We start from the raw sequence: 57,671 nt of genomic DNA, 5'->3' as shown, positions 1-57,671 counted from the left end.
TTGCATCAAATGACTCTCACTATGTAGACCAGGCAGATGCCAATGCACACGACATCCTCCTCTGTATCAACACTGGCGAAAAGAAAGCTACGCCTACCATGAAGGAGTTTTCTGATGACGACGTGGCAGTGAAAAACAGACGCTTCGCATTCTACAACGACCAGTTCTATTTCAAAACGACGGAAGAAATGTCGGCATTGTTCCATGACTTACCACAAGCCATCGACAATACCAACGAAATCGTTGATAAGGTACAGTTACTGGACCTGAAACGCGATATCCTGCTGCCTAACTTCCCGATTCCTAAAGAATTCTTTACGCAGGACCAATACCTGCGCCACCTCACCTACGAAGGCGCCCGCTCCCGTTATAGCGAAATGACCGCAGAAATTGAAGAACGTATCAATTTCGAATTACAGGTTATCGAAAACATGGGATTTGCCGGTTACTTCCTTATCGTGGCCGACTTCATCAAAGCAGGCCGCGACCTCGGTGTATTCATCGGCCCTGGCCGTGGATCTGCCGCCGGTTCGGCAGTAGCCTACTGCGTAGGTATCACCAATATCGACCCAATTAAATATAACCTCCTGTTTGAGCGCTTCCTGAATCCGGAACGTAAGAGCATGCCCGATATTGATACGGACTTCGATGATGAAGGCCGCCAGAAAGTTATTGACTACGTTGTACAGAAATATGGCCGTAACCAGGTAGCACAAATCATTACCTATGGTACCATGGCCGCCAAAATGAGTATCAAAGACGTTGCCCGTGTAATGGACCTCCCACTGCCCGATTCCAACGCCCTCGCCAAACTGGTACCTGAAAAACCAGGTATTCAGCTGGATCGTATCTTCAACGCACCACTGGATGGTGATAAAAGCCTTGCTGAAAAAGAAGGCCTCGCCGGGGAAGACATCGAAAATATTAAGAAATTACGTGAACTGATCAAAGGAGAAGACCTCCAAGGAGAAGTACTCCGCGAAGCCTGCGTACTGGAAGGTTCTGTACGTAACACCGGTATACATGCCGCTGGTATCATCATCGCGCCACAGGACCTCTATGATCTGATCCCCGTGTCTACCGCAAAAGACTCTGATCTCCTCGTCACCCAGTTTGAAGGTAGTATCATCGAATCTGCCGGCGTTATCAAAATGGACTTCCTGGGGTTGAAAACCCTTACCATTATCAAAGGCGCACTGGAACTGATTCGTCAGAACCATGGAGTAGAAATCGATATCGATTATATCCCACTGGATGATGCCAAAACATACGAACTATACCAGAAAGGTGAAACCAACGCAACATTCCAGTTCGAGTCTGCCGGTATGCAAAAGTACCTGCGCGAGCTCAAACCAGACCGTTTCGATGATCTAATCGCCATGAACGCCTTGTATCGTCCAGGCCCACTCGAGTATATCCCTTCCTTTATCCGTCGTAAACATGGGCTGGAACCTACCACCTACGACCTTGCGGAAATGGAGGAATACCTGAACGATACCTACGGTATTACCGTATACCAAGAGCAGGTAATGCTCCTGAGCCAGAAGCTGGCAGGCTTCTCCAAAGGAGATGCCGACGTACTCCGTAAGGCCATGGGTAAAAAACAAAAGGCCGTACTGGATAAAATGAAATCACAGTTTATGGATGGTTGCGCCAAGAATGGCCACGACCTGAAGATCTGTGATAAAGTGTGGACTGACTGGGAGGCATTTGCATCCTATGCGTTCAACAAATCCCACGCTACCTGTTATGCTTTCGTAGCCTATCAGACAGCCTACCTCAAAGCCCACTACCCTGCTGAATATATGGCCGCCGTACTGAACTGCGCCAGCAATATTGAGAAAATCACCTTCTTCATGGAAGAGTGTAAACGTATGGGCATCGACGTATTACCGCCAGATGTAAACGAATCCTTCAAAGGCTTCGCAGTAAACAAACAAGGCCAGGTACGTTTCGGTCTCGGAGGCCTCAAAGGCGTAGGTGAAGCAGCCGTAGAAAACCTCCTGGAAGAAAGGAAAAAAGAAGGCCATTTCTCTACCATCTTCGATTTCATTAAACGTGTCAACCAACGTGCAGTAAACAAGAAATCTCTCGAGGCCCTCGCCATGTCAGGTGCCTTCGATTGCTTCCCGGAACTGCATCGTGCACAATATTTCAATAAACCGGAAAATGATCCGTTGACAGGTTTAGACCGCATCGTAAAATTCGGCCAACAAGTAAGCGCCGGCTCCTCCAATATGGGCAGCCTCTTTGGCGCAGATGAAATGCCTGCCATCGAACCACCTAAAATCCCTGCCTGCGACCAATGGCCGCTCATTATGAAACTCAATAATGAGCGCGAAGTTACTGGTATCTATATCTCCGGGCACCCACTGGACGACTACCGATTCGAAATGAAGTACTACCAGATGAATACCGTTCAGGATCTCGTAGAATACCAATCAGAAATCAGTACCCCTGGTTCTACCGGCGGACGCGCCAGGGAAAAGAACTTCCGACTGCCAGTATTCGTTACCAGCGCTCAGGAACGTATCTCCCGCAACAACCGTCAGTTTGGGGTAATGGCTATCGAAGATTATACCGGTAAATTCGAATTCGCATTGTGGAGTGAAGACTTTATCCGTTTTGCTCCATACCTGAAACCTGGTCTCTGCCTGTTTCTTAACGGTGGCTTCAAATCCAAACGTTTTAATGATAATGAATACGAATTCAAAGTAAATAGCATACAGCTCTTGCAGGAAGTAAAGAAAACTCATACCAAACAAGTGTTTCTTATGACCACGCCAAAGCAGCTGTCACGAAATACAGTCGATTTCCTCGTGGATAACGTAAACAGGTATCCTGGCAGCAGCACCATGCACGTGCATCTTACAGATATGGACGATCAGCTGCAGGCAAAACTCCATACCTTCAACAAGAATATTGAAATGAATGATGAGCTGGCCCAATACCTCGCAAAACAGCCAGACATCGACGTTTTCATTGAAGTAAAACAATAACGCATGTATACATATACGGCGTGCATCAGTTACTAACGTACAGGATTATACGTAAATAACCGTTGCACGCCGTTTTCTTTATCCCACTATCATGGCCAATTTCAGGGATCATGATAAAATCTACACTCCTCTTCTTCCCACGTTACCCCTTTCCCATCAATCATCTACATATTCATCTACTCAATTGATTGCTATTATTACCATAATTTCAAATTATGATAAACAATCATTTAAGATGAAAAAGATCCCTACTCTGTTTGAAAGAACATTTGAAAAAGGCCGTGTGACTGGTATTACCAACCAGGTTGCAGCTGGCTGTGAATGGGTGCTGGCCGGAGAAGGCATAGCTACAAAAAAATGGGACGGCACCTGCGTGCTGGTAGAAAAAGGTATCATTTACAAACGTTATGATGCCAAACATGGTAAAACACCTCCTACAGGTTTTGTGCCTGCACAACCCGATGCAGACCCAGTTACAGGCCATTGGCCTGGATGGATGCCGCTCTCCGTTTCTCCTGATAAATGGATAGAAGAAGCCACCCATACTTATAGCGCCAGTCAAACGCTCAGCGACGGCACCTATGAAGCCACAGGGCCTAAAATAAATGGCAACCGCGATCAACTGGCAGCACATGCATTGAAAAAACATGGCGCTGATGTATTTGATGAATTAAGTAATACTTCACTGAACTATGAGGATATCTATGCATTCCTGGTAGCCAACAACATTGAAGGCATCGTATTTCACCATCCGGATAGCCGCATGAGTAAGATTAAACGCAGTGATTTCGGGCTCGACTGGAAGTAAATAGTCAACCGGCAGGTGATAGGGACGTTCTGTCATAGTTTTCCTGCCGGATTGACCCATTTTGTCAATGCTTATTTTTCTGAAAAACAACCATTTACCCCCATATTCATATAAAAAATATATACCAGCTAAGGCCATTCGCTTCATAAATACCTGTAATATTGGTATAGAAAATTACCGGAAACAAAGCATTTACACCATTCAGCACTTTTCGAGAGCTAACATTGTGATTTATACATGTAATTTATCCTACATTTGCACCCGCAAAAGCTTATTGCAGCATAGAGATAATCAATAAGTATTATGTCAAAAATGCAGTAATTTGCACTCGGATCGGGATTTGCAGGTAACTACAAGTCTTGATGAAAAAAAAGAAAATCGAAACAATCATTATTATAATTAATTAAAATAATAGTTATGGCTTTAGAATTCACTGATGCAAACTTCCAGAAAGATGTACTGGACTCTGATAAACTTACTGTAGTTGACTTCTGGGCAGAATGGTGTGGTCCTTGCCGTGCAATCAGCCCTATCATCGAAGAACTGTCTAAAGATTACGATGGTCAAGTAAACATCGGTAAAGTAAACGTGGACCATAATCCACAGGTTTCTATCGACTACGGTATCACCAGCATCCCTGCTATCCTGTTCATCAAAAATGGTCAGGTTGTTGACAAACAAGTAGGTGCTGTTCCAAAATCAATACTGGAGAAAAAAATCCAGGCAAACCTCTAATCAGCAGATAACTGAAAAGAAATATTCAAAAAGAAACGCAGCAGGCTTCACGCCGCTGCGTTTTTTTATTGTCTATACATTCCGATAACCATAGAACGGTGTTATAAACCAATAATCGTCCTTCATCACCATAACACGAAATCTAATTCTAGTACAGAACAAAACTTAGGACATTGCTGTTAGCCCACATATCCTTCAGATGAAAAGAAACGCAAATCAATAAAAATCCTATAATCACTAATTTTAATCAGTTCCATATGGCTTTAGAATTTAATGATAATAGCTTCCAGTTCGAAGTGCTGAACGCTGAGAAACTTTCTGTAGTCGACTTCTGGGCAGAATGGTGTGGGCCTTGCCGTACAATTAGCCCAATCATCGAAGAACTGGCTAAAGATTACGAAGGCCAAGTAAACATCGGTAAAGTAAATGTGGATCATAATCCACAACTATCTATCAATTATAATATCACCAACATTCCTGTTATCCTCTTCTTCAAAGATGGACAAGTTGTAGACAAACAAGTAGGCGCTGTTCCAAAAGAAATACTGAACAAAAAAATCCAGGCAAACCTCTAATCATAGCCCCCAAACATTATATGCCCCGCCATATCAAGGAAAATGTAATTCCTGTAAACAACAATCCATATTTTTTTGCCATTAGGTCGCTTAGACTACAAACAATCATATAAGACAATCAAAACTATTCTTTCACCAATTAATTTAAATCAGCTGCAAATGGTTGTAGAAGTTTCGCAATCAAACTGGGATGAAGAACTCGAGAACATTGACACTCCCTTTCTTATTAGTTTCTGGGCAGGATGGTGTGGCCCTTGTCAGGCACTAAATCCAGTCATAGAAGACCTCTCGGAAATTTTCGCGCATAAGATAAAGGTCTGCAGATTAAATGCAGACCACGATCCTGCGCTATGTGACGCATTCGGTGTCAAAAAAATTCCCGCCCTCCTGTTCGTCGTAGATAAAAAAATTGTAGCCCAATATGAAGGGTTTGTTTCCAAAGAAGAACTGGAAGACGAAATCAGGCAATATGTCTGATCAGTAGATAACTGGAAAGAAATATTTAATAAAAAACGCAGCAGCCTTAATGCCACTGCGTTTTTTATTTGCTTCCATCTCACAAGTCCTTACACCACAGAAAATTATATTCATCGATAAAGCTGTTCTTTCTGTCGATGCAATCCACTCCCTATTAAACTTCCTGCAATTTTTAATGCCTAAATAATACCGGATCCCGGAAAATTTGAACCTTCATCGTATCTTACACATTATAGTTGTTAAATATTCAAAAATTCAGCCTTGCGCAAAATTTTACTAATACTCCTATCCTTCACCATCACCCACCAATTATACGCCCAGCGTAAGTGTGGTACCAACGACGCCCTCCAGCAGATGGTGCAGGAACACCCTTATCTGGCTAACGTCCTGCAGCAAGCCAATACCCGCCTCCTAAAAGGCCAGGAATTGCAGCAAATGAAAGTCAGAACAGAGGCCACTACTCAAAATGTGACCATTCCGGTAGTAGTGCATATCGTGACAGACAATCCCGCTTCCATTACTGATGCGCAGGTACAATCGCAGATAGATGTACTCAACCGCGATTATACCGCTGCTAACCCTGATGTAAGCCAGGTGCCTTCTGTTTGGCAATCTATCATTGGTAACACTCAAATCAATTTCTGTCTTGCACAACGCAACCCAGACGGGGAGCCTACCAACGGTATCGTCAGAGTGACTACAACAGCAGGAAAAAGCTTCACTATCTACAACGGTACCCCTGATGTAAAATATAACAGCTCCGGCGGTTCCGACGCCTGGGACCCTTCCAAATACCTGAATATCTGGGTGACTAATCTCTCTGGCAGCTACCTCGGCGTAGCCGCGCCTCCGGGCATGGGTTATCCCCGGGAGCAGGAAGGTGTAGTAATCCTTTATACTGCCTTTGGAACCACCGGAAATGTCAGGGCACCCTATAACCTCGGCCGCACCGCCACCCACGAAATAGGGCATTATTTCGGCCTGAAACACATCTGGGGAGATGATAATGGCGACTGCTCCATCGATGATGGTATCGCAGATACGCCACTGCAAGGCAACTACAGCTTCGGGTGCTTTACCTTTCCTAAAACAGACCTCTGTAGTCCTACCTTTCCAGGTATTATGTTCATGAACTATATGGACTACTCCGATGATGCTTGTATGCATCTCTTTACCGCCGGTCAGGTACTACGTATGCGTTATGTGCTGGAAAATATTGTAGCCACCCTTATGACGTCTGATGGGTGCACACCACCAATTGTTTATGCAAATGACGCTTATATTAAATCCCTCAACAACCCTGTGGGTAAGCTTTGCAGCAATAATATAACACCAACGGTTATCCTACGCAACAAAGGCTCACAACCACTTACTTCTGCCAATATTTTCTACCAGGTAACTGGTGGCAGCCTGATACTATACAAATGGACCGGAAACCTCGCTAGTTTCTCAGAAACTACTCTGACGCTGCCTTCCAGCCAGGTGCCGATAGGTATTTATAACATCAAAGCCTATACGCAGCTCCCTAACGGCCAGCCAGATGGAAATGTAAGCAACGATACCGCCTTTAATAAATTCAATTACGATGCAGAAGTACAGCTGCCTATGACCGAAGGTTTCGAAAATGACAGCTTCCCTCCTCCGGGATGGGCTATACGTAATACTGATAAAAGCTTTACCTGGGAAAGAGCCCGCGACGTAGGACATAACAGTAACGCCTCTGCGTTAATGCGCAACCTGGGATATAATGTCAATGGCCAGACAGACGATCTGGTTTCGCCTGTGCTGGACCCTATGGGACACGACTCCGTATTCCTGTTCTTTGACGTGGCCGCAGCAGTGTATACCAATCCTGCTAGCAGCGGAAATGTATGGGATACGCTGCAAGTGCTTACCAGCACGGATTGTATGGAAAATACGCAACTGCTGTATTCCAAGTGGGGGCCTAATCTCATTACCCACCCCACCGCTATTCAAACAGAGTATGTACCAACCAACACAGAATGGCGACGCGATTCTGTGGATTTAACGGCCGCAGTGCATAAAGGAAAGTTTCAGGTAATCTTCAGAAATATCTCAAATTCAGAGAATAATATTTATATCGATAATATAAATATTGTGACCAAAGATGTGAATGAAGATTTAAAGAAATACGGGATTTTAGTTAACCCGAACCCATCGAACGGCATCGTTTGGGTAACCTTTTACCAGGTACCGGAAGACCTGCTCCAGGTTTCCATCTACAACGCATTAGGGCAGTTTATTACGAGTCAGCCTAAGGCAAGTATCAATGCGGCCAATCGCCTGACCTTTAATTTGGTAAATGAGCCAAATGGTGTTTATTTTGTGAAATTAATTTACAGGAACAGGGCCAACACCATTAAATTAATGAAAGTAAGATGACGATGAGACAAGATTATCCTGCTGTAGCAGCATTGCTGCAGCATCCCGCACTGGATCCGTCGCTAAAGACAATCGGCGAGAAAGTATTAAGACAGGAAAGGCTCACACCGGAAGACGGTATGACCTTATTCGAGAAAGGTGATCTCGGGTTTGTAGGCGCATTAGCCAATACTGTCCGAGAGCGAATGCATGGTGATAAAACCTACTTCAACCGCAATTTCCATATTGAACCTACTAACGTCTGTGTATTTACCTGCCATTTCTGCTCCTATTCACGTCTTTACAAAAACCGTGAAGATGGCTGGGAACTGAGCATTGACCAGATGCTGGACATCGTAAAAGGTTATGATAACCAACCTGTAACCGAAGTACACATAGTAGGTGGCGTACATCCTAAAATGCAACTGGATTTCTTTGTGGAACTGATCCAAAAAATCAGGGCACATCGTCCGGACCTGCACATCAAAGGCTTTACCGCTGTGGAACTTGATTATATGTTCCGCAAAGCAAAAGTTACTGTTGAAGAAGGTATGCGCATCCTCAACGAGGCTGGTTTACAATCCATGCCTGGTGGTGGCGCTGAAATCTTCCATCCGGATGTTCGTGCCAAAATCTGTCATGATAAAGTAGACGCTGATGGATGGCTTGCCATTCACCGCGCCGCACATAACCAAGGTATGCATACCAATGCAACCATGTTGTATGGTCATGTTGAATCCTACGAGCATCGCGTCGATCATATGGAGCGCCTGCGTCAGTTACAGGACGAAACCAATGGTTTCAATACCTTCATTCCACTGAAATTCCGCAATAAAGGCAATGACATGTCTGATATTCCAGAAACCTCTGTAGTAGAAGATTTACGCCTGTATGCAATCGCACGTCTGTATATGGATAACTTCCCTCACCTGAAAGCCTACTGGCCAATGTTGGGAAGAAATACAGCACAACTTACCCTTTCCTTTGGTGTAAATGACTTGGATGGTACCATCGATGATACCACCAAAATTTACTCTATGGCTGGTGCTGAAGAACAAAATCCTTCTATGAACACGGCACAACTGGCCATGCTGATCAAACAGGCAGGTAGAAGACCCGTGGAAAGAGATACTGTTTACAACGAAATCAAAGACTATACTGACGTAGTTTTCTCTGACGAGGAACTACTCACGAAATAATGTCCTGATATGCAACTACACCTAAAACTCCTGTTGCTTGCCGGTATGTATACCGCAGGCTGTAATTCATCACCAAGTCAGCAACAAGCTGCTGATACTACCAATGCCCCGGTATCGGTAGAAACGGTGGAAACCAGCAATGGCAGTACCTTTAAAAAGCAAGGCACATTAGCATTTGTGAGTAAATCAGGAGCGGATACGCTGCGTAAAATAGATATTCAGCTTGCACAAACAGACCAGCAAAGAGAAGATGGCCTGATGTACAGAAGGTCCATGACAGACGAGCAAGGTATGTTGTTTATCTTCCCGGATCTGGAAGAAAGATCTTTCTGGATGAAAAATACCTACATCTCCCTTGATATCATTTATATAGATGATAAAATGGAGATTGTATCTGTTCAGAAATATGCAACACCATTATCCGAACAAAGCCTCCCCTCTTTCAAAAAAGCACAATATGTGCTGGAAGTAAACGGTGGCTTCGTAGATAAATATCATATCGCCTACGGTGATAAGATTGCGTATATAAAAGATTAATTTTTTGCTTTAGTTTCCGCACCTACGGCGCGAAAACTAAAGCAAAAAAACGCTGACCTTCCGGTCAGCGTTTTTTTTGTCCAACAATCAACGGTGATACATCACTAAATCTGACGCACACGCATAAAAAAACTCCGCTGGACAGCGGAGTTTTCTTTGCTCTTTTGATACATATTTGACTGCTAACACTATAGCTATTATTAGTTATGCGCGATATGCTCAGGATACAATGGCGCACCTGTTTTGCTCAGGCGAGGGCCATAGATCTCAGCATATGAACGTATATCCGTTCTGGTTACACGACGGAACATTGCTTCTGGCATTACCTTTTCAGCAGTGGTAAAGCCACAAGCACCCATCAGTTCTGCCAGCGCATAAATAGTATTTCTGTGGAAGTTGGCAACACGTTCGCGTTTATCCGCAACGTTTACACCACGGTACAAGGTAGGATCCTGTGTGGCCACACCTACCGGACAGCTACCGCTATCGCATTGCAATGCCTGAATACATCCCAGCGCCAGCATCATACCACGTGCACTGTAGGCAGCATCCGCACCCAAGGCCAGCACTTTCATAATATCGAAACCAGTGATGATTTTACCACTCGCCAGGATACGGATATGCTTCTTCAGGTTGTAATGTTTCAGCATATTTACTACCATCGCCAGCGCATCATATAATGGCATACCGATAGAGTCGGTGAATTCCAGCGGAGCAGCACCGGTACCACCTTCTGCACCGTCTACGGTGATGAAGTCAGGATAGATACCTGTATTGATCATGGCAGCACAGATACGCTCGAATTCATCTGCACGGCCCACACACAGTTTGAAACCTACTGGCTTACCGCCAGAGAGGGTTCTCAGTTGTTTCAGGAATGCCAGCATTTCATACTCATTACTAAAGGCAGTATGTGCAGCAGGAGACAACACGCTCACGCCAGGTTTTACCTTACGGATAGCGGCAATCTCAGGTGTATTTTTAGCTGCAGGGAGTACACCACCTTTACCAGGTTTAGCACCCTGACTGAGCTTTAATTCAATCATTTTAACAGCTGGAGCCGCCGCGGAAGACGCAAATTCAGCAGCAGAAAAATTCCCCTGCTCATCGCGGCAACCGAAATAACCGGTACCAATCTGCCAGATCAATGCACCACCATTTTCCAGGTGATAAGGGCTGATACCACCTTCGCCGGTATTGTGCGCAAACTCGCCGAGTTGTGCACCACCATTGAGAGACAAGATCGCTGTTTTACTCAATGCACCATAAGACATAGCGCTGATGTTGAGCAAACTTGCATTATATGGTTGTGAACACTGCTCGTTTCCGATGTTTACGCGCAGTGCGTCTGTTTTTACTTTAACAGGGAAAGCGGTGTGAGAAGCCCACTCATAGCCAGGTTCGTACATGTCAGCCAAAGCGCCAAAAGCAACTGTTTGTTTCACATCTTTTGCGCGTTGGTATACTACAGAACGTTGACGGCGGCTGAAAGGACGTCCGTCAGTATCTGATTCAAAGAAATACTGACGCATTTCCGGACGGATATTTTCCAACAGGTAACGCAGCCTTCCTAATGCCGGATAGTTACGTAACAATGCATGCTTACTCTGGAAACGATCATACAACGTCAGAACCGATAATCCTACTGCAACCGGTAATAATACCCATCCCGTTATGTAGCCTCTGTAAATCCCTACCGCTACACTAATATCTAAAATGAGGCATAAAGCATAAACCGCCCATCGTGCTATCCGATGATTCATAAAATTGATTTTATAAAAAAATTGTTTTGGTATTGCTCCTGGATTGCTATCCTAAATTTTTAGGTAGTGATCCTTCCCGAACAACTTGTCGCTTTCATCTTGTTGTCCGGGTTTAAATGTTGAAGTCTTTGGGGCAGGATAAAAATGGCAACATAACTCCGCCTGTACTGATCGTTGTGTTCGTACATAGGTCTTTCAGCGGCAATATGTTTGTAACCTTCATCATATAATGATGCAAAGATAGGGGATATTTACGTCACAGAAATCGCCTGTATCTATGATTTCAATACATTAAATATTGTGGCTTTTTCTTTTGTATTTATTCAACACTGCTCGCACAGCATTGAATAAATACGAGAGATTGATGGGTTTATTTTTTGCAGTAGTACTACTAAAAAGCATTACTGCCCAAGTTCGGCAGCTGTAAACGGCTTTTGTCTGCCGTTATTCTTTTCTTTCACTTTTATGACATCATTAACATTTACCTTATCTGCATTATTTTTCCAGGCACTTCTTATATAAGATACTATCTGTGCAATATCTTCATTACTATATTCTCCTGTACCTCCTATTCCTGGCATATCTCCACTGATTTCCGGTGCCTGGTATATTTTATTCTGCACTTTTACCGGACCTGTAAGTCCATATAATACGATGCTGATCAATGATTCTTTATTACCATTTACCCAGTTGCTTTCGTTCAGTGGTGGTGCCATAGAGGCAATACCATTGCCTTTTTTGCCATGGCAGGTCTGGCAAAGGGTCGTAAATATTTCATGTCCTTTAGGATAGGTCAGTTCCAGTGCTTCCATTTTTTTAGCTACTGCTGCGCTCTGCATATCTTCTAAAGTTGCTTTCAGACCTTTATACAATGCGGATGAAGTATCTGCTTTGGCTGCGTCCAGTGATTTCAGCAAAGCCCCTTCCCTATTGAAAGCATTGTTGACAATTGCCGCCGCGATATAACGGTCATGGTCATACGTTTTTATCAAAAAACTTTCCATAGCAGTGGATGCAGTCTTATTATATCTGCCCACGGCGGGCAGCAACCAGGCTGCATATGGCGCCGTAGCTGGCTGGTGTAGTAAACTATCTGTGAGTGCGATGGATCGTGCTATATTATTAGCGGTAATCACTGAAGGCAAGGCCGCTATTGCCTGCAATTGCAATGCATGGCTGCCATTCGTCAGTATATAAGTGATATCATCCAGCTTTAATTGATGGAGGCCTTCCAGCGTCCAGAGCGCGTGGCGCTGTCCAATAGCATGGGTACTATCCTTCAGCAGCTGTTGCAACAAAGGTACTGCCTCCTGCAGGTTCCTGTCTACAAGCTGCTGCTGCGCCAGGTCTCTGACTACGCCATTATCTGCCAGCAGCGAGGCTACGAGCTTTTCGGCAGATAGGTCCTGTGATCGCTGTTGCGGATTTATTCCTTTAGGCACTATACGATAAATACGTCCACAATTGAGTGGGAGCGTGAGTTTGCGGCTGGCTATCTGTTGTTTGAGATATCCGGTGAGATAAGATTTATGTTGGATAATCCCCCTGTACATATCTATTACATACATGGCGCCATCCGTACCGGTATAGAGATTTACGGGGCGAAAGCGTTCATCTGTACTGGCGAGGAACTCACTGTTATGAGAGGCTTGTTCTCCTTTTACAACCAGGCCGCTGTCTACGATAATATCTCTCTTGATCAGGTTGGCCGCAGGTTCGGCAACGAAGGCATTGCCGTTGTATTTAGGAGGCAAGGTGTTGGCCCTGTAGATCAGCGGCCCGCATGCGGCGGTAAATTCCACCAATCGTCCACTATCATTCAGTACACCTTTCACATATCCTCTGTTGACGCCTCTGTTGGGGCGGATAGGATATACCCGGTTATCGGCCACAATCTTTTCATCAAAGCCTGCAGCATTGTGCTGGTGCGGGTTATTACCGCCAAGGCCTGGTGAGAAGTAGTCGCCCAGGAGGTTCTGGGAGTTATTATTATAAAAGAGTCTTCCTTCATCATCCTGAGAAATTCCCCATTGGCCGCGGAAGTGGGTCATTTCCTTTACCCATTTACCATTGATCCTGCGATAGCGCCGGTCTGACTTAGCACTGTATATCCAGTTATCCAAGGCTCTGTAGAGGCCATTGGGCTGATGTTCCACATTACCGCCGGCAGCATACTGATCATCTACCAGCGTGCGTTTGCCGGGCCTATCGTTATGTATTTCATAATACCAGAGCATGGGCGGCGTCGCTACAAGGATGCCACTGTCTACCAGACAGATAGCCCGTGGCAATACTAATGAATCCAGGAATACCATACGTTCATCGGCAACGCCGTCGCCATTTTTATCGGTGAGTATCACGATTTTACCATCAGGCTTATCTTCTCCAGTACCAACAGTATCGGGCATATAACCAATCATCTCTGCTACCCATATCCGGCCTTTGATGTCGAAGGTCATGGCTACAGGCGCCACCACCATGGGCTCGGCGGCTACGAGTTGTACTTCCAGGCCTTCTTTCACCTGCATCTGTTTGATGGCGGCCCTGGCATCCACCACGGGGGCTTCAGTGGTATCTTCCCTACTGGTAACGGAACTGGAGTGATTTTGGTGACAGCTGGCAGTGGCTATCAATAACGTGGAAATAATCAGATAATACTTGCGACTCATCTTGAAATCTTTGCAAGTGTTAAAAATACAGTTTTCTACAAATTGGTTTACTTTTAATTGATTAGCGGAATAATTTAGCATATTTCGGGAAACATCTGTTGCTGTGCGTGGTTTGTAGGATAAAAAATACTTATCTTCGTCGCTTCATTGCATACATTTTACGATTTATTTGCATTTATGGAACGCTTTCAGGGAGTGATAGGCATAGTACTTATTTTGGGTATTGCCTTCTTATTTTCAAACAACAGGAGTAAGATCAATTACAGGTTAGTTTTTAGTGGTATTGGATTGCAGATTCTTATTGGTATTCTCGTGTTCAAAGTTCCACCCGTTACCTTTTTCTTTCAGAAAGTTGGCGCTGCCATGGGCAAATTGGAACAATTTGCACGTAAGGGTGCAGCCTTCGTTTATGGAGGTATCGGTGTATCTCAACCTCCTACCGGCTCACTGGCCGATTATGCGCAGGGAGGGTTTGTCTTCGCTTTCAACGTAACCGCCACTATCATTCTGGTATGTGTGTTGGTAGCAGTTTTATATCACTTTGGCATTATGCAGCGTATCGTTGCGGTAATTGCCCGTGCTATGAACTATATCATGCGTGTGAGCGGCGCCGAAGCGCTGAGTAATGTGGCTAGTGCCTTCGTAGGCCAGGTAGAAGCACAGGTAATGATCCGTCCTTACCTTTCATCCATGACCAAAAGTGAGTTACTGGCTTCCATGAGTGGTTCCCTGGCATGTATTGCTGGCGGTATCCTGGTAGTATACGTAAACATGGGCTTACAGGCCGGCATGGACATCGCTCCTTTCCTCATCACCGCCAGTCTGATGGCTGCTCCTGGAGCACTGGTGATCGCTAAGATCGTATATCCTGAAACGGAAGAAAGCCAGACCATGGGCCGCGTTAAAATGGAGGTTAAATCTAACTATACTAACGTTATCGATGCGATCTCTCATGGCGCCGGCGATGGTTTCAAAATTGCGATGAACGTTATCGCGATGCTGATCGGTTTCATTGCTTTCATTGCGCTGATCGATTGGTGCCTGATCCACGTAGGTCACTGGTTCAATCCTCATTTTGATCTTAGTCTCGACTGGATTTTCGGTAAACTGTTCACGCCAATGGCATGGGCAATGGGAGTTCCTACCAGCGATGTAAATAATGTGGCTACGCTGCTCGGTCAGAAACTGACCATCAATGAGTTTGTAGCGTTTAAAAGTCTTACAACACATACAGTACCTGTAATGTCTCCAAAAGGTCTGGCTATTGTAACTATTGCGATCGCAGGTTTCGCGAACTTCAGTAGTGTTGGTATGCAAATCGGTGGTATCGGAGAGCTGGCGCCGGACAGAAGAAGTGATCTGGCAAAGCTGGGACTGAAAGCGTTGTTGTGTGGTACACTGGCGTCTTATATGTCTGCGACGATTGCGGGTATGTTGTTATAAAAAATTCTTACAGGAATTATTGATTTTCTTGTTTAAAAAACCTCGGGCGCCTTCGGTACCCGAGGTTTTTTGTGTTTTATACGCTGCTATTGGCGGCGCATAAAACACAAATGCCAGTACTGGGATAGTGGATACAAAAAGGGAAAGCGCTGCCCCTCGAAAGGACAACGCTTTCCCTTTTACAAATTTATATATCCTGAAAAGGAAGGTTAGATTTCTAATCTTTTAACCAGGCCGGCCTGAACATTTTCCCAGGAGCCAAGTTCACCTTGTTCGTCCCAGTATTTTTTCATTTCAGAATCAGCAAGGATTTTGTTGACAACAGCAATAGCCTGGTTTCTTAAGGCTTTTGTGCCGATCAGGTTTAGAATATCCAGTTTCTCCATTGGATCTTCCGGGTAATCTTCGCTTGCACGACCAACCAGTGCAGCTACTGTTTCAGCTGCAGCCAGACCTTCTTCACAATCACTTACTTCTAATTTTTCATGGTTGTTAAGAATGCGTGCCAGCGTGTCTGTAACAAGACCACCATCTTTGTTTTCTATCAAGTCAAAAACCCAATCCTGAGAACCATCGTTTTCAAAATTCCTGGTACCCCATGCGCCCATAGTGTGTAGAATTTAATTTATTTTTTGAATTAAAATTAACAGTCAATGCATCAACAACAAATAAAACCTAAGATCAGTTCAAACTACGGAAATCTACCGGCACCAGCTTACTAACGCCAGGTTCCTGCATCGTAACACCGTAAATCACGTCAACAGAAGCCATGGTCTGTTTGTTGTGCGTTACGATGATGAACTGAGAATTATCGGAGAACTTACGGATCATATTGGTAAACTTACCTACGTTAGCGTCATCTAATGGAGCATCCACCTCATCCAGGATACAGAACGGTGCTGGTTTGATGAGATAGATGGCAAAAAGTAACGCTGTTGCCGTCAGGGTTTTTTCTCCACCGGAAAGCTGTGTGATAGCTGCCGGACGTTTACCCTTTGGTTTAGCAATGATCTCAATACCGGTATCAGCAAGGTTTTCAGGATCGCTCAGTATCATATCGCACTGATCTTCTTCTGTAAACAACGCTTTAAATACGCGGATAAAATTCTCTTTTACGGTATTAAATGTATCAAGGAATTTCTGGTTGGCAGTAGACTCCACCTCCTGAATAGTTGCTAACAGCGAGTCTTTCGCGTTAACCAAGTCGGTCTTCTGCTCCAGTATAAATTCATATCTCTTTTTCATTTCCTGGTAGGCTTCAATAGCCGTCGGGTTGATCTCACCCATATTTTCCAGGCGTTTCTTCAGTCGTTCCGCACTACCTTGCAGCTCTTCTACTGGCAGTTCAGACCCGCGCTGTTCGTCGATGATTTCATCAAGATTTATTTTAAACTCCACGCTGAGGCGCTCTTTCATAGATGCCAGCTGCAGCTTGAGTTCATTTACTTTGTCTTTGATGGTATTCAGCTGCTGGTCCAGTTGCTCTCTTGCCTTTTGTTTATTACGCAAGGTTGTTTCCAGTTCCTGGAGGTGATTACGGAAGTTATAGTATTCCTGATCTTTTTCGTTCAGGGCTTTTTCTTCTTCTTCACGCTGGCGGAAGAGTTCTACCAGGCCATCATCGGCGTGACTCAGCTTTTCAACGGCAGCAGCGATATTGGCTACAGCGTCCTGGAGCTGCGTTTTATTTTGTTCGATCTGTGTATGCAGATCACTGAGTTGTTTACGTTTGAATTCCAGCTCTTGTTTCAGTGCTGCTATTTTACTCTGTTGGCGGGTTTGTTGCAGGTTTTGGTTATTGAACTGCACATTCGCCATATTGAATTGCTGTTCTGTTTCCTGGGCGCCTCTGTCGGCCTCCACGATGCTGTCTTGCAATTCATTTACCCGGTCGTTCAGGTTATCGAGTTCTTCTCGTACACCGGAAATACTCTGCTGATTACTTTCCAATGATTGCTGCATTTCGGCCAGTCGTTTATCACCAGCTTCAATGAGTGCGTGGAAGTTTTCAATCCTGTTTTGCAATCCAAACAACTGGTTATTCAGCTGATTGAGTTTTTCACGGGCAGCATTGATATTATTTTCATTCAGCTGGCTGTTGTAGCCCAATACCTGGTTATGCTTATCCTGAATAGCCACGCGCAGCTCTCCTACTCTTGCTTCCAGTTCTTTAATTTCAGCTTCCAGCTTTTCCAGGTTCTTGGCACGGCCCAGCTTTTTACCTTCGAAGAGTCCTACGGAACCACCGGAGATATTGTATTTACCGCGGTGCATACGACCTGATTTTTCTATCAGCAGTATTTCGTCGCTGGCAAGCTGGCTGAATTCTAGTCGGCTAATATCTTCTCCGATAAAGACTTTACCGAGGAGGAAGTTGCCAAGGCCTTTATATTTTTCTTCAATTTCTACTACCTGAAGGGCAGGAATGGTGCCAGGAGGAGCCAGTATTGGTTCGTTTTGCTGACGGAACTGGTCCAGAATAAAGAAGTTAGCCTTACCTTTTTTATTGTTGTCGAGCAGTTGGATGGCTTGTATTGCTTCCGCTGCATTATTTACGACGTAGTAGTTGAGATAAGGCTCCAGGAGGTTTTCCACGCAGGTGCGGTATTCTTCTTTACAGAAGAAGATATCACTGAGGATAGGCGCAGCGTTGTTCCAGTCAGGATTCTTTTTAAGGAATTTGATACTTTCAGGATAACCTTCGAGGCTGTCGACCAATGATTTGAGGAGGTCGTATTCATTCTTTTTGGAGTCCAGTTTACGATTCTCGTCTACGAGTTGGTCTCGGAGGCCTTCGATATCTGACTGGGTAGCGAGGATTTTTTCTTTTGTTTCGTCCTGGAATCGCACCATTTCATCGAGTGCTTTCTTTTCAGTTTCCAGGGTTTGCTGTAGGTTAGCTTTTTCTGTTTCCAGTTGTGCTATTTGCTGATGTCTGCCCTGGTTTTCTTCCTGCAGCTGTTGCATGCTTCGCTGGAGGTTGAGTACAGAGGTATCGGCAACGGCTACTTTCTTTTCCGCTTCGAACTGTTGGCGTTGCCAGCGTTGCTGGTCGTTGCGTAAAGTTTCGAGGGCTTGTTTCTTTTGCTGGAATTTTTCCTTTTTATCTTCTACCATTTCCCGGAGTGTTTCCAGTTCGTCGGTCATGGTTTCGAAGATTTCGCTTTCTTCTACAACTTGTTTTTCGGAAAACTCGATGGAGGTGGTGAGTCCTGCCAGCTGGCCTTCCGCATTATTGAGGAAGTCCGTAATATTTTTTTCGCGTTCACGCAGGTAAGTTAACTGCTGGGAAGCGAGGTTTTTATCATTTTCTTTGGTACGAATGGTGGCTACCAATTCGTTGAAGGATTTTTGGAGTCCCTGGAGTTCGCGCTCTTTGGCAACGAAATGCAGTTTATCCTCTTCCACGGCGGCTTCCGCAGCCTTTATTTCGGTTTCCAGTGCCAGTTTACGGTCACTTTCTTCCTGTTGTTTATCAGAGAGATCCTTAAAAGTAATGTTGAAGCCTTCGAGAGCTGCTTTCGCCAATTCTATACTGACTTCGCGGTATTCCTTTTTCACCTCATAGAAGCGTTCGGCTTTACGGGCCTGACTTTCAAGGGTTTTAAGGTTGTTATTGATTTCAAAGAGTAAGTCTTCGATTCGGTTCAGATCACCTTCGGTGGCGTCCAGTTTGGCTTTGGCTTCTTTTTTACGGGTTTTATAAATAGAGATACCTGCCGCTTGCTCCAGCATTCTGCGACGACTGTTTTCTTTGTCTTTGATGATATCATCCACCATTCCAAGCTCGATGATGGCGTAGGAATCGGTACTAACCCCGGTGTCCATGAAGAGGTTATGGATGTCTTTCAGTCGACAAGCTACATCGTTGAGGCGGTATTCGCTATCGCCGTTTTTGTAGAATTTACGGGTAATCGTTACCGTGGTGAATTCGGTAGGCAGTACATTTTTAGTATTCTCGAACGTCAGGCTTACTTCTGCCATACCGCTGGCGGAGCGGGTTTTAGAGCCATTAAACACCAGACCTGCCTGATTTTCAGAACGCAGGTTACTGATCTTATGCTCCCCGATCACCCAGCGGATAGAGTCGATAATATTACTTTTGCCACAACCATTTGGTCCTATCACTCCAGTTATGCCCTCATCAAACTGCAAAACGGTCTTATCTGCAAAACTTTTAAAGCCTTTAATTTCTAGTGTTTTTAAGCGCACGACTGTTACCTCGAGATTTTAAGGCGTCAAAGATATAATTTTACCCGATTGAAAAGTAAATTAAGTGAGAACCTCTTAAATCCGATAACTTTTTATACACAGTTGTGAATAATTTAATATTCCCGAACAAATTACCGGTTTTATAAATGTCTGATTATAAATATAGTGAAAACATCAATTAAAATTTAAATTCCTGTTGGAAAATACCCGCCTTCTTCTTTTAACAAAGGGTAATAATTACCTTTGTGCCTCCAAAACCCGATAGCGTTTGCGTACAGAAAATTGGATTAATAATATCAAGACCTTCCTTTACAGTTATCATTTTAGTAACGGTTTACGTACTACCATCAGCGTTGTTGTACCATCTTTAGTGTGTGCAGCCTTAGGAGAGCTGGGGCTGGGCATTGCCATGTCTATGGGCGCCCTGTGTACTGCTCTTAGTGATGTTCCCGGCACCATCGTACATAAACGTAACGGACTTATCATCAGTACCGTACTGATTTTTCTTACCGCCCTGGCAACAGGCCTGCTCATCCCCTATCATATCCCAATGGTCATCTGGATTGCCGGCTGCTGCTTTTTCTTCGCCATGTTACTCGTATATGGCAACCGTGGCGGTAATATTGGCACCGGATGTTTGCTGGTACTCGTTTCCATGCTGGGAGAATCCCTGCAATCTCCATCCACCGTATTCCTGCATGCCGGCATGGTACTCCTCGGAAGTATCTGGTATTCATTCCTCGCCCTGCTGCTATGGCAAATACGGCCATACCTCAACGTACAACAGGCACTGGGCGACTGTATCCTGCAAACAGCCCGCTACCTGGAATTACGCGCTAATTTTTATACTCCTGGTGTTGATGTAGAAGAAAATTATCGCACAGTACTGGCACAACAGGTACTGGTAAACGAAAAACAGGAAAACGTACGCGAACTGCTACTGAAGCGCCGCTCCGACCAGCAAGGTACCACCAGTATCAATAAAAGCATGGTGCTCATCTTCCTGGACATGGTAGACCTGCAAGAGCAGATCATGGCGTCTCAGACAGACTATAAAGCACTCCAACGTGATTTTAAAGATAGTGGCATCCTCCATCAATTTCATACCCTCATCCTGGATTATGTAGAAGAACTGAAGACCATCGGCCTCGCAGTAGCTGCCGGACAAAGAAGTCTGCCTAAATCCAATCTCAAACTGGGCATGGAAAAGGTACGCCGCACCATCGCTGAAATCACACTACAACTTCCTACACTCAAGGAAAGGACACGCACCATGCCGCTGACCAACATTCTGCAAAACCTGCAGGACATGGCACAGCGTATCTATAATCTCCATCGTCTGACAAGGCTGGAACGCCTGAAAGATGAGTCCATAGACCCCAATTTGGAGCTGTCGAAGTTTACTACCAAAAATAAGTACGACTTCGAGACCTTTAAAGACAACCTCACCTTCCGGTCACATATTTTTCGCCATGCCATCCGAGTGAGCCTCGCTACTGTTGCCGGCTATGTTTTGGGGATGTCCCTCCACCTGGACCGTGTATACTGGATTCTGCTGACCATCATCGTTATATTGAAACCAGGCTTCGGTCTGACGAGATCGCGGAGTATACAGCGACTGATAGGTACGATAACCGGAGCTTTGTTTGCGGCCGGGTTATTATATCTCACTAAAAACCCAACGATCATCTTTATATCTATGCTGTTATGTATCCTCGGCGCTTATAGCTTTATGAGTTTCCGTTATACACTCAGCGTATTTTTTGTAACACCTTTTATCATCTTCCTGTTACACTTCCTGCATCCATCAGATTTATACAATGCAGCCCAGCGTGTATTGGATACCTTCATCGGCGGAACACTGGCTTTTGTCGCCAATATGGTGCTGTGGCCTAGCTGGGAGCGCAATTTTCTGCCAGACTATATGCAGAAAATGCTCCAATCCAATAAACACTATTTTGAAGTGGTGATGAGCGTTTACGCAAAAGAAACCGTGACGGTAACAGATTTCAAACTGGCGAGAAAAGCTACTTATGTTGCCAGCGCCAATATGATGGCAGCATTTCAGCGTATGCTGTCAGAGCCGAAAAGTAAGCAGCACAATGCTTCCAGGGTGTATCATTTTGTGGTATTGAATCATACCATGACCTCACACACTGCGGCTTTGGGCGCCTATTACCTGCATCATGGCGTGCAGTTCCCTCGTCCTGAATACCAGGAAGTAACCAATTACCTGCTCCATTACATGGACCAGCTCATGTTGCTGTTAAATGATAAAACTGCCAAAGATGTAAATCTACCGCCGCCACTAAACACCTTTGAACACCTGGACCAGCACCTGGAAGAACTGGTAAAACTGCGTCAACAGGAAATCAATGATGGCCAGGGCCCTACCGCTACCAGAGATGAAATGCTGGAAACAAAACAAGTACATGATCAGCTGATGGCGATTCTCGCATTAGTGAAAGATATGGGGAAAGCGCTAAGCGGAACCGAAAAATAAAAAGGTTGTTGGAAGAATTCTTCCAACAACCTTCGGCATTTAATGGGTAAATAATAGGCCTGCAAAATAGGTTATGCAGGCCGCCAAAGTTTTTTAAATCCCCGAACAATCATCTGCCCTTGCTGCATTCCATGCTGGGCAAGTAAAGCGTCCACTGATTCAATATCTGCTTTACGTATTGTGTTATTACTTGTAGTTAGTATCAATTCACTATACTTCTTCGGATTATAAATCACTAAACTTTCCTTCCCATTTTCATAACTCACGGAATATCGTCCTTCTGCAATAAGGAATGAATGTTCATATGACCTTCCAAAAAGATTTCGTGTTTGAATAACCAGCATACTTCCTGATATAACAATATGCGCTGTAAAGCTTCTGTTATAGATATTACTGAGATACATCAGCAGAAACGCACAAAATACGCCACCAGCAGTTGGTTTGATGCACCAGGCCGCTCCAATGAATAACAGATGTAAAAACAAAATTCCGAATAAATACAGATGCTTTAAAAAGTAGGAAGTCCATTAAATTCTTATCGAATTGTTTTTAATATTTCGCAATAATTAGGCGGCAGATGAAATGCCTTTATTAATAAGCATCAACGAACCTAAGACATAGCTCTTCTAATCTTTTATAAGTGCGCCACCAGGCTTAATGCCATTGGCTTTCAAATAATCCGCTATTCTGTCAATATCCTCCGGAGATAAGGTAGTATCATTTGCCACCACCATCATCATCTTTTTTTTGTCTGCATTAAATATTTCGAGGTATTGCGCCTGCTTTTTGCCGAAGAAGTATTTTATTATACCTGTTTTATAGGTAGCGCCGGCAATCGCGCAGGACTTACTGGTTGTTCTACCTAAAATATTGGTAACCACAATTTGTACTTCCTTATCTGTAAACGCAATACTACCATTAGTCGCTCTGTATAATATTTTCACCAGGCACAATAGCACCAGACCCAATGAGAGATAGTATGCTGCTGGGAGGAAATAAGTCACCACTGCAAATAACAGCAGTACAATAATAGCATCCCTTATGATCCTGGCAGTTTTAACAAGTTGAAATTTCATGAGCTGAAATAGTGAATAATCTTAAGTTTTAGCGACAAAATGCAAATTTAAGCATATCAGACAAGACTTTTTTCAAGATAAATGCACTATCCCAACAGCATCACAGGCAGCTCTCAACCGGGCCAGGTCGTCAAACTTCCAACCGAAGCTGGTTACCATACGCATAAACCTCGGCCGACGATTGAATCCATCTTTTTCTTTTTTTACCAAATCCAGTGTGAGCAAGGCGCCTTTTACACCTGTATGTCCAAATTTGTAAAAGAGATTTGAAATTGCAGAAGTAGCATGCTTTTCTTTTCCAGCCCTGTTTTTCCAGGTAACCTTTATTTGCGTTGCAGACAATTGAATGCCACATACATACATTGCATTGAAATAATACCAGCTTATACCAATAAACACCAATCCATAGACAACTGCAGAGATATGTGTAATCCATGTTCCTTTGCTTACAGCAAAAAAGATACATAAGCCTGCAAAAATCACCCCCAGGAAGGCTTCGTCGAAAGTAATACGTGGCAGCTTTGTTTCAAACTCGTTTACATCGCTACTACTATTCATAAACATTTTTTATGGAGATGATCAGCCGGCAATCCGAATTGTTTCCAGCAGCAGTTTCTTATTTGCCAACTGTTTGAACTGAAAGACAATGGATGTTGATATGAACGTTTGTTCCTTCCCGTTATAGGTTGCCAGGAGATAAGATACTGATTCATTGTTAGTACTGGATTTTCCTTTTTTGAAGAAATCATCGAAATAGTGGCGATTTACCAGCGTTTCAAGGGCTTTTTTCAATACGGCCTTATCAGTGATGGCTCGATTATCATCCTTACTGCCTACGTTCAAACAGAAAGGCAGATCACAATACTGCATTAACTGTGTAACCTGTTTTTGCCTGAGCAGGTTAATGATGGCCGTTTTGCTTTGTGCCTGCGCTAGCATGCTAAGCACCAGGAAGGAACAAAGAAGGAATATATATTTCATCTGATGAAAATTTCTTCCTACAAAATAACGGATCTTCCCAAAAGATAAAATATTTGCTTGTTGACTGCGGAAACTAACAGCCCGGACGCTGAGGCCCGGGCTGCAGTAGAAGATGTTATGTTATTCAGAATAACTAATTAGAAGTTAAAGGAACAGTTTAAGCCAATAACATCAAACTTGTCACTGACAGGTGTATTCATATAGAACGCTCTCACTTCAATATTATGATTGCGTTTTCCTACATGAAAACGTGCCCCAATGTTTGCTGCCGGCCCAACGCCTGATTCATTGTAACTGTAATTACCATTTTCATAATAAGTGTTATCATAGCTATGGTACATGTAATGCCAGCCGAAGCCTGCACCTACAAAGAAACCAGCTCTTTTATGCAGGCCGTTCAGCGCACCTGCACCAATATTGTAATCAAACATCAATGGTAGATTCACTCCTACAGCAATGTCAGAGGTGTTGCCATTGCTTCCCCAGTTAAAGCCGCCTGCAAATCCGAATGTCATTGGTATACCAAGAGATACAGAAGAAGTAGGGCCTACCTGGAAATGATAACGGGGGGTGTACAATATTGTTGCAAGGCCGTCTGCATCTGCATCCGATGGTTTACTGATTAATAAACCGGTTCCGATGCCGTGTTTAAAGCCCTGGGAAAAGGCCTGATGGCCCATAAATGCTAATGCTACTAACAGAAAGATTTTTTTCATGTAAAAGGTATAGGTCTGGTTGTTAAAAACTTGCCCTTCATGCGCAAATTATATACCAACAGAGATATTTGATGGGCTAATTTCAGCACATGATAAGTTTCAGCTAATGAATAAAGGCTAGACTGTTTTAATGCGTTGGACTCTTTCTATTCCTGCTGCATCAAATGCCTTTTCAATGGTTGTAAATTCGGACTCGTTCCAACCACCAGTCCCATCTATTATCTGCATAAGTGGGCGCTTAAATAATGATTTATTGCTTTTTTCTAAGAGATCTAACGTAGGTCGGGAGCCTTTACCTCCAGTAGTTCCACGTCGAAAGCATAGCTCGGTAGGTTGTTTGGATGCTTGTTTTTCTTTTCCCATCCGGTTCTTCCAAAGGATATTCACAAAGCCTCTGTTAACTTCGATTTCGACAACGCTCATCTTATAATAAAAACTCCACCACGCAACAACTAACCCAATTGTCAGAAAACCAGCCAATACCCAAACCTGCAATGAGTTTTTAGAAGGAACTATCTGGTTAAATATTGCTACTACAGCCACATTGATGGCCGTAAAGAGGATCACCTTCCAGGGCGATGCCGGTAATTCTTTTTCAAATTTAGGCATAGTATAATAGATTATAGTAATAATTATTATTCGCCAAACATTTTCTTTTCCAGCCATACCAGCGGCTTCCATCTTGGCTAAACAACCTTCCCCCTTTGTCTGATCGGCTCATTTTTTAATAGGTCCTTCCTGCCATTCCCTCGTCCATAAAGACTTTTTCCAACATTATAAAATCTGTTAGTTTCCAACCATCTTTACCATCCACCACTCTCATAAATGTATTATGACTGAAAAAATAACGAGGTTCACCTCCAGTCAGGCTAAAAGTATTCCTCGGATTTTTTTCATTTGTATATCCGTGTACAAATTGTAATTCAGCAATAGCGCACGAAACTTTATTTTGCTTGCCAACTCTGTTCTTCCTGCTAACAGTAAGTTTTCCCTCATTTATTTCTATCAAAACAACACACATCCGATGATAATAATCCAACCAGGTATAAGCAAGAATAAGCACAGCTGGTATTACAACTATCAGACCTGCTAGATCCAGTGCTATTGCCAACGCAGAAAATACAAGTATAAATATGCCCCCGAGTATCGTTATAATTGTTTCTCTAAAACCATCATGGCGCATATCCTTCTCAAACCGATACATTTTCTACTTATTTATTTTTGATTACATAAACCATCTACTAACCTTTCGGTTCAATCCCTTCTGCTCTAAATGCCGCTTCCAGCTCATAAAAATCCTCTCGTTCCCAACCATCTCCATCTTCTATTAGTTCCATGAAATAAGTCTTATGAAAATAGTTACTACGACTGGTTTCTATCAAACTCAATGTTTTCCGTGCATAGAATTTACGACCTGCGGTTTCCCCGTACTGATAGTACAGATCTGAGGTTGGGCGGGACGCCTCCATCTCTTCGCCCATCCTGTTTCTCCACCTGATGCTGATCTGCCCATCGTAAATTCTTATAACTGTCACGCACATACGACAATAGAAGTTATACCAGATATACCCTATATAAAATAGCAATGGTACTGCAGGAATCAGTCCGGCAAAAGGCCCAAACAACCCACTCACAGTGAAAAATAGTATGATGACGATGCAAATAATAGTCGTAAAAATTTCTCTTTCTGCAGATGTAGATAAGTCCTTGTCAAATCGATTCATGATATCATTATTCTTGCGTCATGCATATATGCAATGGTATAAAAAATTGGCAGGCTACCTTCTTACCTCCTGTTTCCCCCGGTATCCAATCCGGCATGTCTGCAATCATCTTCACGATAGCAGAATCGCTACTGGTATAGCTTTCTGGCGCTTTTCCATATATCTTTATATCAGTCAGCTTTCCATCTTTGCGCACCACAAATGATATATGAAATGTACCCTGGGGACAATCTTGTTTGGGCAACCGGGCATGTAAAGAAATATATTTTCCCAACAGTTCATCTCCTCCAGGAAAATGAGGTGGTTTGGGCAAGATGGTATAAATACTATCTTCCTGTATTAATCGCAATGATTTATCCGTTTTATTAAAAGAAGAAAGACATAGGCCTAACCACACGATCATTAGCATATTACATATCCTCACTCCCATTTCGCTCATATTTAAAATCAAAAATATCCTCCGAAATGTCAAACGAACATGCTTTTGCAGGTTTTGTTTTTTGCAGATCAAAATACCAGGAAGATGCATCCAGTCTAATATTAAAGCTATCATTATCAACCTGCTGAACAGATACTTGTTTGCCATTTTTCACGAGAGAGTCGCCCTTAATGATATAAGATGTCACTGTCAAACCAGCATCAACATTCTGTAAATTAAGCTCCAGCTTTCCATCATGGTCCAAATCTGTCAGTACATTCTCCCGTGATAGCCAGCTATGACCAGTTACATGCGATGCCAGATTCAGACAAATTATTTTATCAGGATTCGTGATATCAAACACCGCCATCCTGAACCAATGAATTTGTCCGGAGCCATTATTCAAAAGCTGCAAAATCAAATAATCATGATGATCCTGTTTATATAACCAGCCTCGTTTTACGACTACCTCCATTTCTTCGAACAAGATACTATTCACAGGAAAAAATTGTTGATGGATCACCAGTGTATCTTCTGCATGCTCCTTCATCAACCGATATGGCATGGTAGCCACTCTATGCGTTAATTGCACTGCAGTATTTAACTGGTAATAGTTTACGACCTGCGCACTATCAGTTGTATCATACCAGGGAAAAAACACCTGCCTGGTCAACTCGGGCTCGATCGCTATTTCATTCAAGAGGCCAACAGGCATACTATCCAGCAACACCGGCGCTTCCAGGCTCAGTTGCTTGAAACCATTAAAAGGTATATAGACAGCTTCTTCCACATGCGTAGTGACTTTTGTTTTTCTGTTGCCACAGCTAATGCAACAGCTGATGATCGTCACCAGAAAAAGGAGATATTTCATAGATGTCAGGTCATAGAGATGTTCAGGAAATCAGCAGACTAACTCCCACATAAGTCAGCAGCAATACAATGATGTACGCCAGGGTTCTTCTGTTAATACTTTTCACTTGTTGCAGCTCTTCCGGCGAAAGATCAGACCGTTTTACCACAAAGGCGCCACCATACTTCCTGGTGATGCGGCTCTTCTGAAGCATTTGTCTGACAATAATTATTACTCCGGCAAGAAAGAATAAAAGCGTGATAAGAAATTCTGACAACTTTGTAGGCATAACTGAATATCTCAATAATACACAACGGGCTAAATCTACGTATATCCGTTAGATTTAGCCCGTATAATGTAAGAAATTTTCCGCTATTCAGCAGCAATAACTATAATAAATTGGTCGGTAACCGGTGTCAACGCATCAAGTACACGGTCCAGGAAGGCTGGGCCTTCCAAGGCATACCAGGGAATGAAGTTCTCTTTTCTTTCCTGCAGTGAGCCTGCAGGGAATAACCTGGCTTTCAACGTACGGATCTGGTCCGTCTGCCAGGCAAATTTTTTCTTCTCTGCACGGAGAAATTTATGTTCCAGCTTACTGATAGATTTCAGTGCACGCTGCCGTTCTGTATCAGTAGTAGCAACCAATGTAACATCGATACTACGTGCCTTCTCCTGCAATTCATCAAAGAGCTTTTCTATGGCGGCATATTCATCTTTCAGTACCAGCGCGGCATCTGTATGCTCCTGCACAAAAGTATTGACCAGATCATCTGTGCTCTTAAACAGCTCAACAGCTTTCAACTCCAGCTTCTGCAAGCGTTTCTCCGACTGATCATCTACCAGCAACAACGAATTACGCAACAACAGAATTGGATATGGCACTTTATAGTGTTCGAACAATTGCTGCAACTCCAGCCAGTAAGCGATTTCGCCGCCACCGCCCACAAAGGCGATATTAGGTAGTATCGTTTCCTGGAACATGCCACGCAATATTACATTCGGACTAAAGCGCTCCGGGAAGGCTTCCAGTTCAGCGAGCAGACTATCTTCATCGAAAAGCAACCCGGTATTGAGCACTTTCCAATGGGCATCTTCCTGTACAATACGCTCACGTAAGCCTTTCTCTAGGTAGAATAAATTAATTTCGCGTGGATTAGCCTGTATTTTATAATGTGCAGAGATTCTTTCAAGGGTAGCACCTACCAGTTCCTGTGAGCGATGATGTAATAATTCATCCTGCATAACAGGAATGTATAAACGCTTCAGTGCTGGATTGTCTGGCACCACTGTCACCAGGCCAAAGCGACCAAACAACTGATGCACAAGGTATAACGTCGCCTCCTGGATGTTCTCATGCTCCAGATAAGCCATACGCAGCATGTCCAGCAATTCCTGTCCATGAGGCAGGAACCCAATGCTATCCTGGATCTGGTTGATTATCTTACCCAATCCATCCGGGTCCATACGGCCAACCGGGCCTTGCTGGCTTGTTTCCCACTTCAGCGTATTACCATCCAGATAAATACTGCCTAATTCATCCAGGTCAGCATCTTCGCTACCCATGTAATAAACGGGTACAAAATTGTACTGTGGATATTTTTGCTTCAGTTCTCCTGTGAGTTTGATCGTTTGCAGGATCTTGTAAACAAAGTAGAGATAACCGGTGAAGATGTTGGGCTGATGGGCAGTACAGACAGTGAAAGTATTGGGGCTGAGCAGACTTTGAATATTCTCCTGGACGGCCGTTACTGCCTCCAGTGGCTTATATTGCTGTTCAAGTGCTGCCACCAGTTCCTTGCGGGGAGTAGCAAAAGCCTTTCGGGCATCTATCGCTGCTGTAAAATCCGGTCTAACGGGTGAATACTTGTAAAAAGGCCTAATCTGTGGATCTTCTGCCAAAAAATCTGATACCAGCTGGCTGAAATAGCCAGTTTTCCCATAAGGAATATAATCGAGCATATCTATCAAATAATTACGAATAATGAATTACAGATGTGGTGGAGCTCAAATGAAACCAATACATCGAAACTTTTGAATGTACGAAGTTAATCAGTTTTTCATTATCCAAATCATGTAATTAAGGAACGGCAATTAGCGCCGGTGGAACGGCAGGAAAATTTATACGCCATCCGACTTAATAGTCGCCAGCAATTTCTCGAGATTTACAGTGGCAAAGCCGGAAGCATAGTCGGATAGGCCATATGGGATCACCAGTTCGCCGTTATGGATCAGGGAACCGCAGGAATAGAGTACATTGGGTACGTAGCCTTCGCGTTCATCCTTGGTAGGCATGAGTAAGGGCTCTCTTAACCGCCCTATTTCGATCCTGGGATCGTTGAGGTCCAATAAGCTGGCGCCGATACAATAAGTACGCATAGGTCCCACACCATGTGTGATGACCAGCCAGCCTTCCGGTGTTTCAATCGGAGAGCCACAATTGCCCACCTGTACAAACTCCCAGGGATATTTAGGGGTTTGCAGTATCTGTGGGTTTTCCCAGATATTTATTTTATCTGAATACATAATATACCCGTTGATACCATCAATACGGGAAATCATGACGTATTTGCCATTGATCTTGCGTGGAAACAGGGCCAGGTTTTTGTTCTGAGCACCTTCGCCATACAAAGGCATGATCTTGAAATAGTAGAAGTCTTTTGTTTGCAGCAACTTAGGCTGGATGGTAATGCCATCATAGGCCGTGTAGGTAGCGTAGTAAGTCACGCTGCCATCATCGCTCATGTACTTCACAAAGCGGGCATCTTCTATCCCTCTGCTTTCCGCGTCAGAATAAGGGAAGATGATCCGGTCAGAGAGGTCGGTATCGAGGGAGAAATTCAGTTCATAGTAGCTGTCTGCCAGCCATAGCACTCTTTCCAGTTCTTTTTTAAGGAGATGATCTACCTGGTACCTTTGCTGCATGTCGCGGATAGCGCGTTTCAGTTGCTGGTATTCAAACCTGTCTGGCAGGCAGTTTTGCACTTCCTGCATGATAGAATCAGGCAATTTGATAGAAACAGCGTTCTGGAAAAAATTCTGTTTTATATAGATAGAATTACGGATCACCTCTGCTTCATCGATGTAGTTGCCGGGAGATTCCAGTTCTATCTCGTTATTCTTATTTATAAGGCCATTGCGGAAGGCAATGGAAGAAACGTGTCCTTCACCTACAGCCCTGAAGCTGATGATGACCCGTTTCTCCCCTTCTTCCAATCCGCTCTGGTCAATATCTTCAATTAAGGATGGGTTGAAAAATGCGGCTGATTCTATTGAATATTCGTTGGTAAAGTAGGATCCTATCAGTAGTTTCTTACGATAGGCCATATCCTCGTAGCTGATTTGAAGCGGGACGAAAAGGTGGCTAATCTTTTCGGCGTGTTTTTCAAATATCCGGGTAATGTTTCGGTGACGCCGGGAGAATTCCCTTAATATAGGCATGATCGTTAGGTTCACCTCTGCATCTGTCATATCATTCACTTTCTGAATGATCGACTTAGCCCTTGCCTCTCCGTTAAAGAAGAAGCGCGCCACTACCCTTTTCAGGTCAGGATAAATTTTGGTGCTTTTCCGTTCAATAGATAATTGCATTTTCTGCTGATTTGGTCATCAAATCTCAAAGCCATCACTCAAAACCATGCCTTTCTTCACAACAACAATACCATCTTTTACGGTATACTTCTCGAAATCGCCATCGGCGAGATGCTTACCTCCATTGATACGTACGCCATTACCGATACTGCAGTTTTTATCGATGATAGCATTGTTAATGATACAGTCTTCACCGATACCCATTGGCGGGTTACCAAGGTCTTTCGCTTTGGTCATATCATCCAGGGTCTGGTAATAATCGCTGCCCATAATGTAACTATTGGTAATCACGCTTCCTTTGCCGATTCGGGTACGTATCCCTATCACGCATCGTTCGAGACGACTTGCCAGAATAATACAACCATCGGCGATCATTGTTTTTTGAATATCCCCTGAAATTTTTGCCGGAGGCAACATTCTTGCTCTGGAATAGATGGTTTGTTTCTCATCATAGAGATTAAACTGTGGTATATCGTCTGTCAGGCCAATATTTGCTTCAAAGAAGGAAGGTATGTTTCCGATATCGGTCCAATAGCCTTCATATTGGTAACTGAAAACTTTAAAGCCAGCGCTGATCGCATGCGGGATTACCTGCTTACCGAAATCGGCGGCATCCGGCTGTTCATTGAGCATATCAAACAACACATTTCTGTTGAAGATATAAATACCCATACTGGCGAGATAAATGCGCCCCTCATTTTTCATCTCATCGCTTACTTCTGAGGCCCATGGCGGTAGTACTGCCTGAGATGGTTTTTCGGTAAATGATGAAATGGCGCCATTATCATCTGTTTTAAGAATACCAAAATCAGAGGCATCTTTTGCGCTTACTGGTATAGTAGCGATGGATATCTCTGCACCTGACTCCTTATGATATTGTAGCATCTTATCGAAGTCCATCTGGTAAAGCTGGTCTCCGGAAAGAATAAGGACATATTCAAATTCGAAATTTTCAATATGATGCAGACATTGCCTTACTGCATCTGCTGTACCCTGGTACCAGGTAGGATTGTCCGGGGTTTGCTCTGCGGCAAGAATATCTACAAAGCCTTTATCAAAATTGCTAAAGTGGTAGGTATTTTTGATGTGTTTATTGAGAGATGCTGAGTTGAACTGCGTCAATACGAAGATGCGATTCAGGCCGGCATTGAGGCAGTTGGAGATGGGGATATCTACCAAGCGGTATTTTCCGGCCAGTGGAACTGCAGGCTTGGAGCGACGGCGGGTGAGCGGGTATAATCGGGTCCCTGCTCCGCCTCCAAGTATAATGGAAATCACGGTATTAGTCATAATATAAAGTGGGATTATAAAGGTTATCTATCGCATGCTGCTATATAACTGGACGTACTGTGCTGCCGAGGCTGTCCAGGAGTGATCCAGGTGCATTCCTGTCAGCTGCACATCTCGCAGGTGACGTTTATCTTGATACAATTCCAATGCACGTTTTACAGAGTAACATACATCCCAGACGGAAGGCTGTATAAACCGTATCCCTACTCCTCCTGCATCTCCAAAATCAGTTACTGTATCTTTCAACCCACCAGTACTCCTTACTACAGGTACCGTGCCATATCGAAGGGCATATAGTTGGTTGAGGCCACATGGCTCTACCCTGGAAGGCATCAGAAGGAAATCACTGCCGGCATAAATCTGGTGCGACAAACTCTCATCATATCCAATGTGCAGGTTAAATCCATAACTGTTATAGTTTCTGGTTTCCTTCAGCATCCATTCGATTTGTGGGTCGCCACTGCCTAATACAAGGAAGTTGACTTCTCCCGGCAGCTCATGTAAGCTGCGGGCAATAATTTCGGGCAATAAATCCGCGCCCTTATCTCCTACAAGTCTACCTATAAAAGAAATCAACGGAACAGAGGCATCCAGTCCGAAACGTTCGCAGAGCTGCACTTTATTGGCTGCTTTTCCTTCGGACACGATTTCAGCGGTATAGTTGACGCTCAATCGCGGATCTGTGGCTGGGTCCCAAACTACCGTGTCAATACCATTGATGATACCGCATGTTTTGGCTCTTTCACTGCTGATCAGACTTTCCAATCCATTGGCTTCTACATACAGTTCTTCCATATAGCCAGGTGAAACGGTGGTTACCCGCCATGCACATTTAATCCCTGCGGCCAATGGATTGATGCAGCCACCCCAGTCGAGGAGCCCTGATTTCCAGAGGTCAAAGCCAGGAATGAGATAGAGTTTATCCCAACCAAACTGGCCCTGGTATTGGGCATTATGAATAGTGAGGACAGTTGGAATTTCTTTGAGGCGGTTATATTTGTATCCCCAGCTGAGCATGAATGGGATCAGGGAGGTATGGTGATCATGGCAATGAATCACATCTACTGTGTGGTTCCATTCGTTGATCCAGTCCAGTACGGCCACCTGGAAGGCCAGGAAACGTTCGGTATCATTAGGATAACCATAAACACCAGGCGTGTCCAATAATCCGGGAATATCTACGAGGTACAGGTCAAATTCAAGACTATTCTGTCTTTCTTTTAATACATTGAAATGATACCATTGATGACCTAGCCACATGCCGGCCTGATGTACCACATCAAATTCATGTGTGTCGTAAAACTTGTTCCTGTAAGCGGGCATAACTACCTTGGCTATATGCCCCAGCTGCTGCTGGTACTTGGGAAGGGCGCCTACCACATCCCCCAGTCCGCCTACCTTGGCTACCGGATAACATTCCGCGCTAACGTGTAAAATCTCCATGCTGTTTATTATATCTTCTTAAGTTAATATCAAAAAACTGAAATTCAAAATTTCGTTAACTTGCTTATAGTCATTGCCGCATGATTGTCATATTTAAAAACCATCGCGTATGAAAATAGGTGCAGTTTCGAGCAGCATGTTGGACGATATCGACTTCAAACTACCGGCAGAACCGCTGTACAACAAGCGTATACTGAAAGGCAAACGCCCCAGATCCCCTAAAGTCTTTACTGGCTGCGCCAAATGGGGGCGCAGAGAATGGATAGGCATCCTCTATCCAAAGGGAACCAAAGAAAATCAATATCTCCAGGAATATATCAAAAACTTTAACAGCATTGAGCTGAATGCCACCCACTATAAAATCTATGATGAAACTACCATTCGCAGATGGGGCGAAAAAGCTCGGGGCCAGGACTTCGTCTTTTGTCCCAAAGTGCCACAGGCCATCAGTCATTACAGTAGTTTGGTAAATGCTGGCGTACGCACCACCGACTTCCTGGATGGCATGCTCAATTTTGGCAAACACCTGGGACCAATATTCCTGCAACTCAGCGACAGGTTCAGTCCCAACAGACGTAGCCAGCTCTATGAGTATATTGCCGACCTACCGCGAGATCTGCAATTTTTCGTAGAAGTGCGCCATCCCCAGTGGTTTGAAGATGAGACAATCCGGATGGAATTATTTGACACCCTCGCCAAACATAAGGTTGGAGTTGTTATCACAGATACGCCGGGCCGCCGGGAATTAATGCACATGCACCTTACCGTACCGATTGCGTTTATACGCTTTAACGCCAATAATCTCCATCCTACAGACTTCACCAGAATTGACGATTGGATGCACCGGTTAAAATACTGGATAGATCATGGCCTGAAACAAGCCTATTTCTTCCTGCATATGCCAGATGAAAAATATACACCGGAACTGGGCGCATACCTTGCAGCGCAAGTAAAACAGGTGATTGGCATCGAAATAAAAAAACCTCAGTTTATAAAATCATGAGACTTTTTTTGACGATTCTATTACAGGAGATGAAAAAGACAACCTGATATATTAATTTCGCCCTTTCATAAACAGGTACTTAAATCATGCGCGACAAGCTAGAGCTATTGGCCCAGGAACTGGAAGGCACGCTATATTTAGATGACACCATGCGGACCCTTTATGCCACAGATGCTTCGGCATACCGCGAAATGCCCCTTGCAGTGGCGATTCCGGCCGATGTGGCAGATCTGAAAACACTGATCCGTTTTGCCCGTGAAAACAAAACTTCCCTGATACCTCGTACTGCAGGCACCTCGCTTGCCGGACAAGTAGTAGGAAACGGTATCGTGACAGATGTTTCCCGCACATTCACTAAAATTCTGGAACTCAATAAAGAAGAAGGATGGGTAAGAGTTCAACCAGGGGTGATCAGAGATGAACTGAATATGTTCCTCAAACCACATGGTCTCTACTTTGGTCCGGAAACGTCTACCGCCAACCGCGCCATGATCGGCGGGATGGTAGGTAATAACTCCTGCGGCTCCAATTCTGTTGTTTACGGTAGTACCCGCGAACACCTGCTGGAAGTAAAAGCCCTCCTCAGCGACGGCAATGAAACTACTTTTGGCACCATGGACATCGACAGCTTCCATCAAAAATGCGAGGCGCCCGATTCCCTGGAAACACGCATCTACCAACAGATTCGCAATATCCTCAGCAATCATAATAATCAGGAAGAAATCCGTAAGGAATTCCCTAAAAAAAGTATTCCACGTCGTAACACCGGTTATGCCGTAGATATGCTGCTGGAAACAGCTCCATTCACCGCTGGCTCCGAAGATTTCAACTTCTGTAAGCTGATCGCCGGCTCCGAAGGAACACTGGCCTTCCTCACAGAAATAAAACTTCATGTAAACCCACTCCCTCCCAAGGAAGTAGGTCTCCTCTGCATACACTTCAACAATATCGATGAGTCGCTACGTGCAAACGTACTCGTTATGGACTTCAAACCTAGCGCCAGTGAGCTAATCGATCATTATATCCTAGAGTGTACAAAAGATAATATCGAACAAAGCAAGAACCGTTTCTTTGTACAAGGCGATCCTGGAGCCATTCTGGTAGTTGAATTCTGCAGAGATACCCGTGAAGAAGTAACCGCTATCTGCGCACAAGTAGAAGCCAAACTACGCGCAGCTGGCCTGGGATATCATTTCCCATTACTCTTCGGCGACGATAGCAAAAAAATATGGGCCCTGCGTAAAGCCGGTCTGGGATTACTCAGCAACCTCCCTGGCGATGAGAAAGCAGTACCAGTAATCGAAGATACTGCCGTAGCAGTAGAAGACCTGCCAGCTTTTATCCGCGACTTCAACGATATCCTGAAGCAGTACAACCTTTACGCAGTACACTATGCACATGCAGGTAGCGGCGAAATACACTTACGCCCTATCATCAACTTGAAAACAGTAGAAGGTAATCATCTCTTCAGAAAAATCGCAGAGGAGATTGCCACACTGGTGAAAAAATATAATGGCTCTCTTTCCGGCGAGCATGGTGATGGCCGCCTCCGTGGCGAATTCATCAAGCAGATGGTAGGCGAAAGAAACTACGAAATACTGCGCCAGATAAAATATACCTGGGACCCGGAAAATATCTTCAATCCTAATAAGATTGTAGATACACCGTCTATGAACAGCATGCTGCGCTATGAACCAGGACAGGCAGCACCAAGCATTAATACTATTTTTCATTTCCCTGAGCAAACCATCCTGCAACACGCAGAGCAATGCAATGGCTCCGGCGACTGCCGTAAAACGGAGCTCAGTGGCGGCACTATGTGTCCAAGCTACATGGCTACCCGAAATGAAAAAGATACCACCCGCGCTCGCGCTAACATCTTACGTGAATTCCTCACACATTCCAACAAAGACAACCGCTTCGATCATAAGGAAATTTATGAAGTGCTTGACCTTTGCCTTGCTTGTAAGGGATGTAAGTCAGAATGCCCGTCTAACGTGGATATGGCGAAGTTGAAAATGGAATTCCTGCAACATTATTATGATGCCAATGGTGTTCCGCTTCGTGCAAACATGATCGGGAATTACTCCAAACTCTCTGCGCTGGCATCTACACTGCCATGGGCTTATAATGGATTAATTAAAAATCCGCTGACAGGGAATCTTATCCGCAAGTTTTCAGGCTTCGCTCAAAAACGCTCCCTGCCTGGCTTACATAAAATCACTCTTCGCAAATGGTACCACCGCAAATGGCGCCAGGAAACGAAGAAAGGTAGCCGTAAGGTGTATCTTTTCTGCGATGAGTTTACCAACTACAACGACACTCCTATCGGCATCAAAGCCGTGAAGCTGCTATCCAAGCTGGGTTACGAAGTAAAAATGATAGAACACCCTGAAAGTGCCAGAGCCTATATGTCTAAAGGGTTGCTGCGCAAAGCAAGGGAAATTGCAGAAGATAATGTGCGCATCTTCCAGAGTATAATAAACGAGAATACGCCGTTATTAGGGGTAGAACCTTCTGCCATCCTGAGTTTCCGCGATGAATATCCAGACCTGGTAAGAGACGGGCTTCGCAATGGTGCTAAGAAACTGGCCAAGCATGTATACATGGTAGATGAGTTCCTGGCTATGGAGGCCGACAAAGGTAATATTACCGCTGCCCAGTTCACCAGCAAGCCACAACATATCAAACTACACGGTCACTGCCAGCAGAAAGCACTGTCTTCAGCTTTACATTCCAAAAAGATGCTTAGTCTGCCACAGAACTACACCGTAGAAGTAATTCCTTCCGGCTGCTGCGGTATGGCAGGTTCCTTTGGTTATGAGAAGGAACACTATGACCTAAGTATGCAAATCGGTGAAATGGTATTGTTCCCAGCGGTTAGAAACGCTGCTGCGGGCACTATCATCGCGGCTCCTGGTACCAGCTGCCGCCACCAGGTGAAAGATGGTACAGGTGTAATAGCACAACACCCGATTGAAATATTATTCGACAGCCTGGCCTAAGGCCAGACTGTCAGATTTATGCCGGGACCACGCCTAAGCATGGGTTGGTCCCAGGTATATTTCGGTATGGAAATGAAATTTCACCATACCATTTTCGTTGTTTTTTTCGTAGATCTCTTCCAACTCCCGCATCATGGCATCATGCTCAGGCCCATGCAAAGGGGCATAAGAGGCAGACATCAACCTTCCTTTAATCCCTTTCAGATCAAACAGCTGTAAATGATTCAGTGATTTCAGCTTATAGCCCTGTGGCCCGAAGAAGCTGTTCATTTGCGCCTCTCCTATATTTTTGTGATTCACTTCCTTGTAATCAGTCCCATATTTTCTAAGCAGTACTTCATAGGCCTTTTCGAAGGGCGACTCCACCTGGCGTACATTCCAGATCAAAGCGATGTAACTACCGGGCTTGCCTATACGCTCAAATTCTATTTTTGAGGCAGCAGGATCAAACCAATGAAACGCTTGTCCGGCAATGATAAGATCTATGCTATTATCCGGCAGGGTGGTATGTTCTGCCGTTCCTGCAATTGCTTTAAAATTTTGGTATGGAGATAGTAAGTCCACCATCTTTTCCCGCATTTCAGCATTGGGTTCAACAGCATATACTTCATTACCGTTTTCGAGGAAAGGGCTGGCTGAAATGCCTGTGCCAGCGCCGATGTCCGCTACTATTGTTTCTGGATGCAATACACCGGCTTCCTTCAGGAAAGGCAATAACGTATCCGGGTAATGCGGACGGTATTTCACGTAGTTTTCTACGCGTGTACTAAAACGTTCGGTATTTTTCATGCAGGGAAGATACTTTATTCACCCAGACCTTTAGGTTTTTTCTCTTCATTGCCATGTGCTTCCAGTTCTGCCAGTTTTTTCTTACCATAGGAAATTTTGGTAATCAATACGTACAATACCGGCACACTGAATATTCCCAGCAAAGTAGCCGCCAGCATACCTCCTACTACCGTAAAACCAATGTTTACACGGGAGGCTGCACCTGCACCTTTTGCCAGGCACAATGGCACCACGCCCAAGATAAACGCGAAGGAGGTCATGAGAATAGGACGGAAACGAAGTTTCACCGCCTCTATGGTAGCTGCCAGCAATGGCATACCGCGGTCTACACGTTCTTTACAGAACTCTACGATCAGGATGGCGTTTTTGGCCGACAATCCGATCAACGTAATCAGACCAATCTGTGAGTACACGCTGTTAGCCTGTTTGGTAAGAAACAATGCCAGGATAGAACCGAACAATGCCACCGGAACAGCCAGAAGTACAGAGAAAGGTACCGACCAGCTTTCGTACAATGCTGTCAGCAACAGGAATACAAACAATATAGAGAGTGCGAAGATGAGCAGACTTTTATTACCAGCTTCAATTTCCTGCAGTGATACATTGGCCCACTCATAACCGAAGTTGGAAGGCAATACTTTAGCAGCCACGTCTTGTAATGCCTTGATCGCATCACCGGAGCTATAGCCTTGTTGTGCATCACCATCAATTTCAATGGCACGATAGAGGTTGAAGTGATTGATTACCGGCGCACCTCCACCTTTTTTGGAAGTTATGAGAGAACTCAATGGGATCATCTGCCCCACATTATTTCTTACATAATAAGTAGCCAGGTTGTCGATGCTGGTACGATACAATGAATCGGCCTGCAATACCACACGGAAGCTGCGGCTGAAGCGGGTGAAATCATTTACATATAAGCCCCCCAGGAATGTTTGCAGCGCACCGAATACATCACTGATGGATACACCCAGCTGCTTACATTTGTCGCGGTCCACATCCACATTGAACTGTGGCGTATTTGCGCTGAAGAAAGCGTAGGCACGAGCAATTTCCGGTCTTTGGTTGGCTGTCATCAGGAACTGTCCGAGTACCTGGTTAAACTGCGCCAGGTCAGGGTTGGACTTCTGTTCCATGATGAAAGAGAAACCACCCGTATTACCTAGTCCACGCAACGTAGGCGCCGGGATACAGATGATGGTGGCTCCCACAATACGAGAAGTCTGTGCGGTAATTCTTCCCAATACCTTTCCTATATCATCGCCATGTTTATAGCGTTCGTCCCAGGGTTTGAGACTCACGAAGAAGGTACCTGCATTCGGTTTGGTAGCATTGGCAACGAAGTTGATACCTGCAATACCGAAGAAGTGATTCACTGCGCTGTCTGACAACAGAATCTGATTGATCTGATCTACCACTGCTTTTGTTCTTTCTGTAGAAGCCGCATCCGGTAGTTCCAACGCAATAAACATCGCACCCATATCTTCCTGTGGTACAAACGTTGTTGGTGTCTTTTTAAAGAGATAAAAAGCAGTACCGAACAATACTGCCAGGATAATCAGAACCACCCATGTTTGGTGTATGGAATGTTTTACGCCATTTGCATATCTGTCTGTCACTCTGCCGAACCACTGGTTGAATTTGAAGAAGATCTTGTTCAGCCCATGTGATTCTTTATTGAGATGTGCAGGTTGCAGGAGTATGGCTGTTAGTGCAGGCGTTAGCGTTAGTGCCAGGAATGCGGACAACAGTACCGAGAAAGCAATGGTTAGTGCGAACTGCTGGTATAATCTTCCGCTCACACCTGGTATAAATGCTACTGGTACGAATACCGCTGCCAGGATCAGGGCGATAGCGATTACCGGCGCCTGTACCTCCGACATGGCCTTATAGGTGGCTTCCCGCGGCGACATCAGATCTGCATCGATGTGATGCTGTACCGCCTCCACCACCACAATGGCATCATCCACCACTATACCAATAGCGAGTACGAACCCGAATAGTGTGAGCGTATTGATAGAGAAGCCCAACAACTGGAAGAAGATGAATGTACCAATCAACGATATCGGGATAACCAATACCGGGATCAGTGTTGCGCGCCAGTTTTGGAGGAATATGAAAACCACCAGTACCACCAGTGCAAGCGCTTCCAGGAAGGTATGTATTACTTCGTCGATTGAGATTTTTACGAAAGACGTTGTTTCGAAGGGCACCAGCCAGTTGACGTCTTCAGGGAAAGACTTGGCCATTTCAGCCATTTTAGCCAGTACTCGATCATTTACATCCAGGGCGTTAGCGCCTGGTGAGAGGTACAGGGCGCAACCACTACCGGTTTTACCATCAGCTTTTGCCTCAATAGCATAAGTAAAGGAACCGAGGTTGATGCGCGCCACATCTCTCAAGCGGATAAGAGAACCATTCTGGCTGCGGCGAATTACGATGTTACCAAATTCTTCAGAGGTTGCCAGACGTCCTTTTACACTCACTGTATATTCAAAGGCTTGTTCTTTATGGATGGGAGGAGAACCTACTGCACCAGCGGCTACCTGTTGGTTCTGTTCTGCGATGGCGGCAGCCACATCTCCCGGCGTGAGGCCTACAGCAGCCATTTTATCAGGATTCAGCCATACGCGCATACTATAATCCTGCGAGAAAACATTCACATCACCAATACCCGAAATACGTGCGAGTTCTGGTTTCAGGTAGATGTTCATATAGTTATCGAGAAATTCGCGGCTATGTGTTCCTTTGGGAGAGTTCAGCGCGATTACCATCAACATATCGTTGGAACGTTTTTTAACGGTAACCCCTACACGACGTACTTCATCCGGCGTACTGGGAAGTGCCAGGCTTACGCGGTTTTGTACGTCCAATGTAGCGATGTCGGGATCGGTTCCGAGGTTGAAGGTAACGGTGATACTCATGGACCCGTCGTTGGCGCTAACGCTTTGAATATACATAGCACCGGGGGTACCATTCACCTGGTTTTCGATAGGTGTGGTTACGGTTTCTTCCACGGTAGTGGAGTTGGCGCCCACATAAGTGGCACGTACATCCGTTACCGGAGGAGCAATATCGGGCAACTGCGCAATGGGCAGATTGAACATACAGATCAAGCCTACAATCACCAGGATAATTGCAATCACGATCGTCGTATTCTTGCGCTCTATAAATGTTTTCGAAATCATGCTGTGAGAATAGTTTTGATGATTATTTGCCTGATGGTGCAGGGGCCTGACCGGCGCCTGCAGGCGGTGTTGCGCCGGCAATATTTACTGTATCTCCTGGTCTTACTTTTTGCAGACCTTCTACCACTATTCTGTCGCCAGCGTTGAGGCCACCATTCACGATAAGCATAGTATCAGTAACTGCGCCTGGGATAATGCCTTTCTGTTGAATGACATTGTCTTTGGTTAGCAGCATGACACTGGTCTCTGACAGGTTCTGAACAATTGCTTTTGCAGGAATGGCCAACTGATTAGCCGACGTGGCATACTGCATGAGTACTACGAGGCTCATACCGGAGGTAAGCAGTCCTTCCTTATTGGGAAACTGTAGTCTGACCTTCACGGTACCAGTGCTGGGATCTACAATATTGTTGATGGTAAGAATAGTTCCGGCGGAGCTATAACGTTCACCATTAGTAAATTGCAGGAAGAATTTGAAGTCGCCCGGACGGCTTTTCAGTCCGAGGAATTCCTGCATTCTGTATTGAGGTACGTCGAAGTCCACATACATGGGGTCTTCATTGACGATGGTATTGATCACGGTCTGGCCAGCGTTGACGATATCACCTACTTTAATTTGAACGATACCGATTTTACCACTTACCGGTGCTTTGATGGTAGAGTGGTTTACGTCGGTGCTGGCGCGCGCCACGGCAGCTCTGGCAGCTTCCAGGTTGGCCTGGGCAGTGAGCAGGGCAGTATGTGCCTGGTCGACTGTTTGTTTTGATATCGCGTCGTGTTGTAGGAGGTTATTATAGCGTTCGAAATCGCGTTGTTTCAGTGCGAGGTCGGCCTGGGCCTGTGATACGCTGGCGGCAGACTGATTAAGGGCGGCGGTGTACCTGCTTTTTTCAATCTGGTACAGCACCTGTCCTTTACCTACCCTGCTGCCATCAGGGGCTTTGATAGCATCAAGGAATCCGGTAACATCGGCCCTGATTTCGACAATGTTATTGGCAATGAGCGTAGCAGGGAACTTCTCCACCACCGTGTAGGATGCAGGTTGCACTGTATAAGGTACAACAGTGGCTCTCATTGGTCCCATCATCCCCTGTTGTTTCGATTTACCACCACCACAGGCGCTGAATATCGCCGCTGCTCCAACAAGGAATATGCTTGAATAATTTTTCAGATACATATGGAGAAGAAATTACATTTTATGAATTACTTGATTTTGCCCATGGCTTTATCCAATGCAGTTTTGCTGATAAGGATATTAAGCATGGCAGTGATATAGTCTGTGCGTGCCTTTGTGAGCTCATTTTCGGCGGAGAGCACATCAAGGCTGGTGCTTACACCCTGGTCAAACTTCAGTACGATCCTGTCGTATATGCCCTGCGTTAGGTCCATATTTTTCTTGGCAGTAACGTAGTTGTCCTTATTATTGAGGTAATCGGTATTTGCACTTTTTACCTGTATAGATATTTGTTGGTTGAGATAATCGAGATCATTTTTAGATTTCTGTACGGTGATCTCGTTCTCTTTTATCTGGTGATACCTTTCGAAGCCAGTGAAAATGGGCCAGGACAGGGTAATACCGAGTGCGGAGGCGCCATAGCCAACATGGTACAGATCTTTAAATTTCTTGGAGTACCAGTTCCATCCATAGTTTACGAAACCATTTAGGGATGGGAGGTATTGCATTTTTTTGCTTTTCAGCTGTAATTCATACAGGGCGATCTGTGTTTGTTGCATGCTGTATTCAATACGATCATCTACGTGGTAGTTGACCGTATCGGACAGAAAACGGGATGCGTCGAGATCACTGACGGATTCGGTGAGGGTAAGCTGATTTTCCTGCGGCATACCCATCTGGAACTTCAATAACTGTAAGGCATATACGAGCATTCGTATCTGGTTACCGACTTGTGTGACTGTATTATTGTATGATACCTGGATACGATCTACATCAATTCTTTCTGCAACACCCTGATCATAGCGGTTCCTGATATCCTGGAGGGTTTTGGTCAGCTGATCCAGGTTGGATTTGGTGAGCCGGATAGCTTCCTGGTTTGTCAACACTGCATAGTAAGCGTTGGTAACACCTACTATGATTTCAATATTCGTTTGGGTGAGTGTTTTCCGGGAGAGGTCTTTATAGACCCTGGAAGCTTTGAGTCCAAGGAAGTAATCGCTGTTGAAGATAGTCTGGTCAATTTCACCGGAAACCGATGAACTTAATTTAGTACCAAACTGAACAGGGATTTGGGTATTATAGTTACCATTGGCGATATCGGGGATGAAGGTTGTTGCCAGTTTCAGGTTATCTGTAAAAGCAGCAGAGATATTCCCATGTGGTAAAAGCTTGCTGGTAGCTTCTTTTACCTGTTCTTCCGAGAATTTTACATCCAGGTGTGCATTTACCACGTCGTGATGATGGGCAAGGCCATAGGAGATGCAATCATTTAGGTTGAAAGCATAGGGTCCTGTCCTGGAGGTGTCTACCTGTGCGTAAACCTGCGATCCGAATATCAATAAAAGAGATAACAGCAAAAGAGTGCCACGCATAAGAAATCATTGACGGTCTATGACGATTGTTAGGTAGATAACAATAAAATGTTGAAAATGTTGACGGTGATCATCCGGAAAATGGCAGAAATGCGGAAGGATGACAACGGGTACGGAGGAACGGTTTTTTTAGCTTTATTAGGATACTTTGTATATTGCTGTTGTCTATCAAAAATGATGTACTCCTATTATGTCAATGTCTGTTATTAAGGAACCCAAATCTGAACACCGGGAATTAGAGCTGGACCGGCTGATTCTATTTAGTGATGGAGTATTTGCCATTGCGATCACTTTATTGATCATTGAGATCAAACTTCCTGAGATCCCTGATACTGTGCCGGTAACGAATTATATGCCATATCTGAAACCTGTACTGCTTGAATTTCTGATCTTTATGGGCACATTTGCTTTTCTCGGCAATTTCTGGCGGAGACACCTGTTATTGTGTCGTTTTTTGCAGCACTATGATAGTGGACTGATTAACAGGAATTTGTTTTTCCTGTTTTTCATTGTCATTTTTCCGTTTACGGCGTCGGCGCTGACGCATGTGAAATCGCATTTTATTTTGCCTTTGTTCCTATATCTCTGTAACCTGGCGGGTGCGCTGGCAGCGCTTTTTTGGTTAGCTTACTATATGTTTCAGAAGAAGCCATCACTCGCTGTTCCAGGGCATTTCACAGAAAAAGAGATCATGTACCAGCGTTATAAATACAATTTCCTGACGATGGCTACTGGTTTCACGGTGATTACTATGGTATATTTTTTCTTTCCTGAAAATACCCATTATCAGTATATGAGTTACTGGAGTATTCCGGCATTGGCTTTGTTTAATCATTTCCGATTAAAGATCAAGAAAAGAAATACGCTGAGGGCAGTACATATCGGGGATAAAAACCTGTAGGCATCTCACTAAAAAATTGACTATCGACCAAAACATGCCTGAATTAGATAACAGAGAGGCGCAAATCCTCCATCGGGCCATCGCAGAGTGGCAGAAAACGGACATTATTTCGGCAGACCAGGCCGGCAAAATGAACGATAGTATCCGTATACGTACCAGCGATTGGCAAACCATAGCTTTATACATATTTATTGCGGCCATATCCTGCGCATTGATGGCGTTTGGATCGCTGGTGCTGGATGAAAAGTGGATTGAGATCATCCGCAAAAAATTTGCGCTCACCGATGGTGTTATCGCATTGCTATTTGGGATACTGACCATTTTCCTTTGTATACACGGCTGGCGTAAAAAGCGCCATGAATACGGTTTTTCCTTTAACAGGGAATTATTTTGGCTGCTGCCGGTACTTAGTACAGGCGTTACCGTAGTATACCTGGGCAAGTCTGTCAACTACCTGGATGGCAACTACGGTGCGTTCTGGCTGCTGGCTACCGCTATTTTCGGCGTGTTGGCGTTGACGTTACATTCGAGGTTGTTGTGGGTAGCAACGCTTCTATGTCTCATCCCTGCCTATGTGAAACTTACCTATTATATAACCAGCGACAATGAATATTTCCTTGGGATGAACCTCCCTTGCCGTATGGCGGTGCTGGGATTAGTGTTGATCATTGCAGCAGCGCTGATGAAAAATACAAAATTGTATAGTCCTATCAGAGATATTACGCACAGTGGTGGTTGGTTATTATTTATGATTTCAGGCTGGCTGATCTCTATTTTTGGTAATACTGGCACCTGGGACCAGTGGCAGCAATTGCGGCAGGTACATCTGCTGTCGTGGGTGGTGGTATATACGGTGCAGTGTGTTGTGGCCTTTCTCCTTGGGTTAAGACTGAAAGACACCATGATAAGGGATCTCGGGGTTATCTTCTTCTTATTAAATCTTTATACAAGATATTTCGAATACCTGTGGGACAAAACAAACAAGGGCTTATTCTTTGGGATATTGGCTTTGTCATTTTGGGGAATAGGAAGATTGATAGAAAAGCGGAGAACGATACCTGCGCAGAAAGAGAAGTAGCAGGTATGGCGGCTTACGACATAAAAAATTAAAGCCCGCAAGCGGGCTTTAATAACAAGACTCCCATCTTTTTATTTGGCAGTAGCAACTTTTTTAGCGACATCATACCTTCCGGTATCGATAACACTCCATTCATAATTGCCAATCATCCAGCTGCGTAAAACAGATACGTAGCGTAGCAATTCATAGTCTTCATCGGTGTGTTGTACTGGCAGCAATTTTTCCAATACAAGGAAGATGGCTAATTCTTCGTTGTGCATGCGAGTTGCTTCTGAGATAGCGTCCTGCAGGCTGAGTTGCTGTTCATGTTTAAGTACCAGCACGAGGTTATGTACATCGCCTTGCAGGGATTCTTTATTACAGGAGATGATATCATTTGACCAGCAAACAATATTGTTACATGCCAGGATCATACGCTGCAGGATGGCGTTGTAGAGCACATTTTCCCTCAGGTAGATTTTTTCGATGATGTCGATGGCTTCTACATCTGCGAAGAGGGCGCCGGTATATGGGCGCATGTGTACATAGTCTTTGAGTGAGGGCACTATGTTATTTTCCCTGTTGTCTGCTTCCCAGATGCAGGAGTTGAAGTAGTCTTCCATGCTGCGGATGAACCGGAGTCTCCATGCGGGTTGGCTGATGTTACGCATTCGGGCCCAGATGTCTGACAAAGAAGCTGGTAAAGGGCCAGCCTCTTCGAGGGAGAATACTTTGTTTTGGCGGAAGATGTCCATGAGTCCCGTCATGATGGTACGCAGGTAAGCAGCTTTTTTACCTGCGGCATTTTCATCACATTGATCATCGAGAAGAAAGAGCCATGTGTTGAAGTCGGCGATCAGACAGAGTTCATCGAATGCGGCATCGGGGAAGGCTCTAGCAGCGAGCCATGCGAATTGGGCGCGGTCAAATTTTGCCTGCGCCATTGGAGAAGAGATCAGTTGAAATTGTTTAACCCAGTTGGTGACATGGATTTGCGCGTCGACTGCGCGCGGATTTACTCTTGACGGAAACGGATACCGTAGCGCCGGAAGTTGGATAGCGTTCATGTGCCTGTGATTTTAAGTTAACATTTGAAGCTTGAAATGATGGTATAGCAATTTTCCCCTGCGGGCAGGCGGCCGCAGTGTATCTAATAAGCAAATAGCAGTTCAGCGCCATAAATGGCGGTAACGGTGATCGGTCAACAGTAGATAGAATAATAAAAAAACGGACAGGCCTGTGGCATTGATGACATAGGAAAACAGTAGTGATTACTACTGAAGCTTATCCGAATTAAACTATAAACAGATTATATCTTCACTTCTCCGGCTAATTTGAGGTGCTCCAATACCATTGGCAAAGCTTTGTGAAACCATACTGTAAAGCTATCCGGTTCTTTCTCCATCAAATTCAAGATAGTATCAGCAGTCAGATGCTGATAACTATTCACTTCCTCGGCATTAGGATGAACAGGGCCATTATAGGTACCTACTAACACGTGGTCAAATTCATGCTCAGTAAGACCGTTGTTAAAAATATTTTTATAGGTAAACGAGAATATTTCTTGTAAAGGACAGTCAAACCCCATTTCTTCCAATAAACGTCTGTGGGCAGCTTCCAGTGTAGTTTCGCCAGGTGCGGGATGACTACAACAAGTGTTTGTCCATAGGCCGCCTGAGTGATACTTGTCCAGGGCTCTTTGCTGAATGAGAATTTCTCCGGCATTATTTACAACAAAAACGGAAAAGGCTCTATGGAGTAACCCTTTTTGATGAGCTTCTAGTTTTTCCATTTTTCCGATTGCCTCGTCTGATTCGTTTACAAGTATTACTTCAGGTATTTTCATAGCGCAACAAAGTTATTTTAATTTAGGGTTTTGCCGTAAGTTTAAAATTTTTTTTGCTTCTGATATAATTTAGCAAGTTCACTGAAATGATGTATGGTTACTCGAATAAATATACGATATAAAACCTAAAATGAACAAATATTTATATAAGTGTAATTAAGTATGCCATTGGTATGACAAAGATTATACTACGATTATCCTACCTTTGATTTATGGCTGACGATTTAAGAATTTCCAAAGGAGAAAAAGCGGAGCAATATATTTCATTAATACCACAGATAAAGGGATTGATAGACGGAGAACCAGACCTGGTAGCGAATCTTGCAAACATTACAGGTGCATTGAAAGAGCAGTTCAATTGGTTTTGGGTTGGATTTTACCTGGTGAAAGAAGATCAGCTGGTACTGGGACCGTTTCAGGGGCCAGTAGCGTGTACACGTATCCGTAAAGGAAAAGGTGTGTGTGGCAGCAGTTGGGAAAAAGCGACCACATTAGTAGTTCCTGATGTAGAAGCATTTCCTGGGCATATTGCTTGCAGTAGTCTTTCTCGTTCCGAAATCGTTGTTCCGATTATTAGAAATGGAGTTGTAAAAGGTGTGCTGGATGTAGATAGCGAGCTGTTGGCACAATTTGATGAAACAGATCAGCAATACCTGGAAGAAATTGTGGCATTGATTTCGATATAAAGACAACCGGATTTAATATTAGTCTAGTCTTTATCAGAAAACCGCTTATGTTTTTATTCCGCAGACGGGAACCGGCAGCCAGTACGAAATCGTTGCTGGCATTCATGGGAACTGACCTACACTCACATTTGCTGCCCGCCGTAGATGATGGCGTACGTGATATTACAGGCAGCGTTTATTTTATTGAGCAACTGCAGCAGCTGGGTATTCACCAGGTGATTACTACACCGCATGCAATGCCTGACAGGTATCCCAATAATGCAGGGACCTTGAAAAATCCTTACCTGGACGTACTGTCAGCATTGAGGAAACGTGGCAACAGCATACCTTTTCATCATGCTGCAGAATACTACCTGGATGAAAATCTTCCGGAAACATTACAGCAACCCATGCTCACCCTCTTCAATAAAACAGTATTGGTAGAGATGTCGTTTATGTCTGCACCACCACAGATTTTTCAGTGGATCTTCGATCTGCAGACTGCCGGCTATCAACCGCTGTTGGCGCATCCTGAGCGTTATGCCTATTATCATAGCAAACCAGATGTATATGCGCGCTTTAAGGAAAGAGGATGTATGTTGCAGGTAAACCTTCTTTCACTGACCGGGTATTACGGCAAACATATTAAACAAGCCGCTGATTATCTGGTACAGAAAAACCTGGCAGATTATATTGGCACCGACCTGCATCACGAGAAACATTTACAGGCGATACAAGACATTGCCTCCAACAAAAAGCTAAGGTTGATGTTAGAGGCTTATCCATTCAAGAACGCTATGATACCGATGCTTAACGTATAAGTGTTACCGAACCGGTTTGTTTACGGGCCTGTTGGTGGCTGTCGGTATAGGTCAACACCCATGCGAACACCTCCAGCTGTGCCAGACGGCCACGAATAGTGCCATCCCAACCGGTTTCCGGGTCATGTGTTTCAAAAACCAGTTCTCCCCACCGACTATAAACCGCCAGTCGGAAATCCTTTACATCGTCATTTACTTTTGCTCGGAAAATATCGTTCATGCCATCGCCATTAGGAGAAAACGCATTTGGCATAAATACGGCACATTCGCGCATATAACGGATTATTTCCTGGGAGCCACCCGTTTCACATCCATTTATATCTTTAACTGTATACTGGTAATTACCGGCATCTAACTTCGTCCAAACGCTATCAGGCTGTAAGCCAGCAGACTGCAGGCTATAGCTATATGGCCTGGTACCTCCGCTGGTAGTAAGTTGAATCTTCCCATCCATCGTTTCGCTGCAGCTGACATCATGTTTTTTTACATTAATCACCTGGAGTACATCAGGCTCATATAATACAGCAGTGCTGCTCATCATGCAACCTGCAGCATCTTGCACAGCAAAGTTATAGCTGCCTGCTTTCAGGTTTGTGATGAGAGAATCCGGCTGAAAATGGCCATTCTGCCATTGAAATAGGTATGGTGGTACACCTGTGGTGGGTTTTAATGTAAAGGTACCATCCGTATAGCCGTGGCAGTGTGGTAACTCAGGTACTGCCTGTACTTTCAGCGTATAGTCGGTAATGTAAGCTGTAGCCCTGTTGGTAGCTCCGTTTGCGGCCGTCACAGTAACTGTATAACTCCCGATACCCAATTGCCCAATGTAGGCGGTTTTATTCGCGGAGGAATCCCATGCATAGGTATATGGTGGTGTGCTACCACTAACATTAACTTTTACTGCACCTGTTCTTTTACCTGCACAGGTAGGTTGCACATCCAGCGAGATTTGTGGGACTTCTGCTAATGTAGCAGAAATATTATCCAGTAATGCACCTGCATAGCCATTAGCCTTACAACCATTAGGCAGATAAGGCATCAGCACCAGGAAAGGATAATTCTTTTTCGGATTGATAGTAGCGGTATATCGCTGCCAGAAAGTGTGTGTGAACATTCCGGACTGCCAGAGCAGGTCGCCTGGATCTGTGTCGCTAAAACTGCCATAGATGGCGAGTGCGCCGGAACAAAGTAATAAGGTGTCATAGTGTACAGGGAATGCTAAATCAAAAGATAATTGATAACTCGTATTGGCTTTCATAGGAGCAGGCAAAACCTGCGAGATGCCTTCTGCCCATCTGTGACCATTGATAAAGCCTACGTATGTTTTACCATTGGAAGCAGAAAGACTAATGCCATAAAATCCCGGTTGGGTGTCTGGCGACAATGTCCGTAACCAGGGGAACGGCACGCTACCAGCTCTGGGAGGCCCTTCTATGGAAGGGTTTCCGATACTGATATCCTGTGCAAATATCGGATGGCAATATAACAAGGCTATGACCACTATCGTAGTCAGGGCTTTCATAAAATACATGGTTTAAAATATAGATTAACGATGCCATACTGCGGCTATACCACGGTTAGTGGAGGCACTACAGTATTGGTTTTAACTCTTGCAAATCTGGATACAACAGCACCAGCTCCTATGACTACACCTTTTTCGATATGCGCCCCGCCACCGATATAGGCATTGGGAGCTATATGCGCATAATCTTCTATGATGGCATCATGATCTACTACGGCGCCTGCGTTGATTATTACGTGTTTACCGAGTTTTACATTTGCCTGTACAACAGCCCGTGCTAATACAACTGTGCCCTCCCCTGTCGCTACATCTGCTGCTACGCTTGCATCCTGGTGTATCAAGGTGGCATACCCATGCGACACGGTATCCGCTAAACGCTGTCTGACAGTATTATTCCCAATCGCCAGCACCATCAAGGCATCCGGATATATATGATCTTGATAGGGCACAATGCTGACATCTTCCACCTCTCCCTGATCATCAAAATAACAACATACTTCTCTCTCCTGATCTTTTACCATGGCTGAAATTACGCGGGCATGGCCGCCGGCGCCATAGATAACTACTTCTTTTTTCATACAGCAATTGTTTTGGTCATTAATTTGGGTTTCATGCTTACGTAAATAGCCACCAGTGGTAAACAGCTTACAAATAAGGTGGTAATAAAATTCCAGTGCGTATTGATCAACATAATATTGATGGACAGCTGTAATATGCTGTAGCCGGTACTTACTACGAGGTGAGACACCCGTTGTTCATTAGCCAGCACCTGGTAAAAATGTAAGCGGTGCGCCTGGAAAATATTTTGTTTTAATAATAACCTATGTACAATGGTGAGTACCGTATCACAACCATAGACAGCCAGCAGCAACAGGTATTTCAGGTCATTGCTGTAAAGCACCAGGGAGAGAATCAAAGTAGCGACCCAACATCCGAGCGCAACACTGCCTACATCTCCGGCAAAACAACGGGCCTTTGTCCTGAAATTAAAAAACAGGAATACAAGACAACTCAGTATTGGTAAAATAATAAATGCATTATCTGTAAACGTATATACGTAAACGTTGACATACCAGATACTCAGCAGTACGATCAGGCTGTACAGTCCGGTTATTCCGTTGATACCATCCATGAAATTATACGCATTAATAACGCCGAGTATGAGTACACAGCTTAATGCAATCATCCACCAAGGCCAGGTTTCCAGGGCACCAAGGCCATAAAGGATCATGGCTACTGAAATGAGTTGTACCAGTAGGCGGACTCTATTGGAAAGACTACTGATATCATCTGCCAGGCTGATGGCGCTGATTAGAATTATTCCAGCTACGACATACAACGATACACTATGAAATAAAATTGCGTAGGCCACTGCTGCGAGCGGCACTACTATTCCACCACCACGAATAGTAATTTCGGTGTGAGAGCTACGCTGGTTAGGCTTATCGATGATATTAAACCGATCTGCGATTTTAAAATAAACCAGCAGCGCAATGAGCAGAAAAATTAAAGTAATAAGGTAATACATGTCAGGTTGATTGAAAACTTTGGATAGTGGCTACCAGTCCATCTCTGGCTGTCACGGGCAAATGATGCAGCGACAGGGCATTTTTAATTTTTTCGTTGGATACTTCGTATGATTCCGTGAGCTTCTGTAGTCTGTCGGAATTCAGTGGAAGGTGAAGATAATCTCCCAGTCTGGCTACCTTGCGAATAAGCGAAGGACTGATATTCCATTTTCGTATATTCTTTTTCGTTACCTCGGCCATTATATTCATCAGCTCGTTGGTAGATAGCGCTTCATCATCCGCGAGATGGTATATACCGGAAGGAATTTTACCAGCATTATCTACCATGGTGTTGATGATATAGCAGAGATTATTTACGGAAAGGAAGGAGCGTTTATTTTCGAATGCGTGTAATGGATAAGGAATACCACGTTGCACAAAATTATACAGCAGGTTAAGGTTCCCTTTATTTCCGGGGCCGTGAATCATGCACGGGCGCAGGATATAAAGGGATTTTCCGGCTGGCAATGTTTGTTGGAGCAAGTAGGCTTCGGCCATTTGTTTAGACTTACCATAAGCTGTTTGCGGCTTAGGATCTGTGTTCTCGGTAAGTACGCCGTCTACTTTATCAGCGGCAGCTTTTACGCTGCTGCAATAGATAAAGCAACGCGCATCACTTTGCAGGAATTTATCGAATAGTTCCTGTGTGAGATACGTATTTGCTTCGAAATAGGCAGCAGGCTGGCTTACTCCTTTCATATCATGGGCCTTACCTGCCAGATGCACTACGGTAGATACATCCGGCAGTCCGGCGCCCGAAACGTCTTGCCAGGTCATTACTTTCGGCAGGATATCATTCTCCTGCCGATGGCGGGTGAGCCCTGTAATATTCCAGTTATTTTTCGTGTATTCGATGAGGTTAGTACCCACAAACCCACGATATCCGCTCATCAGTACATTCATCACGATACTTGTGCTAAGGTTTTATAAATGTCGAGTGTTTTTTCCACCACTTTCTCCACGCCAAATTCTTTTTCCGCCAGTTCCCTGGACCGTTCTCCCATGGCTATTCTCATCTCCTCGGAAAGGATAAGTCTGCGCATAGCGGCGGCTAATGTTTCAGCATCTCTAGCAGGTACGAGGAAGCCATTATATTCATGGATCACACATTCTCTACAGCCGGGAACATCGGTGGTTACGATGGGGCGGCCAATAGCGGCGGCCTCTATCAAGGATTTGGGAAGCCCTTCGCGATAGGATGGCAATACCACGACATCGGCATTTTGCAATGCCTGACGTACATCTCTCTGATAGCCTATCCAACGGATATATTCACCATCGGAGATAGTTTCGAGTTCTTCGGCTGAGATAGCCGCGAGATTTTCATGATCGATATCGCCTGCCAGTATAAATTGTGCTTTGCCTTCCAGTTCAGGGCGGAGCATTTCCGCGGCAGCGATAAACTCCATCACCCCTTTGTCGCGCAGCATTCGCGCCGGCAGCAATACCTGAACGGTATCCTGTAAAAGCGATTTTACGTTAAATTCGAATTCCTGAAGGTCTACTCCGCTTCCTTTGATTAATGTTACATCTTTATCATCTACTATTTTCAGGGAGCGGAACATCCTGACATCATCTTCATTCTGAAAAATAAAATGTCGTTTTCCACCTCTGAATCCGAACTTCATCATGGTCAGTAAAATCCTTTGGGTGATACCACCTCTATTGTCGATGAAGTTGTATCCAAGTCCGCTGATGGCATTGACGATGCCATTCATTTTATTCAGGCGAGCGGCGATGCTGCCGTAGAGAGAAACTTTGATGGTGACATGGTGAAGCACATCTGGTTTATGATGTTTATAGAGTGCATACAGCCAACGGATACATTTCATTTCTTCCCGCACGTTCATCCCTGACCTTTTAAAAGGAAAGTTGATCATTTTCAGTCCGTGACGCCGAATGTCATCTGCTCTTCCTGTATCGGCAGTTACGATGGTAACATCGTAGCCTGCTTTTTTTGCGGCCAGTGCAATAGGCAGCCTGTGAGACAGGAAGAACCAGTCTACATTTACTACAATAAACAGCTTCATAAGATATGGTTAAAATTTTCCTGGTTTTTCGTTAATCTATATCTAGGTTCTTCTTATTAGCCTGCGCGCGTTTTATTTTATCAACTTCATTTACTCCGCCTTGTTTCATGATTGATACATTACGGAACTTTGAAGGTGGCGCAAAGTCATATGTTTTGCCACCTTTAAATGGCATACTATTATTTTTCCATACCGGGTCTATTACCTGGATATTTCCTGCCAATGGTTTATCTGCTGGTGTATAGTTTGCATCTGTACCACCCATCCAGAAACCGGTAGGACTCCCGTCATCCGTATGTTTGTTTATGGTGATGTTTACCTGTTTCTGTGCTGGACCTGGGAGTCGGGCCAAGCCTATTACCAATCCATACTTCCCGTTATTGTAAGTTACCGGTTGATCAATGTCGATATCATCTATCATATCATCCGGACTGTTAGGTTCAATATCGATACCGCACATTGGCAGTGTACCGGAGGTATTGCTTACAACAGGTTTGATCAGTTTCAGGCCTTTAACAGAACCGATGGTGATACCGTTTCTGCGGTTATCATCCATGGCAGCGTAATACACGTTGATATTGTTATTGGTATTATCCTTACCTGCCTGTCCGATATACAAGCCATCGCCCCAGCACTTTGAGACTTGCGGGTGATAGATGTTTACATCTGAACTACCTCTTACATCGATGCCCATGCCCCATTCGCCACCACTGCCTTTATGATTGTCTTTATCACCTACCAGTACTGGTGAGTAGATATTGACATGTTGTACATTAAGGAGTTTGAGCATGGCATATTTACCTTTATCAGTTCCCTGTAATATCAACTTTGAGTTGGGCTGAAAAATGAGTGTGCTATTACTTTTCAGTAATAGTCCTTTGTCATTGATCATGACTGGAAAGTCAGGCATTTTGACTATGTTATGGCCATTGATAGCATTTTGCAGTTGCTGGGTATAATCGGCGGAGCCATCTTTTACGTAACCGGAAGGCAATGATGACGTAGCATCAAATGCTGTGCCGGCACTCGTTGCCATTGCTTGTTTTGCAGAGGCGGCAGCGATGGAGGTTGTGTTATAAACAGCAGGCAATTGTTTATAACGAAAACCTTCCTGTGCAAAGCATCCCATCCAAAAGGCGATGGCGGCTGCAAATACTAAACATCGTTTGTACATAAACGTTAGTTTGAAAATTAACAGTAAATGATAACAGTTATATCAACAGATCATCAAGCAGTAACAGCCATTTTGTTTTCGTAAATATTCTCCCAGAAGTCTAAAATCCTTGCTTTAGCGAAATTATTTCTGACATAAACCGCATTTCTTTCGCCCAAACGCTGACGCATCAATGGGTTCATTTTCATCATCTGCATCATGGCGTTACTGAGCGCTACGGGGTCTCTTGGAGGAATGACAATACCGCCGTCGGCACCTTCCACAATACTCCTTATACCTCCAACATCCGTACCGGTTACAGGGAGGCCGGCAGACATTGCCTCCAGCAAGGCCATGGGCATTCCTTCACTGCGTGAGGAGATAACGTAGCCATCATAATCCGGCAGTACCTGTGCAATATTTTTCACCAATCCCATGAAGCGCACATGCCTGTTAAGGCCCGCCAGTTCTACCTGTGCCTTTAATTCATTTTTCAATTCTCCGTCTCCGGCGATATCAAGGGAAAAGGCTACTCCACTTGGTAGCAGTAGTTGCATGGCATCAAAGAGATTACGGTAATCCTTTACTTCTATGAGCCGGCCTATGGCAACCCATTTAAAAACGGGAGGGTCTACACGAACGCCAGTGTTTATAAAGCTATCTACGTCGATTGCGTTATAGATGACACCGGATTTTTCTTTCTGGATGCCGGATTTGGATTGCAGTGCGCGTAAGGCAGGCACGGACACAGCACTGTGGTAGTCTACCCATTTTGAGGTAAGTCTGTAACACAGATATGGGCTGATGGTGCGTGCATGTGAGTCGTAGTTGCTATGGGTGGTGTTAATAACTCTGATACCCGGGTGTCGCATTTTAATAAAGCGGCCGAGTAAATTAGCATGGAACAGGTGCGTATGCACGATGTCTGGTTTTACTTCTTTTATTATGGCATTGAGCTTTCGCAGGGCGCCAGGTATAGATTTCGCGCCTTTCACTGCCAGGTCAAAGTAATTAACTCTTTTATCCAGGCGGCTGATGAGGCCAAGATCAGTTTTGATGGTGAGCAGTGATATGTCATAGCCTCTGTCGGCCAGCGCGGGGATAATCCCCAGCAGCTGACTTTCTGCCCCACCAAATCCCAGGCTGGTAATCACAAATAAAATCTTACGGTTGTTCATCTCATTA

At 44.4% G+C, this 57,671-nt stretch carries 49 protein-coding genes (2 of these 49 cut by a window edge); 16 read left to right on the top strand and 33 right to left on the bottom strand.

All coding sequences use genetic code 11. From position 1 onward, the window contains the following. From dnaE to ACE38W_RS03705, 8 genes are all read left to right on the top strand, one after another. Nucleotides 1-2,999: the 3' portion of a DNA polymerase III subunit alpha gene (dnaE, locus tag ACE38W_RS03740; RefSeq protein WP_375828894.1), read on the top strand. The gene continues 640 nt to the left of window position 1, outside the view; 2,999 of the gene's 3,639 nt are visible here — the last part of the coding sequence; the start codon falls outside the window, past its left edge; the stop codon is at nucleotides 2,997-2,999. Between the two features lie 235 nt (nucleotides 3,000-3,234). Continuing rightward, the gene (locus ACE38W_RS03735; protein ID WP_375828893.1) at nucleotides 3,235-3,807 is read left to right on the top strand and encodes a hypothetical protein; all 573 of its coding nucleotides are present in this window, start codon (nucleotides 3,235-3,237) and stop codon (nucleotides 3,805-3,807) included. A gap of 417 nt (nucleotides 3,808-4,224) precedes the next feature. Further along, nucleotides 4,225-4,542: a thioredoxin gene (trxA, locus tag ACE38W_RS03730; protein ID WP_375828892.1), complete on the top strand. Its 318-nt coding sequence runs from the start codon at nucleotides 4,225-4,227 to the stop codon at nucleotides 4,540-4,542. A gap of 257 nt (nucleotides 4,543-4,799) precedes the next feature. Then, the gene (trxA, locus tag ACE38W_RS03725; RefSeq protein WP_375828891.1) at nucleotides 4,800-5,117 is read left to right on the top strand and encodes a thioredoxin; all 318 of its coding nucleotides are present in this window, start codon (nucleotides 4,800-4,802) and stop codon (nucleotides 5,115-5,117) included. Nucleotides 5,118-5,192: 75 nt separating this feature from the next. Continuing rightward, nucleotides 5,193-5,594, top strand: coding sequence for a thioredoxin family protein (locus tag ACE38W_RS03720; RefSeq protein ID WP_375828890.1), 402 nt, complete (start codon nucleotides 5,193-5,195; stop codon nucleotides 5,592-5,594). Nucleotides 5,595-5,855: 261 nt separating this feature from the next. Next, a complete protein-coding gene (locus ACE38W_RS03715; RefSeq protein ID WP_375828889.1) occupies nucleotides 5,856-7,997 on the top strand; it encodes a M43 family zinc metalloprotease in 2,142 nt (713 codons plus the stop codon). After that, nucleotides 7,994-9,175 carry an aminofutalosine synthase MqnE gene (gene mqnE, locus ACE38W_RS03710; RefSeq protein WP_375828888.1) on the top strand — a complete coding sequence of 394 codons (1,182 nt, stop codon included), beginning with the start codon at nucleotides 7,994-7,996 and terminating at the stop codon, nucleotides 9,173-9,175. The genes ACE38W_RS03715 and mqnE overlap by 4 nt, the downstream gene beginning before the upstream one ends. 9 nt (nucleotides 9,176-9,184) lie before the next feature. Next, nucleotides 9,185-9,712, top strand: coding sequence for a DUF192 domain-containing protein (locus ACE38W_RS03705; protein WP_375828887.1), 528 nt, complete (start codon nucleotides 9,185-9,187; stop codon nucleotides 9,710-9,712). Between the two features lie 200 nt (nucleotides 9,713-9,912). Here the strand turns inward: ACE38W_RS03705 and ACE38W_RS03700 are convergent, their stop codons facing one another. Next, nucleotides 9,913-11,475, bottom strand: coding sequence for an FMN-binding glutamate synthase family protein (locus ACE38W_RS03700; protein WP_375828886.1), 1,563 nt, complete (start codon nucleotides 11,473-11,475; stop codon nucleotides 9,913-9,915). Nucleotides 11,476-11,876: 401 nt separating this feature from the next. Next, nucleotides 11,877-14,144, bottom strand: a complete 2,268-nt coding sequence (locus ACE38W_RS03695) for a c-type cytochrome (protein ID WP_375828885.1) — start codon at nucleotides 14,142-14,144, stop codon at nucleotides 11,877-11,879. Nucleotides 14,145-14,321: 177 nt separating this feature from the next. Here ACE38W_RS03695 and ACE38W_RS03690 point away from each other — a divergent pair, with 177 nt between their 5' ends. Continuing rightward, nucleotides 14,322-15,587 (top strand): NupC/NupG family nucleoside CNT transporter, encoded by a 1,266-nt coding sequence (locus tag ACE38W_RS03690; protein WP_375828884.1) that lies wholly within the window; start codon nucleotides 14,322-14,324, stop codon nucleotides 15,585-15,587. Nucleotides 15,588-15,796: 209 nt separating this feature from the next. Here the strand turns inward: ACE38W_RS03690 and ACE38W_RS03685 are convergent, their stop codons facing one another. Continuing rightward, nucleotides 15,797-16,195, bottom strand: a complete 399-nt coding sequence (locus ACE38W_RS03685; RefSeq protein ID WP_375828883.1) for a DUF4259 domain-containing protein — start codon at nucleotides 16,193-16,195, stop codon at nucleotides 15,797-15,799. A 73-nt stretch (nucleotides 16,196-16,268) separates the two neighbouring features. Beyond that, the gene (gene smc, locus ACE38W_RS03680; RefSeq protein ID WP_375828882.1) at nucleotides 16,269-19,799 is read right to left on the bottom strand and encodes a chromosome segregation protein SMC; all 3,531 of its coding nucleotides are present in this window, start codon (nucleotides 19,797-19,799) and stop codon (nucleotides 16,269-16,271) included. A gap of 268 nt (nucleotides 19,800-20,067) precedes the next feature. On the opposite strand from smc, the gene ACE38W_RS03675 reads away from it, so the two are divergent. After that, nucleotides 20,068-22,302 (top strand): FUSC family membrane protein, encoded by a 2,235-nt coding sequence (locus ACE38W_RS03675; RefSeq protein ID WP_375828881.1) that lies wholly within the window; start codon nucleotides 20,068-20,070, stop codon nucleotides 22,300-22,302. 71 nt (nucleotides 22,303-22,373) lie between these two features. Here ACE38W_RS03675 and ACE38W_RS03670 read toward each other — a convergent pair whose 3' ends face one another. From ACE38W_RS03670 to ACE38W_RS03600, 15 genes are all read right to left on the bottom strand, one after another. Then, the gene (locus ACE38W_RS03670; protein ID WP_375828880.1) at nucleotides 22,374-22,787 is read right to left on the bottom strand and encodes a hypothetical protein; all 414 of its coding nucleotides are present in this window, start codon (nucleotides 22,785-22,787) and stop codon (nucleotides 22,374-22,376) included. Nucleotides 22,788-22,928: 141 nt separating this feature from the next. Then, nucleotides 22,929-23,378, bottom strand: a complete 450-nt coding sequence (locus ACE38W_RS03665) for a hypothetical protein (protein WP_375828879.1) — start codon at nucleotides 23,376-23,378, stop codon at nucleotides 22,929-22,931. Nucleotides 23,379-23,450: 72 nt separating this feature from the next. After that, nucleotides 23,451-23,936: a hypothetical protein gene (locus tag ACE38W_RS03660; protein ID WP_375828878.1), complete on the bottom strand. Its 486-nt coding sequence runs from the start codon at nucleotides 23,934-23,936 to the stop codon at nucleotides 23,451-23,453. A 21-nt stretch (nucleotides 23,937-23,957) separates the two neighbouring features. Then, nucleotides 23,958-24,359, bottom strand: coding sequence for a hypothetical protein (locus ACE38W_RS03655; RefSeq protein ID WP_375828877.1), 402 nt, complete (start codon nucleotides 24,357-24,359; stop codon nucleotides 23,958-23,960). A 137-nt stretch (nucleotides 24,360-24,496) separates the two neighbouring features. Beyond that, nucleotides 24,497-25,075, bottom strand: coding sequence for an outer membrane beta-barrel protein (locus ACE38W_RS03650; protein ID WP_375828876.1), 579 nt, complete (start codon nucleotides 25,073-25,075; stop codon nucleotides 24,497-24,499). Between the two features lie 117 nt (nucleotides 25,076-25,192). Further along, a complete protein-coding gene (locus tag ACE38W_RS03645) occupies nucleotides 25,193-25,684 on the bottom strand; it encodes a hypothetical protein (RefSeq protein ID WP_375828875.1) in 492 nt (163 codons plus the stop codon). Nucleotides 25,685-25,799: 115 nt separating this feature from the next. Continuing rightward, nucleotides 25,800-26,279 (bottom strand): hypothetical protein, encoded by a 480-nt coding sequence (locus tag ACE38W_RS03640; protein ID WP_375828874.1) that lies wholly within the window; start codon nucleotides 26,277-26,279, stop codon nucleotides 25,800-25,802. 37 nt (nucleotides 26,280-26,316) lie between these two features. After that, on the bottom strand, nucleotides 26,317-26,799 hold the full coding sequence (locus ACE38W_RS03635; RefSeq protein WP_375828873.1) for a hypothetical protein: 483 nt from the start codon (nucleotides 26,797-26,799) through the stop codon (nucleotides 26,317-26,319). A gap of 7 nt (nucleotides 26,800-26,806) precedes the next feature. After that, nucleotides 26,807-27,229 carry an energy transducer TonB gene (locus ACE38W_RS03630; RefSeq protein WP_375828872.1) on the bottom strand — a complete coding sequence of 141 codons (423 nt, stop codon included), beginning with the start codon at nucleotides 27,227-27,229 and terminating at the stop codon, nucleotides 26,807-26,809. Continuing rightward, nucleotides 27,210-28,088 carry a hypothetical protein gene (locus ACE38W_RS03625; protein WP_375828871.1) on the bottom strand — a complete coding sequence of 293 codons (879 nt, stop codon included), beginning with the start codon at nucleotides 28,086-28,088 and terminating at the stop codon, nucleotides 27,210-27,212. The genes ACE38W_RS03630 and ACE38W_RS03625 overlap by 20 nt, the downstream gene beginning before the upstream one ends. Nucleotides 28,089-28,110: 22 nt before the next feature. Continuing rightward, the gene (locus tag ACE38W_RS03620) at nucleotides 28,111-28,281 is read right to left on the bottom strand and encodes a hypothetical protein (RefSeq protein ID WP_375828870.1); all 171 of its coding nucleotides are present in this window, start codon (nucleotides 28,279-28,281) and stop codon (nucleotides 28,111-28,113) included. Nucleotides 28,282-28,439: 158 nt separating this feature from the next. Then, complete coding sequence (gene bshC / locus ACE38W_RS03615) at nucleotides 28,440-30,029, bottom strand: bacillithiol biosynthesis cysteine-adding enzyme BshC (RefSeq protein WP_375828869.1); 1,590 nt, start codon at nucleotides 30,027-30,029, stop codon at nucleotides 28,440-28,442. A gap of 159 nt (nucleotides 30,030-30,188) precedes the next feature. Continuing rightward, entirely contained in the window at nucleotides 30,189-31,658 is a 1,470-nt protein-coding gene (locus ACE38W_RS03610) for a glycoside hydrolase family 130 protein (RefSeq protein WP_375828868.1), read from the bottom strand. A gap of 18 nt (nucleotides 31,659-31,676) precedes the next feature. Next, complete coding sequence (locus ACE38W_RS03605) at nucleotides 31,677-32,948, bottom strand: glucose-1-phosphate adenylyltransferase (RefSeq protein WP_375828867.1); 1,272 nt, start codon at nucleotides 32,946-32,948, stop codon at nucleotides 31,677-31,679. Nucleotides 32,949-32,975: 27 nt separating this feature from the next. Continuing rightward, nucleotides 32,976-34,391 carry a glycogen synthase gene (locus tag ACE38W_RS03600; RefSeq protein WP_375828866.1) on the bottom strand — a complete coding sequence of 472 codons (1,416 nt, stop codon included), beginning with the start codon at nucleotides 34,389-34,391 and terminating at the stop codon, nucleotides 32,976-32,978. A gap of 109 nt (nucleotides 34,392-34,500) precedes the next feature. Between ACE38W_RS03600 and ACE38W_RS03595 the strand changes: the two genes are divergently transcribed. Further along, on the top strand, nucleotides 34,501-35,394 hold the full coding sequence (locus tag ACE38W_RS03595; protein WP_375828865.1) for a DUF72 domain-containing protein: 894 nt from the start codon (nucleotides 34,501-34,503) through the stop codon (nucleotides 35,392-35,394). 86 nt (nucleotides 35,395-35,480) lie between these two features. Continuing rightward, the gene (locus ACE38W_RS03590) at nucleotides 35,481-38,399 is read left to right on the top strand and encodes an FAD-binding and (Fe-S)-binding domain-containing protein (RefSeq protein ID WP_375828864.1); all 2,919 of its coding nucleotides are present in this window, start codon (nucleotides 35,481-35,483) and stop codon (nucleotides 38,397-38,399) included. A gap of 33 nt (nucleotides 38,400-38,432) precedes the next feature. Here ACE38W_RS03590 and ACE38W_RS03585 read toward each other — a convergent pair whose 3' ends face one another. The 4 genes from ACE38W_RS03585 to ACE38W_RS03570 are packed head-to-tail and all read right to left on the bottom strand — an operon-like array spanning nucleotide 38,433 to nucleotide 44,923. Continuing rightward, entirely contained in the window at nucleotides 38,433-39,188 is a 756-nt protein-coding gene (locus tag ACE38W_RS03585; protein ID WP_375828863.1) for a class I SAM-dependent methyltransferase, read from the bottom strand. 14 nt (nucleotides 39,189-39,202) lie between these two features. Next, entirely contained in the window at nucleotides 39,203-42,376 is a 3,174-nt protein-coding gene (locus tag ACE38W_RS03580; protein WP_375828862.1) for an efflux RND transporter permease subunit, read from the bottom strand. Between the two features lie 22 nt (nucleotides 42,377-42,398). Then, nucleotides 42,399-43,553 (bottom strand): efflux RND transporter periplasmic adaptor subunit, encoded by a 1,155-nt coding sequence (locus ACE38W_RS03575; protein WP_375828861.1) that lies wholly within the window; start codon nucleotides 43,551-43,553, stop codon nucleotides 42,399-42,401. Nucleotides 43,554-43,579: 26 nt separating this feature from the next. Then, nucleotides 43,580-44,923, bottom strand: a complete 1,344-nt coding sequence (locus ACE38W_RS03570) for a TolC family protein (RefSeq protein ID WP_375828860.1) — start codon at nucleotides 44,921-44,923, stop codon at nucleotides 43,580-43,582. Between the two features lie 196 nt (nucleotides 44,924-45,119). Here ACE38W_RS03570 and ACE38W_RS03565 point away from each other — a divergent pair, with 196 nt between their 5' ends. Together ACE38W_RS03565 and ACE38W_RS03560 are read left to right on the top strand one after the other, a co-directional pair. Next, on the top strand, nucleotides 45,120-45,824 hold the full coding sequence (locus ACE38W_RS03565) for a TMEM175 family protein (RefSeq protein WP_375828859.1): 705 nt from the start codon (nucleotides 45,120-45,122) through the stop codon (nucleotides 45,822-45,824). Nucleotides 45,825-45,858: 34 nt separating this feature from the next. Further along, nucleotides 45,859-46,902: a hypothetical protein gene (locus ACE38W_RS03560; RefSeq protein ID WP_375828858.1), complete on the top strand. Its 1,044-nt coding sequence runs from the start codon at nucleotides 45,859-45,861 to the stop codon at nucleotides 46,900-46,902. A gap of 71 nt (nucleotides 46,903-46,973) precedes the next feature. On the opposite strand, the gene ACE38W_RS03555 is transcribed toward ACE38W_RS03560, so the two are convergent. Both ACE38W_RS03555 and idi read right to left on the bottom strand, forming a co-directional pair. Beyond that, nucleotides 46,974-47,948 (bottom strand): hypothetical protein, encoded by a 975-nt coding sequence (locus ACE38W_RS03555; protein ID WP_375828857.1) that lies wholly within the window; start codon nucleotides 47,946-47,948, stop codon nucleotides 46,974-46,976. A 242-nt stretch (nucleotides 47,949-48,190) separates the two neighbouring features. Then, the gene (idi, locus tag ACE38W_RS03550; RefSeq protein ID WP_375828856.1) at nucleotides 48,191-48,727 is read right to left on the bottom strand and encodes an isopentenyl-diphosphate Delta-isomerase; all 537 of its coding nucleotides are present in this window, start codon (nucleotides 48,725-48,727) and stop codon (nucleotides 48,191-48,193) included. Nucleotides 48,728-48,939: 212 nt separating this feature from the next. Between idi and ACE38W_RS03545 the strand changes: the two genes are divergently transcribed. Together ACE38W_RS03545 and ACE38W_RS03540 are read left to right on the top strand one after the other, a co-directional pair. Further along, the gene (locus tag ACE38W_RS03545; RefSeq protein WP_375828855.1) at nucleotides 48,940-49,413 is read left to right on the top strand and encodes a GAF domain-containing protein; all 474 of its coding nucleotides are present in this window, start codon (nucleotides 48,940-48,942) and stop codon (nucleotides 49,411-49,413) included. A 47-nt stretch (nucleotides 49,414-49,460) separates the two neighbouring features. Next, a complete protein-coding gene (locus ACE38W_RS03540; RefSeq protein ID WP_375828854.1) occupies nucleotides 49,461-50,213 on the top strand; it encodes a tyrosine-protein phosphatase in 753 nt (250 codons plus the stop codon). On the opposite strand, the gene ACE38W_RS03535 is transcribed toward ACE38W_RS03540, so the two are convergent. The 8 genes in view from ACE38W_RS03535 to ACE38W_RS03500 are tightly spaced (at most 53 nt apart) and all read right to left on the bottom strand, a layout consistent with a single transcriptional unit that may run on beyond the window. Continuing rightward, on the bottom strand, nucleotides 50,203-51,735 hold the full coding sequence (locus ACE38W_RS03535; protein WP_375828853.1) for a gliding motility-associated C-terminal domain-containing protein: 1,533 nt from the start codon (nucleotides 51,733-51,735) through the stop codon (nucleotides 50,203-50,205). The genes ACE38W_RS03540 and ACE38W_RS03535 overlap by 11 nt on opposite strands. A 44-nt stretch (nucleotides 51,736-51,779) precedes the next feature. Next, the gene (locus tag ACE38W_RS03530; RefSeq protein WP_375828852.1) at nucleotides 51,780-52,313 is read right to left on the bottom strand and encodes a hypothetical protein; all 534 of its coding nucleotides are present in this window, start codon (nucleotides 52,311-52,313) and stop codon (nucleotides 51,780-51,782) included. Then, entirely contained in the window at nucleotides 52,310-53,263 is a 954-nt protein-coding gene (locus tag ACE38W_RS03525) for a glycosyltransferase family 4 protein (RefSeq protein WP_375828851.1), read from the bottom strand. Before ACE38W_RS03525 ends, ACE38W_RS03530 begins: the two co-directional genes overlap by 4 nt. 1 nt (nucleotide 53,264) lies before the next feature. After that, nucleotides 53,265-54,206: an NAD-dependent epimerase/dehydratase family protein gene (locus tag ACE38W_RS03520; protein WP_375828908.1), complete on the bottom strand. Its 942-nt coding sequence runs from the start codon at nucleotides 54,204-54,206 to the stop codon at nucleotides 53,265-53,267. Then, nucleotides 54,206-55,333 (bottom strand): glycosyltransferase family 4 protein, encoded by a 1,128-nt coding sequence (locus tag ACE38W_RS03515; protein ID WP_375828850.1) that lies wholly within the window; start codon nucleotides 55,331-55,333, stop codon nucleotides 54,206-54,208. The genes ACE38W_RS03520 and ACE38W_RS03515 overlap by 1 nt, the downstream gene beginning before the upstream one ends. Before the next feature lie 31 nt (nucleotides 55,334-55,364). Then, a complete protein-coding gene (locus ACE38W_RS03510; protein WP_375828849.1) occupies nucleotides 55,365-56,507 on the bottom strand; it encodes a hypothetical protein in 1,143 nt (380 codons plus the stop codon). Nucleotides 56,508-56,560: 53 nt separating this feature from the next. Continuing rightward, entirely contained in the window at nucleotides 56,561-57,664 is a 1,104-nt protein-coding gene (locus tag ACE38W_RS03505) for a glycosyltransferase (protein ID WP_375828848.1), read from the bottom strand. A gap of 4 nt (nucleotides 57,665-57,668) precedes the next feature. Continuing rightward, a protein-coding gene (locus ACE38W_RS03500; RefSeq protein ID WP_375828847.1) for a glycosyltransferase crosses the window boundary here: on the bottom strand, nucleotides 57,669-57,671 show its final stretch. Its footprint extends 1,062 nt past the window's final position; the window shows 3 of its 1,065 coding nt (coding positions 1,063-1,065); the start codon falls outside the window, past its right edge — the gene reads right to left on this strand; its stop codon occupies nucleotides 57,669-57,671.

It is taken from the genome of Chitinophaga sp. Hz27, assembly GCF_042263525.1.
In the GTDB taxonomy this organism is placed as follows: domain Bacteria; phylum Bacteroidota; class Bacteroidia; order Chitinophagales; family Chitinophagaceae; genus Chitinophaga.
Note: the sequence above shows the minus strand (reverse complement) of the source record. Positions and strands in the feature narration are given on the sequence as shown.

What these genes read in the sequence shown, in the direction of transcription:
- ACE38W_RS03595 (WP_375828865.1), top strand. Translation starts at nt 34,501, where the DNA reads ATGAAAATAGGTGCAGTTTCGAGCAGCATGTTGGACGATATCGACTTC.
- trxA (WP_375828891.1), top strand. Translation starts at nt 4,800, where the DNA reads ATGGCTTTAGAATTTAATGATAATAGCTTCCAGTTCGAAGTGCTGAAC.
- ACE38W_RS03555 (WP_375828857.1), bottom strand. Translation starts at nt 47,948, where the DNA reads ATGAACGCTATCCAACTTCCGGCGCTACGGTATCCGTTTCCGTCAAGA.
- ACE38W_RS03700 (WP_375828886.1), bottom strand. Translation starts at nt 11,475, where the DNA reads ATGAATCATCGGATAGCACGATGGGCGGTTTATGCTTTATGCCTCATT.
- ACE38W_RS03520 (WP_375828908.1), bottom strand. Translation starts at nt 54,206, where the DNA reads ATGAATGTACTGATGAGCGGATATCGTGGGTTTGTGGGTACTAACCTC.
- ACE38W_RS03695 (WP_375828885.1), bottom strand. Translation starts at nt 14,144, where the DNA reads ATGAGTCGCAAGTATTATCTGATTATTTCCACGTTATTGATAGCCACT.
- ACE38W_RS03630 (WP_375828872.1), bottom strand. Translation starts at nt 27,229, where the DNA reads ATGGGAGTGAGGATATGTAATATGCTAATGATCGTGTGGTTAGGCCTA.
- ACE38W_RS03590 (WP_375828864.1), top strand. Translation starts at nt 35,481, where the DNA reads ATGCGCGACAAGCTAGAGCTATTGGCCCAGGAACTGGAAGGCACGCTA.
- ACE38W_RS03580 (WP_375828862.1), bottom strand. Translation starts at nt 42,376, where the DNA reads ATGATTTCGAAAACATTTATAGAGCGCAAGAATACGACGATCGTGATT.
- mqnE (WP_375828888.1), top strand. Translation starts at nt 7,994, where the DNA reads ATGACGATGAGACAAGATTATCCTGCTGTAGCAGCATTGCTGCAGCAT.
- ACE38W_RS03660 (WP_375828878.1), bottom strand. Translation starts at nt 23,936, where the DNA reads ATGAATAGTAGTAGCGATGTAAACGAGTTTGAAACAAAGCTGCCACGT.
- ACE38W_RS03640 (WP_375828874.1), bottom strand. Translation starts at nt 26,279, where the DNA reads ATGTATCGGTTTGAGAAGGATATGCGCCATGATGGTTTTAGAGAAACA.
- ACE38W_RS03605 (WP_375828867.1), bottom strand. Translation starts at nt 32,948, where the DNA reads ATGACTAATACCGTGATTTCCATTATACTTGGAGGCGGAGCAGGGACC.
- ACE38W_RS03510 (WP_375828849.1), bottom strand. Translation starts at nt 56,507, where the DNA reads ATGTACAAACGATGTTTAGTATTTGCAGCCGCCATCGCCTTTTGGATG.
- ACE38W_RS03535 (WP_375828853.1), bottom strand. Translation starts at nt 51,735, where the DNA reads ATGAAAGCCCTGACTACGATAGTGGTCATAGCCTTGTTATATTGCCAT.
- ACE38W_RS03610 (WP_375828868.1), bottom strand. Translation starts at nt 31,658, where the DNA reads ATGCAATTATCTATTGAACGGAAAAGCACCAAAATTTATCCTGACCTG.
- ACE38W_RS03565 (WP_375828859.1), top strand. Translation starts at nt 45,120, where the DNA reads ATGTCTGTTATTAAGGAACCCAAATCTGAACACCGGGAATTAGAGCTG.
- idi (WP_375828856.1), bottom strand. Translation starts at nt 48,727, where the DNA reads ATGAAAATACCTGAAGTAATACTTGTAAACGAATCAGACGAGGCAATC.
- ACE38W_RS03705 (WP_375828887.1), top strand. Translation starts at nt 9,185, where the DNA reads ATGCAACTACACCTAAAACTCCTGTTGCTTGCCGGTATGTATACCGCA.
- ACE38W_RS03530 (WP_375828852.1), bottom strand. Translation starts at nt 52,313, where the DNA reads ATGAAAAAAGAAGTAGTTATCTATGGCGCCGGCGGCCATGCCCGCGTA.
- ACE38W_RS03625 (WP_375828871.1), bottom strand. Translation starts at nt 28,088, where the DNA reads ATGAAATATCTCCTTTTTCTGGTGACGATCATCAGCTGTTGCATTAGC.
- ACE38W_RS03645 (WP_375828875.1), bottom strand. Translation starts at nt 25,684, where the DNA reads ATGCCTAAATTTGAAAAAGAATTACCGGCATCGCCCTGGAAGGTGATC.
- trxA (WP_375828892.1), top strand. Translation starts at nt 4,225, where the DNA reads ATGGCTTTAGAATTCACTGATGCAAACTTCCAGAAAGATGTACTGGAC.
- ACE38W_RS03525 (WP_375828851.1), bottom strand. Translation starts at nt 53,263, where the DNA reads ATGTATTACCTTATTACTTTAATTTTTCTGCTCATTGCGCTGCTGGTT.
- ACE38W_RS03620 (WP_375828870.1), bottom strand. Translation starts at nt 28,281, where the DNA reads ATGCTTCAGAAGAGCCGCATCACCAGGAAGTATGGTGGCGCCTTTGTG.
- ACE38W_RS03735 (WP_375828893.1), top strand. Translation starts at nt 3,235, where the DNA reads ATGAAAAAGATCCCTACTCTGTTTGAAAGAACATTTGAAAAAGGCCGT.
- ACE38W_RS03585 (WP_375828863.1), bottom strand. Translation starts at nt 39,188, where the DNA reads ATGAAAAATACCGAACGTTTTAGTACACGCGTAGAAAACTACGTGAAA.
- ACE38W_RS03515 (WP_375828850.1), bottom strand. Translation starts at nt 55,333, where the DNA reads ATGAAGCTGTTTATTGTAGTAAATGTAGACTGGTTCTTCCTGTCTCAC.
- ACE38W_RS03655 (WP_375828877.1), bottom strand. Translation starts at nt 24,359, where the DNA reads ATGAAATATATATTCCTTCTTTGTTCCTTCCTGGTGCTTAGCATGCTA.
- ACE38W_RS03650 (WP_375828876.1), bottom strand. Translation starts at nt 25,075, where the DNA reads ATGAAAAAAATCTTTCTGTTAGTAGCATTAGCATTTATGGGCCATCAG.
- ACE38W_RS03570 (WP_375828860.1), bottom strand. Translation starts at nt 44,923, where the DNA reads ATGCGTGGCACTCTTTTGCTGTTATCTCTTTTATTGATATTCGGATCG.
- ACE38W_RS03665 (WP_375828879.1), bottom strand. Translation starts at nt 23,378, where the DNA reads ATGAAATTTCAACTTGTTAAAACTGCCAGGATCATAAGGGATGCTATT.
- ACE38W_RS03540 (WP_375828854.1), top strand. Translation starts at nt 49,461, where the DNA reads ATGTTTTTATTCCGCAGACGGGAACCGGCAGCCAGTACGAAATCGTTG.
- ACE38W_RS03600 (WP_375828866.1), bottom strand. Translation starts at nt 34,391, where the DNA reads ATGGAGATTTTACACGTTAGCGCGGAATGTTATCCGGTAGCCAAGGTA.
- bshC (WP_375828869.1), bottom strand. Translation starts at nt 30,029, where the DNA reads ATGCTCGATTATATTCCTTATGGGAAAACTGGCTATTTCAGCCAGCTG.
- ACE38W_RS03560 (WP_375828858.1), top strand. Translation starts at nt 45,859, where the DNA reads ATGCCTGAATTAGATAACAGAGAGGCGCAAATCCTCCATCGGGCCATC.
- ACE38W_RS03545 (WP_375828855.1), top strand. Translation starts at nt 48,940, where the DNA reads ATGGCTGACGATTTAAGAATTTCCAAAGGAGAAAAAGCGGAGCAATAT.
- ACE38W_RS03505 (WP_375828848.1), bottom strand. Translation starts at nt 57,664, where the DNA reads ATGAACAACCGTAAGATTTTATTTGTGATTACCAGCCTGGGATTTGGT.
- ACE38W_RS03575 (WP_375828861.1), bottom strand. Translation starts at nt 43,553, where the DNA reads ATGTATCTGAAAAATTATTCAAGCATATTCCTTGTTGGAGCAGCGGCG.
- ACE38W_RS03690 (WP_375828884.1), top strand. Translation starts at nt 14,322, where the DNA reads ATGGAACGCTTTCAGGGAGTGATAGGCATAGTACTTATTTTGGGTATT.
- ACE38W_RS03685 (WP_375828883.1), bottom strand. Translation starts at nt 16,195, where the DNA reads ATGGGCGCATGGGGTACCAGGAATTTTGAAAACGATGGTTCTCAGGAT.
- ACE38W_RS03635 (WP_375828873.1), bottom strand. Translation starts at nt 26,799, where the DNA reads ATGAATCGATTTGACAAGGACTTATCTACATCTGCAGAAAGAGAAATT.